Origin of the sequence: Actinokineospora sp. NBRC 105648 (genome assembly GCF_030269645.1) — a bacterium.
In the GTDB taxonomy this organism is placed as follows: Bacteria; Actinomycetota; Actinomycetes; order Mycobacteriales; family Pseudonocardiaceae; genus Actinokineospora.
In genome coordinates this window covers 1-57,671 of record NZ_BSTR01000043.1, presented here as the reverse complement: position 1 = coordinate 57,671, position 57,671 = coordinate 1, and the positions used below count along the sequence as shown (strand labels likewise).

Sequence of the window (57,671 nt, the reverse complement as noted above, 5' to 3'; positions counted from 1 at the left end):
CGGACACCGTCACCGTGGCCACCACCGGCCCGGCCGGGTGGACCGCCTCGGACGTGCGGGTCTCGCTCAGCGGCGAGCAGTCGTTCGTGATCCACACCCCGGACGGCCGCGTGCTGCCCGCGACGCTGCCGATGCCGGGCACCTTCAACATCGCCAACGCGCTGGTCGCCGCGGCGGTCCTGGACGCGACGGACGTGCCGGTCGAGGCGATCGTGGCCGGCCTGGCCGCGGTGCAGGTCCCCGGCCGGATGGAGCGGGTGGCGCTGGGCCAGGACTTCACCGCCGTCGTGGACTACTCGCACAAGCCCGAGGCGGTGGCCGTGGCGCTGGACGCCATGCGCGCGCGGACCGACGGCAAGGTGATCGCCGTCCTCGGCTGCGGTGGCGACCGCGACACCGCCAAGCGACCGCTGATGGGCGCGGCGGCGGCGCGGCGCAGCGACCTGCTGGTCGTCACCGACGACAATCCGCGCAGCGAGGACCCGGCCGCGATCCGGGCCGCCATGCGCGCCGGGGCCGAGGGGGTCCCGCGGGCCGAGCGAGGCGAGGTGATCGACATCGGGGACCGCAGGCAGGCCATCGCGACGGCGGTGGCGCGCGCGACCGCGGGCGACGTCGTCGTCATCGCGGGCAAGGGACACGAGAGCGGCCAGGAGGTCGCCGGGGTCGTCCACCCGTTCTCCGACCGCGACGAACTGGAGGCGGCCATCCGCGAACGACTGGGCCCGGTGACCGGATGATCCGGCTGACCCTGAGCGAGATCGCCGCCGCCGTCGGCGGCACCCTGCACCACGCCGACCCCGACACCGCGGTCACCGGCGGCGTCGAGTTCGACTCCCGGCAGCTGACCGAGGGCGGCCTGTTCGTCGCCCTGCCCGGCGACAAGGTGGACGGCCACGACTTCGCCGCGAAGGCCGTCGAGGCGGGCGCCGTCGCGGTCCTCGCCGCGCGGCCGGTCGACGCCCCCGCGGTGATCGTGCCGCCGGTCGCCGAGGCGCACTCCCGTTCGGTCGCGCTCACCGGCGACAAGGACGGCTCGGGAGCCGCCGTGCTGGCCGGGTTCGCCGCGCTCGCGCGCCTGGTCGCCGACCGGCTCACCGAGGCGGGTCTCACCGTCGTCGGGATCACCGGCTCGTCCGGCAAGACCTCCACCAAGGACCTGATCGCCCAGCTCCTGGCCCCGATGGGCCCCACCGTGGCGCCGCCGGGCTCGTTCAACAACGAGCTGGGCCACCCCTGGACGGTGCTGCGCGCCGACGAGCACACCCGCCACCTCGTGCTGGAGCTGTCCGCGCGCGGACCCGGCCACATCGCGGCGCTGTGCGACACCGCGCCGCCGCGGATCGGCGCGGTCCTCAACGTGGGCACCGCCCACCTCGGCGAGTTCGGCACCCGCGAGGACATCGCCCGCACCAAGGGCGAGCTCGTCGAGAAGCTGCCCGCCGACGGGGTGGCGGTCCTGAACGCCGACGACCCGCTGGTGGCCGCGATGGCCGAGCGGACCGGGGCCCGGGTGGTGCTGGTCGGCGAGGCCGAGGCGGCCCACGTGCGCGCTGTCGGGATCACCCTCGACGAGCAGGCCCGTGCGAGCTTCCGGCTGGTCACCGCGGGCGGTGAAGCCGACGTGGCGCTCGGGCTGCACGGTGCGCACCACGTCGGCAACGCTCTTACCGCCGCGGCGATCGCGCTCGAGTTGGGCGCGACAGTGCAAGAGGTGGCGGACAGGCTTTCTGACGCGCAGCGTGTTTCCGCTCGTCGGATGGAGGTGACCACGCGTGCCGACGGCGTCACGGTGGTCAACGACTCGTTCAACGCGAACCCCGAGTCGATGCGCGCCGCGCTCAAGACGTTGGCCACGATGGCCCGCGCAGGCAACCGGCGCCGGTCCTGGGCCGTCCTCGGGGTGATGGGCGAGCTGGGCGAGGAGTCGGTGCGGGGGCACGACGAGATCGGCAGGCTCGCCGTTCGACTGGACATCAACCGCTTGGTGGTGGTGGGCGACCAGGCCCGGGCCATGCACCAGGGGGCGAGCCTCGAGGGCTCGTGGGGAGAGGAGTCGGTGCTCGTGCCGGACGTCGATGCCGCGGTGGCGCTGTTGCGCGCCGAACTGGCACCCGGTGACGTTGTGCTCGTGAAGGCGTCCAAGGCCGCCGCCCTGTGGCGGGTGGCCGACGCGCTGCTGGTGGAGGACGCCCGGTGAAGAGCATCCTGATCGCCGCGGCGATCGCCATGGTCGTCGCGATCCTGCTGACGCCGTACCTGATCCGGGTCTTCTCCCGGCAGGGCTTCGGGCAGGAGATCCGCGAAGAGGGCCCGGAGGGCCACAAGAGCAAGCGCGGCACCCCGACCATGGGCGGCGTGGCGATCATCATCGCCATGTGGGCCGGGTACGGCGTCTCGCACATCGTCAACGCCATGTCCGCGCGCGGCGACTCGCCGACCGCGTCCGGGCTGCTGGTGCTGATGCTGGCCACCGGGCTGGGCCTGGTCGGCTTCCTGGACGACTTCATCAAGATCCGCAAGCAGCGCAACCTGGGGCTGAACAAGACCGCGAAGCTGGTCGGCCAGCTTGTGGTGGCGATCGCCTTCGCCGTGCTGGCGCTGCGCTTCCCCGACGAGCGGCAGCTGACCCCGGCCTCGGACAACCTGTCCTTCGTCCGCGACATCACCATCGTCTCCTTCGGCGGCATCGGCTTCATCGTCTTCTGCTACCTGGCGGTCTCGGCCTGGTCGAACGCGGTGAACTTCACCGACGGCCTCGACGGCCTCGCGGGCGGCTCGTCGGCGATGGTGCTGGGCACCTACGTGGTCATCTCGTTCTGGCAGTTCAGCCACGACTGCTCGCGGGTCCGCGAGGCGGCCTGCTTCGACGTGCGCGACCCGCTGGACCTGGCGATCGTGGCCGCGGCGGCGATGGGCGCCTGCATCGGCTTCCTGTGGTGGAACGCCGCGCCCGCGAAGATCTTCATGGGCGACACCGGCTCGCTCGCGCTCGGCGGTCTGGTGGCCGGGCTGTCCATGGCCACCCGCACCGAGCTGCTGATGATCGTGATCAGCGGCCTGTTCGTGGTCGAGATGGTCTCGGTGGTGCTGCAGATCGCGATCTTCCGCACCACCCGCCGACGGCTGTTCCGGATGGCCCCGTTCCACCACCACTTCGAGCTCGCCGGGTGGGCGGAAACCACGGTCATCATCCGGTTCTGGCTGCTCGCGGGGGTCTGCGCGATGTTCGGCCTGGGCCTGTTCTACGCCGACTGGCTCTCGGCGGGCGGCGGCGTGTGACCGAGCGGTACCGGGTGACCGAGCAGTACGGCGTGACCGAGCGGTACGACGGGCTGGTCGCCGGTCTTCGCGTGCTCGTGGCGGGGGCCGGGGTCACCGGCCGCTCGGTGGGGGCGGCGCTGCTCGACATGGGCGCCGCCGCGGTCACCATCACCGACGGGAACGCCGAGCGGCTGGCCGAGCTGGCCGACCTCGGCGCCGAGCTGGTCCCCGGGTTGACCACGCCCCCCGAGGGCACCGACCTGGTCGTGACCAGCCCGGGCTGGCGGCCGAGCAGCCCGCTGCTGGTGGCGGCCGCGGCGGCGGGTATCGAGGTCATCGGCGAGGTCGAGCTGGCCTGGCGGATGGGGGAGCGGCTGCCCACCCGGCCGACCTGGCTGGTGGTCACCGGCACGAACGGCAAGACCACCACCGTCGGCATGCTCGAGGCCATCCTGGAGGCGGCCGGCGCGAACGCGGTGGCCTGCGGCAACGTCGGGCTCACCGTGGTCGACGCGATCCGCTCCGGGCACGACGTGCTGGCCGTCGAGCTGTCGAGCTTCCAGCTGCACTGGCAGTCCTCGCTGCGCGCGGACGCCGCGGTGGTGCTCAACGTCGCCGAGGACCACCTCGACTGGCACGGCACCATCGAGGAGTACGCGCGGGCCAAGGGCCGCGCGTACGCGGGCGCCCGCACGGTCGTGCACAACACCGGTGACGAGTGGTCCGGCAAGCTCGCCGCCGAACACGCGGGCACCCGGGTCGGCTTCGGGCTCGGCGTGCCGCGCCCCGGCGAGCTCGGCGTGGTGGAGGACCTGCTGGTCGACCGCGCCTTCGTCACCGACCCGGCGCACGCGGCCGAGGAACTGGCCACCCTGTCCGACGTCCGGCCTGCGGGCCCGCACAACGTCGCCAACGCCTTGGCCGCCGCGGCCTTGGCGCGCGCGCACGGGGTGCCGCCGGAGGCCGTGCTCGCGGGGTTGCGCGCGTTCCAGCCGGGGGCGCACCGCGCGGTCCCGGTGGGCGAGTTCGGCGGGGTGCGCTACGTCGACGACTCCAAGGCGACCAACCCGCACGCGGCGGCGGGCTCGCTGCGCGCGTTCGAGTCGGTGGTGTGGATCGCGGGCGGACAGCTCAAGGGGGCCACCGTCGATGATCTTGTGCGGGAGGTCGGCGGCAGGCTGCGCGGTGTCGTCGTGCTGGGCGCCGACGCCCCGGTGTTCGGCGCGTCGCTGGCGCGACACGCCCCCGATGTCCCCGTCGAGCGGGTGGCGCCGGGAGACGATGACCCCATGATCGAAGCGGTTCGCGCGGCAGGCGCCATGGCACGTCCGGGTGACGTCGTGCTGCTCGCGCCCGCCGCCGCCTCCCTGGACATGTACCGCAGCTACGCCCACCGCGGCGAGGTCTTCACCGAGGCCGTGCTGCGGTTGGCGCGCGAGGACGACGGCGCCCCCGGGGCGCTGTGATGGCCGCGACCGACACCGCCGCGCGCCCGCGCCGGGCCGTGCGCGCGCTGGGCAGGCTGCACGCCGTCCGGATCGCGCTGACCGCGTGGCTGGGCAGGCCGCTGGCCTCGTTCCACCTGGTGCTGGCGGTCTTCGGCCTGCTCACCGTGCTCGGTCTGGTGATGGTGCTCTCCGCCTCCCCGGTGGCCTCGCTGAACACCCCGGGCTCCGGGCTCTACACGATCTTCAAGAAGCAGCTGCTCTACGTGCTGGTCGGCTCGGTGCTGTTCTGGCTCGCGCTGCGCGTGCCGCTGCCGCGCATCCGCCAGTTCAGCCCCACCGCGATGGTGATCGGCGTGCTGCTGCTGGTGGCCGTGCTGACCCCGCTGGGCGCCCGGCTCAACGGCACGCAGAGCTGGTTCAAGTTCGGCCCGTTCTCCTTCCAGCCGGTCGAGGTCTGCAAGCTGGCGCTGGCGCTGTGGGGCGCGCACGTGCTGGTGGTCAAGCGGACCGTGCTGCACAAGTACCGGCACCTGCTGGTCCCCGTGGTGCCGGTGGCGCTGCTGATGTTCGCGCTGGTGATGCTGCAGCCCGACCTCGGTGGCACGGTCACCCTGGGCGTGGTGCTGATCGCCCTGCTGTGGTTCGCGGGCGCCCCGCTGCGGCTCTTCGGCGCGCTCGCCGCGGGCGGGCTAGCGGGTGTGGCCCTCTTGGCCGTCGGTACCGCTTACCGGCTCGACCGCGTGGTGAGCTTCCTCAGCCCGGACGAAGACCTCAGCGGTAAGAGCTACCAGGCAGTGCAAGCGCAGTTGGCGCTGGCCGACGGCGGTCTGTTCGGACGTGGGCTCGGGCAGGGGCCGTCCAAGTTCAACTTCCTGCCGAACGTGCACAACGACTTCATCTTCGCGCTGATCGGTGACGAGCTGGGCTTCCTGGGTTGCGGGCTGGTGCTCGGGCTCTTCGCCATGCTCGCGGTGGTGGGCATGCGGATCGCCACCCGCAACATCGACCCGTGGATCCGGATGGTCGCCGCGACGCTGACCGTGTGGCTGGTGGCCCAGGCGGCGATCAACATCGGCTACGTGGTCGGGTTGCTGCCGGTCACCGGCATCACGCTGCCGCTGATCTCCTCCGGTGGCACCTCGGTGGTGGTGACCATGCTGGTGTTCGGCATCCTGGCCAACTGCGCGCGGCACGAGCCCGAGGCGGTCTCGGCGCTACGCTCACAGGGACCGGGCCGCTTCGGCAAGTTCATGCGGCTGCCCGCGCCGGACCCCTACCAGCCGCCGAAGAAGCGCAAGCCCGCGCGGCCGTCCGCCCCACCGCGGGGCGCCGACCGGCCGACCGGGCTGTCGCAGCGGCGGGGCGCGCCGCCCGCGGAGCACCGCGGCCGCGCGCCGGAGCGCAACGGATACGGACGGGCGGGTGGCGGTGCGCCCCTGGCCCGGCAGAAGGCAAGCCGCGGGAACCCGCGGACCGCTAAAGGAGGACGTCGTTGACCGTTGGTCCCACTGGTGGGAGTCAGCCGACCCGCAAGGGCCCGTGCGTGGTGATCGCGGGGGGTGGCACGGCCGGGCACATCGAGCCCGCGCTGGCGCTGGCCGACGCGGTCATGCGGTTGCGCCCGGACGCCCGCGTGGTCGCGCTGGGGACCGAGCGCGGCCTGGAGAAGACCATCGTGCCCGCTCGCGGGTACCCGTTGGAGATGATCCCGCCGGTCCCCATGCCCAGGAAGCCGAACGTCGACCTGCTCAAGCTGCCGCTCAAGGTGCGCGCGGCGGTCAAGACCACCCGTGAGGTGCTCGACCGGGTCGGCGCGGACGTGGTGGTCGGCTTCGGCGGCTACGTCGCGCTGCCCGCCTACCTCGCCGCCCGCGGCCGGGTGCCGATCGTGGTGCACGACTCGAACGCCAAGGTCGGCCTGGCCAACAAGGTCGGTGCCCGGTTCGCCGAGCGGGTCGCGGTCGCGGTGGCCGACTCGGGCCTGCCGGACGCCGAGGTGATCGGCATCCCGCTGCGCGAGTCGATCATCAACCTGGACCGGGCCGCGCTGCGGGCGCAGGCGCGGCAGTTCTTCGGGCTGCACCCGACCGCGCCGACGCTGCTTGTCTTCGGCGGGTCGCAGGGTGCCCGCTCGATCAACAACGCCGTCTCCGGCGCCGCGCGCGCGCTGGCCGACGCGGGCATCGGCGTGCTGCACGCGCACGGACCCAAGAACACCCTTGCGGTGCAAGAGGTTCCGGGTGCGCCCGCTTACGTCGCGGTGCCCTACTTGGAGCGCATGGACCTCGCGTACGCCGCCGCGGACGCCGCACTGTGCCGCTGCGGCGCGATGACGGTCGCGGAGGTGTCGGCGGTAGGACTGCCCGCCGTGTACGTCCCCCTCCCGCACGGCAACGGTGAGCAGGCTCTTAACGCTCGTCCGGTTGTCACCAACGGTGGCGCGTTCCTGGTCGACGACGCGGACCTGACGCCTGCCAAGGTCGCCGAGCTGGTCGTGCCGATGCTCTCCGACCGGGCGCGGCTGGCCTCGATGAGCGCCTCGGCCCAGGGCACCGGCCACCGCGAGGCGGCCGACGTGCTGGCCCGCATGGTGCTCGAGGCCGCCGCCAAGGGCCGCTCGTGACCGGCCCGCTGGAGCGGGCCCACCTGGTCGGCATCGGCGGGGCGGGGATGAGCGGCATCGCCCGCATCCTGCTCGCCCGCGGGCACGCGGTGTCCGGTTCCGACGCCAAGGAGACCCGCGCCTTCCTGACCCTGCGCGCCCAGGGCGCGCTGATCACGGTCGGGCAGGCGGCGGGGAACCTGGACCTGCTGCCCGGCGGGCCGACCGCGGTGGTCGTCTCCACCGCGATCAAGGAGTCCAACCCGGAGCTGGCCGAGGCGCGCAGGCGCGGGCTGACCGTGCTGCACCGCTCGCAGGCGCTGGCCGAGCTGATGGCCGACCACCGGGTCGCCTGCATCGCGGGCACGCACGGCAAGACCTCGACCACCTCGATGCTCACCGTGGCGCTGCAGCACTGCAGGCTCGACCCGTCGTTCGCCATCGGCGGCGACCTCAACGAGTCCGGGGCCAACGCCCACCACGGCTCGGGCGGGATCTTCGTCGCCGAGGCCGACGAGAGCGACGGCTCGTTCCTGGTGTTCGCGCCGTCGGTCGCGGTGGTCACCAACGTCGAGGCCGACCACCTCGACCACCACGGCACGGTCGAGGCGTACGTGTCGGTGTTCGACGCCTTCCTCGACCGGATCACCGCCGACGGGGTGCTGATCGCCTGCGCCGACGACCCGGGGTCGGCCGCGCTGGCCGACCGGGCCGCCGCCAAGGGCATCCGGGTCCGCCGCTACGGCCGCCAGGCCACCGGCGCCGACGACGCCACGCTGGTGGACTACCGGCCCGCCGACGGCGGGGGACTGGCCAGGGTCGCCATCGGCGGCCAAGAGGTCGAGCTCGGTGTCGCGGTGCCCGGCGAGCACATGGCGGGCAACGCGCTCGCCGCGCTGCTGGCCGGTCTGGAGCTGGGCGCGCCGCTGGCCGAGCTGGGCGAGGGCATCGCCGCGTTCGGCGGGGTCCGCAGGCGGTTCGAGTACAAGGGCACCGCCGCAGGCGTCCGGGTCTACGACGACTACGCCCACCACCCCACCGAGGTGGACGCGCAGCTGCGCGCGGTGCGGCCCGCCGCCGCGGGTGGCCGGGTCCTGGTGGTGTTCCAGCCGCACATGTACTCGCGCACTGAGACCTTCTCGGCCGAGTTCGGCGCGGCGCTCGCGCTGGCCGACGAGGTCGTGGTGCTCGACGTGTTCGGCGCCCGCGAGGAGCCCCGGCCCGGCGTGAGCGGCGCGCTCGTCGCCGAGGCGGTGCCGCTGCCCGCGGAACGGGTGCACTACGAGCCCGCGTTCGACCGGGTGCCCGCGCTGGTGGCCGACCTGGCCGCCGAGGGCGACCTGGTGCTCACCATGGGCGCGGGCGACGTCACCATGCTCGGCCCCGAGGTGCTGGCCGAGCTGGAGCGGCGGACGGCGGCGCGATGACCAGCACCGTCCCCGGCCGGGCGGGGCAGCGACCGCGGCGCGGGCCGCGGTCCACCGAGCGGGCCGTGCGCAAGAGGCGCACGCACCGCCGGTACCTCGTCCGCCGGTGGACGGTGCTCGGCTCGGTCTTGGCCGTGCTCGCGTTGGCGTACTCCATCTTCTTCACCTCCCTCTTGGGAGTGCGCGGCGTAGATGTCTTGGGTGTCAAGGAGCTGTCGGCCGACGACGTCCGCGCCGCGGCCGCGATCGAGCCGGGTACTCCGCTGGTGCGGCTGGACACCGACGAGATCGCCCAGCGGGTGCGCACGCTGCCCAGGGTCGGCTCGGTCGAGGTGCGCCGGTCCTACCCGGGCACGGTGGAGATCGCGATCTCCGAGCGCACCCCGGTCGCCGTGGTCGTGAGCCCCGACGGTGCCCACCTGCTCGACGCGGCAGGGGTCGACTACGGCGTGATCCCGGCTGCGCCACCCGGCCTGCCGCGGCTCACCGCCAAGGACGCCGCCGCCTCGACGGCCGCGGTGAGCGTGCTCGCCGGGATCCCGGCCCAGCTCACCGGGCAGGTCACCGCGGTGGCGGCCAACGGGACCAGCGACATCCGGCTGACCCTGGCCGACGGGCGCGTGGTCAAGTGGGGCGACGCGCGGGACACCGAGCGCAAGTCCGCGGTGCTGGGCCCGCTGCTGACCCGCCCGGGCAAGACCTACGACGTGGCCGCGCCGGACTTCCCGACGGTGTCCTGACCACCGTCCCGTGTGGACGGTGCGGATAATGCCTCGCGATCGTCGGTGCGGTGGGCCACACTCCGCGCCATGACCGACACCAGCACCCGGGTGGACCCGCCGTTCGACGGTGGCCAGCTCGAGCAGACCAGCGCGTTCCTCGACTTCCTGCGCGGCACCATCGCGCTCAAGTCGGCGGGCCTGTCCGAACAGGACGCCCACCGCCCGGTGCTGCCCTCGCCGCTGATGACGGTGGCGGGCCTGCTCTCGCACCTGCGCTGGGTCGAGGCGTACTGGTTCGACGTGGTGCTCGCGGGCAACCCCGACCGCGCGCCCTACAACGCCGAGCACCCCGACGGCGAGTTCGAGATCGCCGCCGAGCTGACCCTCGACCAGCTCTTGGCCGACTACGCCGAGCAGTGCGAGCGCAGCCGGGTGATCGCCGCGGGCCTGGGGCTCGACGACACGGTCGCCTTCCGCGGCGACAAGCGGCTCAACCTGCGCTGGGTGCTGCTGCACATGATCGAGGAGACCGGCAGGCACGCCGGGCACCTCGACGTGATCCGCGAGCTGCTGGACGGCACCACCGGCGAGTGAGCGCGGTCGGTGACCAACAACCGGCGCCCCGCACGGCGTGGCGGCTGGATCGCGGCCTGTCCTGTGCCTACCTTCCTTGCAGGTCCGGGGTTGACATAATTCTCACTCTCTGGTTGAGGTTGAGGGTTCTCCCGGATCGGGCACACGCAAGGACCACGAAAGGAAGGCGGCTTCGATGACGCCCCCGCACAACTACCTCGCCGTGATCAAGGTCGTCGGCATCGGTGGCGGCGGCGTGAACGCCGTCAACCGGATGATCGAGGTCGGCCTCAAGGGCGTCGAGTTCATCGCGGTGAACACCGACGCGCAGGCGCTGCTGATGTCCGACGCCGACGTCAAGCTCGACATCGGCCGCGAGCTGACCCGGGGTCTGGGCGCCGGCGCCAACCCGGAGGTCGGCCACCGCGCCGCCGAGGACCACCGCGAGGAGATCGAAGAGGTCATCAAGGGCGCCGACATGGTGTTCGTGACCGCGGGCGAGGGCGGCGGCACCGGCACCGGCGGCGCGCCGGTGGTGGCCTCGATCGCCCGCAAGCTCGGCGCGCTGACCATCGGCGTGGTGACCCGCCCGTTCTCCTTCGAGGGCAAGCGCCGCGCGAAGCAGGCCGAGGACGGCATCCAGGCGCTGCGCAACGAGTGCGACACGCTCATCGTGATCCCCAACGACCGGCTGCTGCAGCTCGGCGACGTCGGCGTGAGCCTGATGGACGCCTTCCGCTCGGCCGACGAGGTGCTGCTCTCCGGCGTGCAGGGCATCACCGACCTGATCACCACCCCCGGTCTGATCAACCTCGACTTCGCCGACGTCAAGAGCGTCATGTCCGGCGCGGGCAGCGCGCTGATGGGCATCGGCTCCGCGCGCGGTGAGGGCCGGGCGGTGCAGGCGGCCGAGAAGGCGATCAACTCGCCGCTGCTGGAGGCCTCGATGGACGGTGCGCACGGCGTGCTGCTGGCCATCGCGGGCGGCTCCGACCTCGGCCTGTTCGAGATCAACGAGTCCGCCTCGCTGGTGCAGGAGTCCGCGCACCCGGAGGCCAACATCATCTTCGGCACGGTCATCGACGACTCGCTCGGCGACGAGGTGCGGGTGACGGTGATCGCCGCCGGGTTCGACAGCGGCGGCCCGACGCACAAGAAGCTCGACCCCACCGGCTTCGGCTCCCGCGCGGCCACCGGCGCCACCGCGACCGGCGCCGCGGGCCAGGTCGGCGGGACCGGCACCCAGACCCAGCCGCCGGTGCAGGAGCAGCGCCAGGAGCAGGCCCCGCCGCAGCAGCGCGAGACGAGCTTCCCGCAGCAGAACTCCTACGGGCAGCAGCCGGACCAGTCGCAGCAGCAGGGCCAGCAGGCGCAGACGGGCTACCGCTCGAGCGGCTACCCGCCCGCGACCGCGCCGGTCCAGCAGACCCAGACCCACCAGCAGCCCGCGCACGCCGCCGCGCAGCCGCTGCCCAACGTGCGCGCCAGCCAGGGCAGCCTGCCCGGGCGCGCCGTCCCGGTGACCGAGGACCCCGACGACGAGGTCGACGTCCCCCCGTTCATGCGCAGGTAGTTCCCCGACCTGTGGCTCCCGCGAACCCCGGCGTTCCCCCGCCGGGGTTCGCTGTCGTGGTCTAGCAGCGGGCCCGCCGGGCTCGCCGGAGGGTGGAGGAGTTACGGGTGCGGATTCGCCGGGTGGTCACCACACGTGAGGGCGGCGCCTCGGAGCCGCCCTACGCCTCGTTCAACCTGGGCGACCACGTCGGGGACGCCCCCGCCGCGGTGGCCGCCAACCGCACCCGGCTGGCCGGTGAGCTGGGGCTCCCGGCCGACCGCCTGGTGTGGATGGAGCAGGTGCACGGCCGCACGGTCGGCGTGGTCGACGGACCGGTCGCGGGGCCGGTGGAGGCCACCGACGCGCTGGTGACCGCCGAGCCCGGGCTCGCGCTCGTGGTGCTGGTGGCCGACTGCGTGCCGGTGCTGCTGGCCGACCCGGAGGCCGGGGTGGTCGGTGCCGTGCACGCGGGCCGGGTCGGCGCGCGGGTGGGGGTGGTCCCCGCGGCCCTGGCGGCCATGGTCGAGGCGGGCGCCGACGTGCGCCGGGTCGAGGTGCTGCTGGGCCCGTCGGTGTGCGGCGACTGCTACGAGGTCCCGCAGGACATGCAGACCGACGTGGAGCGGCACCTGCCCGGCAGCGCGTGCCGGACCCGCAAGGGCACCCCGGGGATCGATCTGCGCGCGGGCCTGTGGCGCCAGCTCGCCGACGCCGGGGTGGCGCGGATCGGGCTCGACCCGCGGTGCACGAACGAGGAGCCCACGCTGTTCAGTCACCGCAGGGAGGGGACCACTGGGCGATTGGCCGCGGTCACCTGGGTGGAGCCGGAGCGGGGTCCGGTCTCGTGACCGACCGCGCCGCCGAGATCGCGGCCAACCTCGCCGACGTGCGCGCCCGGATCGCCGCCGCCTGCGCCTCGGCGGGTCGGTCGGTCGACGAGGTGCGGCTGCTGGCGGTCACCAAGACCTTCCCGGCCGAGGACGCCGCCGTGCTCACCGACCTCGGTGTGCTCGACCTCGCCGAGAACCGCGAGCAGGAGGCCGGGCCCAAGGCCGAGGCGGTGGCCGGGCTGCGCCCCGCGGTGGCGCCGCGCTGGCACATGGTCGGGCGGCTGCAGCGCAACAAGGCCCGCTCGGTCGTGCGCTGGGCCGCCGAGGTCCAGTCGGTCGACTCCGCCCGGCTGGCCGAGGCGCTGGGTCGCGCCACGGCGGCGGCGATCGCCGCGGGGGAGCGCGCCGGGGCGTTGGACGTGCTGCTGCAGGCCAGCGTCGACGGCGACCCGGCCCGCGGCGGCTGCCCGCTCGAGGACCTCCCGGCGCTCGCCGACGAGGTAATTCGTTCGGGTGATCTTCGCCTCCGCGGGATCATGGCCGTGGCGCCGCTGGGCATGGAACCCCGGGCGGCGTTCGATCGTTTGTCGGGTGCCGCGCGACGGGTCCGAGCTGGTCATCCGACGGCTGTGGAGCTCTCCTGCGGCATGAGTAACGATCTGGAAGTCGCCATCGACTACGGGTCGACGTGCGTGCGTGTCGGAACCGCCTTGCTCGGGAGCCGGAAGCTAGCCTCCCCATAGCAAAGAGAGGTTCCGGGTAGCAAGATCCCCGGGAGCGGGGGTTGGGACGTGCGCTGACGTGGTAGTCGACGCACGTTGGACCTTGCCGGGGAGTCGCGGAGGAACGCCATGAGTACGCTGCAGAAGCTGAAGGCCTACTTCGGGATGGTCCCGGCCGACGAGCTCGACGAGTACGAGGCCGACGACTACGACCGCCGCGGTTACGACCGCCGACCGGAGTACGCGGCCGACGACGAGTTCGACGACTACCCCGCGCGCAGGCGGTGGTTCGGCCAACGGGCCGAGCACGGCGGCGGCGGGGAGTTCGACGAGGACTACGAGCCCGCCGAGCGCAGGCCACGCCCGGCGTGGTCGGCACCGGCGGCGGGCCCCGACGCACAGACCCATGGAGCCCTCGCGATGGACCCCCGCCGTGACCCGGCGCCCCGGCACCGCCCGATCGACCAGCCGGTCAGCACCGGCTACCCGCTCGGTCGGGTGATCACGCTGCACCCGACCAGTTACAGCGAGGCGCGCACGATCGGCGAGCACTACCGGGACGGCCGCCCGGTGATCATGAATTTGACCGAGTTGGCCGACGCCGACGCCAAGCGGCTGGTCGACTTCGCCGCCGGGCTCGTCTTCGCCCTGCGCGGCTCGATGGACAAGGTCACGAACAAGGTGTTCTTGATCTCACCCCCCAACGCCGACCCCACCGCGGAGGACAAGCGGCGGTTGGCGGAGGGCGGGTACACCACCCGAAGCTAGGTGATGGCAGAGTTGAGCTGTGGAACCAGTGCTACTCGCCGTCTATTGGGTGTTGTTCGCCTTCTGGCTGTTGCTCACCGCGCGCGTCGTGGTGGAGCTCGTCCGCACGTTCGCCCGGGAGTGGCGTCCGGCGGGTGGGGTTGCGGTAACGCTGGAGACCATCTACACAGTGACCGATCCTCCGGTACGTCTTGTTCGTCGGCTCATCCCGACGATCCGGATCGGAGGCGTGGGCCTGGACCTATCGATTATGGTGCTGCTGTTGGTCGTATTCATTCTGATGCGACTGGCGTATCCCAGGTGACGGGGAAACCTGGGTGCCTGCAGCCCTGGAGTGCGTGAGGTGATCAGATGTCGTTGACCCCCGCTGACGTGCACAACGTCGCGTTCAGCAAGCCTCCCATTGGCAAGCGGGGCTACAACGAGGACGAGGTGGACGCGTTCCTCGACTTGGTCGAGGTGGAGCTCTCCCGCCTGATCGAGGAGAACAACGACCTGCGCGCGCAGGTCGAGCAGCTCGACGCGCAGCTCGAGTCGGCTCGCGCCGACCTCGACGACGCGCGCTCGGGTGCCGCTGTGGCACCCGCGCGCCAGGTCGAGGAGCCGCCGCGCCGCTTGCAGCCCGTTCCGCCGCCGAGCTCGTTGGAGCAGACCAGCCCCGGTGGCGGCGGTGATCACCACGTGCAGGCCGCCAAGGTCCTCGGGCTCGCCCAGGAGATGGCCGACCGGCTCACCGGTGAGGCCAAGGCCGAGGCGGACGGGATGCTCGCCGAGGCGCGGACCAAGTCCGAGCAGCTGCTGTCCGAGGCGCGCGCGAAGTCCGACACCATGGTCAACGAGGCCCGCACCCGGGCCGAGACCATGCTGAACGACGCGCGGACCCGGGCGGAGACGCTGGAGCGGCAGGCGCGCGAGAAGGCCACCACGCTGGAGCGCGACGCCCAGCGGCAGCACACCGAGATCATCGGCGCGGTGCAGGCGGAGCGCACCACGCTGGAGAAGAAGATCGACGAGCTGCGGACCTTCGAGCGTGAGTACCGCACCCGGCTCAAGACGTTCCTGGAGTCCAGCCTGCGCGAGCTCGGCGACCGCGGTTCCGCGGCGCCGACGACCGAGGGCCGGGCCGGGCAGCAGAGCGGCTACTCGTTCGGCCCCCGGGCCGAGGCGGGCTGACGGCTCACGGGGTCTCGGCGGGGCGGCTAGCGCCTCGCCGGGCCACCTGAGCCCGTCACGGGGCACCCGGTGCTGTTCATCGTCCTGTTGCTGGTGCTCGGCGCCCTCGGGCTGCTGGTCGCCGCGCTCACCACGGCCAACACGCTGTGGGCGTGGATCTCGGTCGCCGTCTCGCTGGTGGCCGCCGGGATCCTGGTCGTCGACTGGATCGGCAACCGCCGACGGGCACCGGCCGAGGCCGGTGCCACTGAGGTGGCCGAGCCGGTGGGTATCGCGAACACCGCTGGCTCTTCGGAGTCCTCGGTGGTGCTGCCGCCGGTCGACGAGTACCGGGCCGACGACTACGTCGAGGCTCGGCCGCCGGTACCGGTCGAGGTGCCCACGGCCCCCGCGCACGCGGAGGCCGAGGCGCCCATCGGGGTCGACGACCCCGACCGGGAGCCGCCCGAGGAGGCGACCGACGCCGCCGACCTGCTGGTGATCTCCGACCTGCGGGTGGACGTCCGGGTGCTCGACGAGCGTCCGCGTTACCACCTGCCCCGGTGCGCCTGGGTGGGCGGCAGGCCGACGATCACGCTGCCGGTCGCCGAGGCGCGCCAGTTGGGCTTCACGCCGTGCGCGTTCTGCGGTCCCGACGCGGTGTTGGCCGCGCGGCACCGCGAGGGTCGGGGCGCCCGGCAGCCGCGCCCGGAAACCACATGATCTTCAGCTGACGGCAGCGCGCGACCCGGGTGTCCCGTGATGTGGGCATGCTGGGAGCTGTGACAACCCGCACAGCCATCCCTGCCACGCCGAAGCTGGGGCCCGACTTCGCCCGGCTCTGGTCGGCCTCGGCCGTCACCAACCTGTGTGACGGCATCACCCTGGCCGCCGGGCCGCTGCTGGTCGCGAGCCTGACCGACGACCCGGCCGCCATCGGCGGTGCCGCGTTCGTCCAGCAGTTGCCGTGGCTGCTGTTCGCCATCCTCAGCGGCGTCCTGGTCGACCGGGTCGACCGGCGCAGGTTGATCATCACCGCCGACCTGCTGCGCGCCGTGGTGATCGGTGGCCCCGCGGTGGCCGTGGCGACCGGGAACGTGACGATCCCGCTGGTGTACACGGCGTTCTTCCTCATCGGCACGGCCGAGACGGTGGCCGACAGCGCGAGCAGCGCGCTGGTGCCCGCGATCGTCGCCCCGGACGCGCTGCCCAAGGCGAACGGCAGGCTCACCGCGGTCGTGGTGGTCGGGAACATGTTCGTCGCGCCGCCGGTCGGCGCGGCGCTGTTCGTGCTCGCCGCGGCGGTGCCGTTCGGCGTCAACGCGGGCCTGTTCGTCATCGGGGCGTTGCTGATGGCGACCGTGCGCTACCGGCCGCGGCCGCGCACCGAGCATGCCCGGGTGGCGATCCGCACCGAGATCGTCGAGGGCCTGCGCTGGGCGTGGTCGCACCGGCTGCTGCGGGCGATGGCGGTGTCGCTGTGCCTGATGAACATCGCGCTGATGGGCGCCTTGGCGGTCCTGGTGCTCTACGCGCGCGAGCAGCTCGGGCTGCCGGACGCGGCGTTCGGCCTGCTGATCGCCTCGACCGCGGTCGGCGGGCTGCTTGGCAGCGTGGTGGCGGCGCCGTTGCAGCGGCGGTTCGGCGACAGCCTGCTGGTCCGGATCGGGCTGCTCATCGAGACGGCCACCCACTTCGGCCTGGCGCTGACGCACAGCCCGTGGGTGGCGGGGACGATCTTCGCGGTATTCGGGCTGCACGGCGCGGTGTTCGGTGTGGTGCTGGTCTCGGCGCGGCAGCGTGCGGTGCCCGACCGGTTGCGCGGGCGGGTCGGCGGCGTCTACGCGTTGTTGATCAGCGGCGGCGCGGCGATCGGCTCGCTGGTCGGCGGGTTCGTCGCCCGCGGCTTCGGGGTCACCGCGCCGTTCTGGGCGGCCGGGGTGGCGATGGTCGTGCTGACCGCGTGCGTGTGGCGGACCTTCCGGCCCTCGATGTTCGCCGAGCCGACACCGGCCGTACACGACTGAGGGTCAGGGTGGGCGACATGCCGGTCGACGGGTACTGCGAGCGCACCGGGCCGGAGTTCTGGTCCGAGCCCGTCAACGCGCTGACCAACCTCGCCTTCCTGGTGGCGGCGTTCTTCGCCTACCGCTACGTCGTCCGGCGGGGCGCTCCGCGCTGCGTAGGCGCGCTCGTCGTGCTGCTCGTGGCGATCGGCCTGGGCAGCTTCGTCTTCCATACCGTCGCCACCCGGTGGGCGGCCGTGTTCGACACCGCACCGATCATCGCCTTCATGCTCACCTATGTGGTGATCTTTCCCCGGCTGTTCCTCGGGCTGCGGTGGCGGTGGGCGTGGCTGGGGGCGCCGCTGTTCGTGGCCTTCGCCGCGCTGACCGGTCTGGTGGTCCGCCTCGGTGGCGCCTACTTCCCGGCTCTGCTGGGCATGGTGGCGCTGGCGGTGATCACGGCGGTGCGCCGGGAGCGGCGGTACGCGCTGTGGTTCGCGGGGACCGCCGGGCTGTTCGCGGTGTCGCTGACCCTGCGCACGGTCGACAGCCGGGTGTGCGCGGCGTTCCCGCTGGGCACGCATTTCGCCTGGCACGTGCTCAACGCCGCGGTGCTCTACCTGCTGATCAGGGTCGCGGCGGACCGGGCGGCTGAGAACCGGTTTGCCACACCGGGTTAAACTCGTCGTACAGGCGCTGATCCGGCCATCACCGGGGAGCCTCCGGAGGAACAGGCGCGAGCCCCAGTAGAACCGGACGGGACCGGCCCGTCACAGCCGGCCGAGAGAGGTCACCGGAGTTCCGGTGGCAAGCGGGGTGGTACCGCGGCGCGCGGCGGCAACGGAAAGCCGTCGATCGTCGTCCCCGTGTGGGTCCGACCGATCCGTACGAGGAGTACCACCCATGGGCTACCCCAGGGCGTTCACCGGCGAGCCGACCGTGCCCGCCCAGCCGTCCTTCCCCCAGCTCGAGACCGCCGTCCTGGACCACTGGGCGGCCGACCGGACGTTCCAGGCCTCTGTGGACGCCCGGCCGGCGGGCGACAACGGCGCCAACGAGTACGTCTTCTACGACGGCCCGCCGTTCGCCAACGGCCTGCCGCACTACGGCCACCTGCTCACCGGCTACGTCAAGGACCTGGTGCCGCGCTACCAGACGATGCGCGGGCACCGGGTGGAGCGGCGGTTCGGCTGGGACACCCACGGCCTGCCCGCCGAGGTGGAGGCGGAGAAGCAGCTCGGGTTCTCGTCCAAGAGCGACATCGAGACCTTCGGGATCGAGAAGTTCAACGAGGTCTGCCGCACCTCGGTGCTGCGCTACGCCGACCAGTGGCGCGCCTACGTGACCCGGCAGGCCCGCTGGGTGGACTTCGACAACGACTACAAGACCCTCGACCTGGACTACATGGAGTCGGTCATGTGGGCCTTCAAGTCCTTGCACGACAAGGGCTTGGTCTACGAGGGCTTCCGGGTGCTCTGGTACTGCTGGCGGTGTGAGACGCCGCTGTCGAACACCGAGACCAAGATGGACGACACCTACCGCGACCGGCAGGACCCGGCCGTCACGGTGGGGCTGCCGCTGACCGCGCCGGGCACCGAGCTGGACGGTGTGCGGGCACTTGTGTGGACGACCACGCCGTGGACGCTGCCGTCCAACCTCGCCGCCGCCGTGCACCCGGACGTGGACTACGTGGTGGTCGAGTCCGGCGGCCAGCGCTACCTGCTCGCCGAGGCGCGGGTCGGCGCGTACGCCCGCGAGCTGGGCGAGGACGTGCCGGTTGTCGGGCGGTACAAGGGAAGCGACCTGATCGGCACCCGCTACACGCCGCCGTTCGACTTCTTCGTGGGGCGTACCAACGCCCACCAGGTGCTCGCCGCCGACTACGTCACCACCGAGGACGGCACCGGTGTCGTGCACATCGCGCCCGCCTTCGGTGAGGAGGACAAGGCCGTCACCGACGCCGCGGGCATCGAGGTCGTGGTCCCGGTCGACCCGCACGGCCGGTTCACCGCCGAGGTCCCGCCGTACGCGGGCACGCACGTCTTCGAGGCCAACAAGCAGATCATCCGCGACCTCAAGGACGCTGGCCTGCTGCTGCGGCACGAGACCTACGTGCACCCGTACCCGCACTGCTGGCGCTGCGACAACCCGCTGATCCAGCGGGCGGTGTCGTCCTGGTTCGTCGCGGTCAGCACGTTCAAGGACCGGATGGTCGAGCTGAACCAGCAGATCAACTGGGTGCCCGGGCACATCAAGGACGGCCAGTTCGGCAAGTGGCTGGAGAACGCGCGGGACTGGAACATCTCGCGCAACCGGTTCTGGGGCTCGCCGATCCCGGTGTGGGTCTCCGACGACCCGGACCACCCGCGGGTGGACGTCTACGGCTCGCTCGACGAGCTGGAGCGCGACTTCGGCGTGCGCCCGACCGACCTGCACCGGCCCTCGATCGACGAGCTCACCCGGCCCAACCCGGACGACCCGACCGGGGCCTCGACCATGCGCCGGGTGCCGGAGGTGCTGGACTGCTGGTTCGAGTCCGGCGCGATGTCCTTCGCCCAGGTGCACTACCCGTTCGAGAACCGCGAGTGGTTCGAGGACCACTACCCGGGCGACTTCATCGTCGAGTACAACGGCCAGACCCGCGGCTGGTTCTACACGATGCACGTGCTGGCGACCGCGCTGTTCGACCGGCCCGCGTTCCTCAACTGCGCCGCGCACGGGATCGTCTTGGGCGACGACGGGCAGAAGATGTCCAAGTCGCGCAAGAACTACCCGGACGTCAACGAGGTCTTCGACCGCGACGGCTCCGACGCCATGCGCTGGTTCCTGATGGCCAGCCCCATCCTGCGCGGTGGCGACCTGGTGGTCACCGAGCGCGGGATCCGCGACGCGGTGCGCCAGTCGGTGCTGCCGCTGTGGAACTCGTACTACTTCCTTGCCCTCTACGCCAACGCAGAGGGCAAGGAAGGCACGTGGCGCACGGATTCCACGCACGTGCTAGACCGGTACGTGCTGGCCAAGACCCGCCAGCTCGTGCAGTCGATGACCGGCGCGCTGGACTCCTACGACATCTCCGGGGCGTGTCAGACGGCGCGCGAGTACCTGGAGGTGCTGACCAACTGGTACGTCCGCCGCTCGCGGGACCGGTTCTGGGCGGGGGACACCGACGCGATCGACACCCTGCACACCGTGCTGGAGATCGTGGCCCGGCTGACCGCGCCGCTGCTGCCGCTGACGACCGAGGTGGTCTGGCGCGGGCTCACCGGCGGCCGCTCGGTGCACCTGGCCGACTGGCCGGACGTCGACTCGCTGCCCGCCGACGACGCGCTCGTCGCGGGCATGGACCGGGTGCGCCAGGTGTGCTCGGCGGCGCTCGCGCTGCGCAAGGCGAACAAGCTGCGGGTGCGGCTGCCGCTGGCGCGGCTGCTCGTCGCGGCTGAGGACTCGGCCGTGCTGGCGCCGTTCAGCGACCTGATCCGCGACGAGGTGAACGTCAAGGCGGTCGAGCTGACCACCGACGTCGCCGCGCACGGGCATTTCGAGCTGGCTGTCAACGCCCGCGCCTGCGGGCCGCGGCTGGGCGCGGACGTGCAGAAGGTGATCCGCTCGGTCAAGGCGGGCGAGTGGTCGACCACTGATTCCGGCGCGGTCGTGGCGGCGGGCATCGAGCTGCTCGACGGCGAGTACGAGCGGCGCCTGGTGGCCACCGACGCCGGTGCCACCGCGGAGCTGCCGGGCAGTTCCGGGCTGGTGGTCCTCGACACCGAGGTCACCCCGGAGCTGGCGGCCGAGGGCGTGGCCCGTGACCTGGTGCGGGTCGTGCAGCAGGCCCGGCGGGACGCCCGGCTCGACGTCTCCGACCGGGTGCTGATCACCGTCGACGCGCCCGCCGAGGTCGTCGAGGCGATCCAGGCGTACGAGGCCTTCCTGGCGGGGGAGACCCTGGCCGACGCGGTGGCCTACGGGGCGGCGAGCGCGTCCGAGGGCACCGTCGGCGACGGTCTGACCGTGCGGGTGGATGTGCGCAAGGCGTAACGGAGCTGTGTCGGGGCTGCGGCTTTCCGCGATCGGTCTGGTTGCGGGAAGCCGTTCCCTGGCATGGTGTTCGAAGCGCGATCGCCGCGCACTGGGGATGGTTCTGGGGGTAAGGCGTGTCCACAACACGCAAGCGCTGGATCTTGTCGTTGGGGGGCTTGGCCGTCGTCGTCTGCCTGGGGCTGGCGGTGTACGTGCTGCTGCCCGGCGACCCGCCGCGGCCTGCCGCGGCGACCGGCTCCACGGCCGTGACACCGACCCGCACCGCGGGCCAGGTGGGCACGGAGTTCGTCTCGGCGCTGTCCGCCCGCCGCTACCGGACGGCGGCCCAGCTGACCGACGACCCGGTGGCCGCCGAGGCCCAGCTGACCAAGGCGGACACCACGCTGCAGCCGAGTTCGCTGGTGGTGTCCGCGCCGCCCGCCACCGAGACCGCCACCGAGGCGACGCTGCAGCTCAAGTACGACTGGCAGTTGGCCTCCGGCGGGGTCTGGGAGTACGCGAGCGTGGTCACCCTGGTCAAGAAGGACACGCGGTGGCGGGTCAGGTGGGCACCGACCGCGGTGCACCCGAAGCTCGTCGAGGGCAGGCAGTTGGCCCTGCTCGCCCCGGTGCCGCGGGGTGCGGTGAACGCGGTGGTCGACCGGGACGGCAAACCCGTGCTGACCTGGCAGGCAGGCGGCCCGAAGGCGGTAGACCCGGCCTTCGCGCCGCTGCTGATGCCCGCGCTGCGCGGTAACGCCACCGGCGCCGCGCAGGACGAGGGGGCGGGAACGAACCGCGTCGCACTGGTGGACGCGGCGGGCAAGGAGGTGGAGAACCTGTTCGGGACCGTCGGTGCGCCGGTGTCGGTGGAGCCGAAGAAGTCGACGCTGAGCGTGCGCACGCAGGCAGCGGCCCAGGCGGCGGTCGACACCGTGTCCGCGCCCGCCTACCTGGTCGCCATCCAGCCCTCGACCGGCGGGATCTTGGCTGTCGCGCAGAACAGCGCGGCAGGCACGGCGCCCAAGGCGCTCAACGGGCTCTACCCGCCCGGGTCGACGTTCAAGGTCGTCACCGCCGCCGCTGTCCTGGGCGCGGGCACAGCGGGGGTCGACACCGTGCTGCCGTGCCCGGGTTCGCAGGTGATCGGCACCCGGACGATCCGCAACGCGGACTTCGAGCTGGGGCCGGTGCCGCTGCGCACGGCGTTCGCCAAGTCCTGCAACACGACCTTCGCCGCGTTGGCCGCCGGGCTGCCACTGGACGCACTGCCCAGGGCGGCCGCGCAGTTCGGGCTCGCGGCGGACTTCGAGATCCCCGGCCTGACCACCGAGACCGGCCGGGTGGACGCCGCGGCGGGGGTCCCGGCCCAGGTGGAGAACAGCATCGGACAGGGTACGGTGCAGGTGAGCCCGTTCGGGCTGGCGCTGATGGCCGCCACGGTGGCCAAGGGGTCGGCCGTGACCCCGGGGCTGTTCACCGACGTGCGCACGACGGTGAAGGTCGGGTACCAGGGGCCGTCCGGCGCGACCACCACCGCGCTGCGCACGATGATGCGCGAGGTGGTCACGGCGGGCCGCGGCGAGGCGCTGCGCCAGTACGGGGCGGTGGCGGGCAAGACCGGCACGGCGCAGTTCGGTGACGGCTCCACCGCGCACGGCTGGTTCGCGGGGTACCGCGGCGACGTGGCGTTCGCGGTGCTGGTGGAGGACGCGGGCGCGGCCGCGCCCGCGGTGGGGGTGACCGGGAAGTTCCTCGGCGCCCTGGGCTAACCGGGCAGCGCCGAGGCGAAGACGACCACATTGTCCCGATAGGACGATCGACGGCGGTCGAACGAACCGCCGCAGGTGATCAACCGGAGGGCCGCGCCGGGGACCGGGCCGTAGACGGCCCCGGTGGGGAAGGCGTCCTTCGGGTGGCGCTGGACGGTGTCGACGGCGAAGACCGCGTCGGCACCGTCCGAGCGCCGCACCACGATCCGGTCGCCGGGCCGCAGGTCGCCGAGCCGGAAGAACACCGCGGGCCCGGCCTTGGAGTCCACGTGCCCGGCCAGCACGGCCGGCCCGGGGTCGCCGGGCACCGGGCCGTCGGCGTACCACCCGGCGCGGGCGTAGTCCGCGGGTGGGAGCAGCTCGCCCGCCCCGCCCAGTCCGAGCGGGACCAGTTCGGACTCCTCGACGCCGATCGCCGCCACGCTGAGCCCGACCGGGCGCACGGTCGACACCGGGATCGGGCGCGGCCCCGCGAGGGTGGGCTGTTGTGCTTGCGGTGCAATGGTTTCCGGTGTCGTGCACGCGGTGAGGGCGCACACGAGCAACGTGAGGGGGATGCGGCTACGCAACTCGCCTGCCCAGTGCCCACGCGGCGAGCGCGGCCACCGGGAGCACGCCGAGCAGCCAGGTCGGGGAGTTGTCGGGCGCGGTGCCCCCGCCGCCGGTCTCCACGCCGAGCAGCGGCGTGGTCGCCGGGCCCGCGCTGTCGGTCAACGGCTTGGCGGTGAGCGCGCCGCCGGACTCGGTGACCAGCAGGGTCGTCGAGGTGCCCGGCCGGACGTCCACCTCGGCCACGCTGGCGGCCACGCTGTCGGCTGAGCCGCCGCGCAGGCGCAGCGGGTACCGGCCCTGGGCCAGTTGGGCGTAGGGCGTGGTCATGCCGTACGCGGCGCCGTCGGCCAGCGCGGGCCCCGTGCCGACCTCGGCGGTCACCTCGGCGGTCGCGCCCTGCACGACGCGCAGCCGCCCGGTGCCGGGGGCGGGCGCGGTCAGGTCGTCGATCACCAGGTCCCCGCGCAGCGCGCCGTCGGGGCCGGTGGCGAAGACCAGCAGCGAGTAGGCGGTGCCGCGGGCGATCTCCACGGTGGCGCTCAGCGCGGGCGGGGTCTCCGGTCCGGCGTCGGCGGGGCGCATCGCCACGGTGTAGGCGCCGGGCTTGAGCGCCGAGTACGGCGTCACCGCGCCGTAGCCCGCCTTGCGCACCACAACCTGTTCCGGGCCACCGAAAGCGGCCAGGTAGATGTCGACCGGCGGTGCCTTGGGGGAGAGGTGGCCGAGCCGGACCCAGCCCAGGTCGGCGCCGGGGGCGGGCTGGGCGGCGGCCGTGGGCGTCAGGGCGGCGAGCAGGGCCACCGCGGCGCCGAGGGGGTAGCGCAGGCGCATCCGGGTCCTTCCAGATCGGGAATGCTTGGTGGACAACGACTTCAGGGGGTGTCGAACGGGGTGAGCAGGCCCGCCGGTGAGCCTGCCGGGTAGCGCACGAGCACGCCGTCGGAGGTGCTGGTGACCGACTCCGGCCGGAAGACCCCGCGTTGGCCGGTGAAGAACAGCACGAGCTGCTCGGCTTGCTCGCCCGCCGCGGCCAGCAGCGCCTGCCTGCGCGGCTGGCCCGCCGCGTCCTCACCCGGCACCGCGGGCAGGGCCACGACGCGCACCGGGCGGGTCGAGCCGAGCGCGGAAAGCGTTGCCAGCAGCCGCGGGTCGGTGCGCCCCGCGCGCAGCGTGTCGAGCACCTCGCCGCCTGCGGCGATCCGCGCCGAGTCGGCGATCCGCTCCCCGGCCCGCGACCGGGCCCGCTGCTCGTCCATGGCGACGGTGCCCGCGCCCGCCGCGGCGGGCCGGTGGATCTCCACCAGGTCGGCGCCCGAGCCGAACACGGCCACGGTCTCCGCCGCGGCGGCGGCCGCGGCGAGCGCGGGCCTGCGCTCGAGGACGGGCCGCATCGCCGGGGTCACCAGCAACCACGACTGGGCCGAACAGGTGTCGGCGCAGTCGGCCGGTCGGGTGGTGGCCGCGACCGACCGGCCCGCGCGGATGAGCTCCACCCAGCTGATCCCGTCGGTCACCAGCGGTTCGGTGGGCAGGTTGGCGAGCAGCCAGAGCCGGGCCTGGGCCAGCGGTGCCGGGTCCGTGCGGGCGGCGACCGCCGCCCGGGCACCGGCGTACCAGGTCGGGACGGCCACGATGGCGATGACCAGGGCCGCCACCGCCACGGGCAGCCGCAGCGGCCGCGCCCAGGTGTGCCTGCCCGCTCGCGCGCGGTGACCCAGCGCGCGTTCCACCGTCCCGACCACCGCCAGCGCGGCGGGCGCCACGGCCAGCACGAGGGCTCCGGTACCCGGTCCGTTCGGGATCGCCGCCACCGCGGTCAGCGCCAGCACCCCGGCGGCCAGCGGCCGCAGCCGGAACGAGCCAAGCGCCGCGATCGCCGCGACCAGGCCGACCGCGCACAGGAACGGGTCCACCTCGAGCCAGTGCGCCGACGGCGGGCCCTCGGCGGCCAGCCGGATCCCGCTCAGCGCGGACGCCGCGCCCAGGCCGATACCCACGCCCAGGGTGAACAGGCAGGCGAGCATGAGCGACAGGCGCTTGCGCCGCCGCCGCCAGACCAACCAGGCCGCGGTCACCGCGAGCACCATGGTCAGCGGCGCGGTGATCACCGCGATCACCAGGCAGGTGACCGCCCACAGGTCCGGGGCGAGCCTGCGGTGCCTGCGCGGTGTCCACAGCAGGGCCAGCGCGCCCAGGGCCCAGGGCATCGCCACGTTCTCCGGCCGCACGCCCAGTTGCAGGCCCAGCGCCATCGGGGACACGGCGGTGATCGCGACCGCGGCGGCGGCCGTCGTGCGGGACAGGCCCATCCGCCGGGCGAGCACCCACAGCAGCACGGCTGTGCCGGCGGCCGCCAGGACCATCGGCTCGCGAACGGCGGCGAGCACGGCGGTGTGCCGCTCGTAGGCCTCGGTCGCCGCGGTGTAGGCGCCGACCTGCAGCCAGGCGAGCGGGGAGGCGACGGAGTCGACCAGGCCGCCCAGGGTGTCCACGGCGAACGCCTGGGCCACGTTGCGGCCCTCGCCCGCCTGGGCGGGGGCGTCGGCGGCGCCCAGGCGCAGCACGGCGGACCCACCCGCGAGGGCGGCCAGCGCGGCGACGGCGAGGATGTCGCGGTCGAGGGCCCTGGTGCGTGCCTCGGCCGCGGTGCGCCAGGAGCGCGCGGTCAACCGGTCCGAGGAGTCGGCGCTCCAGCGGTGTGAGGTCATGTGGCTGCCCGCTCGGCGGTCCCGGCCGGTGTGGTCGGGAGCGAGCCGGAACCTCCTTCGGTGGGCGATCCGGCGGAAGGTCGAACACCGCCGCGCGCTGCGGTCGACCCATGCTAGACCGGTGATCGAGCCATTGCGTAGTGCAACTTTCTGTGGCGAATGGCCAGGTCCTTACGGGTGATGCAGCAGTCCTGACTGGTCTGTTCGGGTGCATGCGCAGACCGTCCGGGTAGACCGGTCAAGGTCGACTCGGACTCGCCGCGGTGAGCGCTCTCCATACGACAGCGTATGGAAGTTCCATACGCTAGCGTATGGAACTGTGGTGGGGAGCAGGCGCGGCCGGGACGACTGGACGGCCATCGCGCTCGTGGCGCTGGCCGAGGGCGGTCTCGCCGCGGTGGCCGTGGAACCGCTGGCGGCCAGGGCGGGCGCCACGAAAGGCAGTCTCTACTGGCACTTCCCGACCCGGGACGCGCTCGTCGAGGCGACGCTGCTGCGCTGGGAGCGCGAGCACGCCGGGGCCGTGATCGAGTTCGCCGAGCGCGGGGCGGACCCGGGTGAGCGGTTGCGCCTGCTGTTCGAGGCCGTGTGGCGCCCGGAGTCGGCGCCGGAGGTCGAGCTCGCACTGCTCGCCTCGGCGGGGGAGCCGCTGGTGGCCGCCGTGCTGGCGCGGGTGGGCGAGCGGCGGGTCGACTACCTGGCGGCGCAGTACGGCCTGCTCGGGTTCACCCGCGCGCAGTCCAGGCGACGGGCGTTGACCGCTTACTCGATCTACCTTGGACAGGGGCAGCTGCACCGCGCGGCGCCCGAGCTGGTGCCCCGTTCCGCGGCCGCGCGGCGCGCGCACGTCGCCGACGTGTTGCGCGTGCTGCTGGTCGACCCGGTGGAGCACTGATGGCGTTCCGGTTCGCGGTGCGGGTCAAGCCCGGCGCGCGCCGGACCGCCGTGGGCGGGCGGTGGGGCGCGGGCGCGCTCGTGGTCGCCGTCGCCGCGCCCGCGGTGGAGGGCAAGGCCAACGAGGCGGTCCGGCGCGCGCTCGCCGAGGCGTTCGGTGTGCGCGGGCGGGACGTGCTGATCGTGGCCGGGGAACGCGGCCGGGACAAGGTGGTCGAGCTCGACCCGGAACCGCCGGGCGCACTGACCACATTGGACAGAATGCTGGCCGCGGCACCGTGACGGTGGTCCCATCCCGGTCGCGCCGGGGTTCCCGGTGCGACCGCGGTCCGCTCGGCAAGGGACAATGCTCGCTATCCGGGCGGACGACGGGGGAGGTGGCGTGGACGGACTGACCATGGCGCTGGGGATCGGGGCGGCCGTGCTGCTGCTGTCCGTGCTCGCGGTGCGGGTCTCGGTCCGGCTGGGCCTGCCCTCGCTGCTGCTCTACCTCGGGATCGGTGTGCTGATCGGCGAGGCGGGGCTGGGCATCCAGTTCTCCAACGCCGAGCTGACCCAGGCGCTAGGCCTGGCCGCGCTGGTGCTGATCCTCACCGAGGGCGGGCTCACCACCCGGTGGCACGAGGTCAAGGCCGCGCTGCTGCCCGGGATCGTGCTGTCCACAGTGGCCGTCGTGGTGACCATCGGGGTCACCGGCGCCGGGCTGCACTGGATCCTGGGCTTCGAGTGGCGCTACGCCCTGCTGTGGGGCGCGGTGCTCGCCTCGACCGACGCCGCGGCGGTGTTCAGCGTGCTGCGCGGGCTGTCGGTGTCGCGCAAGCTGGTCGGCTCCCTGGAGCTGGAGAGCGGCATGAACGACGCGCCCAGCTACATCGCCGTGGTGGTGCTGGCCTCGGTCGACCCGGTCGCCTGGAGCCTGCCGCTGACCGTGCTCTACGAGTTGGCCGCGGGCGCGCTCATCGGGCTCGGGCTGGGGTGGCTGGGCACGCACGCGCTGCGCCGGGCCGCCTTGCCCGCCACCGGTTTGTACCCGCTGGCCACCGTCGCGGTGTGCGTGCTGGCCTTCGCGGGCGGGCAGGCCGCGCACGCCTCCGGGCTGCTGGCCACCTACCTCGCCGCCCTGGTGCTGGGCAACTCCCGGCTGCCGCACCGCTCGGACACGGTCTCCTTCGCCGAGGGACTGGGCTGGCTGGCCCAGATCGGCCTGTTCGTCCTCTTGGGACTGTTCGCCTCGCCCTCGCGGCTGCTCGACGCGCTGGTGCCCGGCCTGGTCGCGGGCGCGGTGGTGACGCTGGTCGCCCGACCGCTGTCGGTGTGGCTGTCCACCGCGCCGTTCCGCGTCCCCTGGCGCGAACAGGTCTTCCTGTCCTGGGCGGGGCTGCGCGGCGCGGTGCCCATCGTGCTGGCGATGATCCCGCTCTCGCAGGGCGTGCCCGGCGCGCAGCGGCTCGTCGACGCGGTGTTCGTGCTGGTGATCGTGCTGACCCTGGTGCAGGGCGGCACCCTCGGCGTGCTGGCCAAGGCGCTCGGCCTGGAGACCGGCGCGCGGGCCAGGGAGGTCGAGGTCGACGTGGCCACCCTCGACGAGCTCGACGCCGAGCTGCTGCAGGTCGCCATCCCGCCCGGGTCGAAGCTGCACGGCGTCTACCTCTCCGAGCTGCGGCTGCCACCGGGTGCCACGGTGAGCCTGGTGGCCCGGGCCGGTGGCGCGTTCACCCCGGTCGGCACCACCCGGTTGCAGGAGAACGACCAGGTGCTGATCGTGGCCACCCAGCAGGCGCGCGAGGCCACCGAGACCCGCATCCGCGCGGTCGACCGGGCGGGCCGCTACGCGAAGTGGAAGGGCGAGACCGGCCGGGCGTGACGCTGCTCTCATCCCCCGGACGGGTGCTCGATCCCCGGGCGCGGGTCCGCTACTTTCATCCCGTAGGTCATGAGTGCCAGCGTCAAGCCCCGGTTTGCTGGCCGGCAACCCTCCTCCGCGGTGGGGTGCCCCGGGTGAAGACCTGGTCCTCCCGCGCAGTGCGGGACGGGCAAGCGCGGGCCCCACGGGGTCCCCAGGACCCTGGAGGTCAGCCGTGACGCTCGCCGTGCCCACCGCCCGCACCGAGGCCACCCCGCTGCCGGAGCCGCTGCTGCCCACCGTCGCCGGTGCCCGGCTGGTCGTGCCGCTGGTGGACGGGACCCGGACCGGCTACGCCAACCTCGACCACGCCGCCAGCGCGCCGTGCCTGGACACCGTGCGCGACGCCGTCGACGAGCTGCTGCCCTGGTACGCCAGCGTGCACCGCGGCGCCGGGTTCGCCTCCCAGGTCAGCACCAAGGTCTACGAGCAGGCCCGGCACGTGCTGCGCCGCTTCGTCGGCGCCCGCGGCACCGACGCGGTGGTGTTCACCCGCAACACCACCGACAGCCTGAACCTGCTGGCCAGGGCGCTGCCCAAGGACACATCGGTGGTGCTGTTCGACACCGAGCACCACGCCGCCCTGCTGCCCTGGCGCGGCCCCCGGGTGCGCCGGATCCAGACCCCCGCCGGCCCGGGCGACGCGGTCGTCGCGCTCGGCGACGCGCTCGCCGAGTGCCCCACCGGGCCCCGGCTGGTCGTGCTGACCGCCGCCTCCAACGTCACCGGCGAGGTGTGGCCGGTCGCCAGGCTGGCCGCGGTCGCCCGCGCCCACGGCGCCCGGGTGGTCCTCGACGCCGCCCAGCTCGCCCCGCACCGCCCGATCGACATCGGCGCGCTGGGGGTGGACTACGTGGTGCTCTCCGGGCACAAGGTCTACGCCCCGTTCGGCTGCGGCGCGCTGGTCGGGCGCGCGGACTGGCTCAAGGCGGCCGAGCCCTACCTGGTCGGCGGCGGGGCGACCGCGCAGGTCGTGGACTGGGGCGACCGGCTCGGCGTCGCCTGGTCGGCGGTGCCGGAGCGGCACGAGGCCGGCTCGCCCAACGTCGTCGGCGCGCACGCGCTGGCAGTGGCCTGCGAGACGCTGTCGCGCAACTGGGACGGGATCGTCACGCACGAGCGGGTGCTGCTGCGCAAGCTGCGCGCCGGGCTGGCCACCGTGCCCGGGCTGCGCTCGCTGAGCCTGTTCGGCTCGGACAGCGACCGGGTCGGGGTCGTCAGCTTCACCATCGACGGGATCGACGCGGGCCTGGCCGCGGCGGTGCTCTCCGCCGAGCACGGCATCGGGGTGCGCGACGGCGCCTTCTGCGCGCACATCGCCACCCGCAGGCTGCTGGGCCGGGTGGGCGCGCACGAGCAGCGGGCGCTGCGGGTCAGCGTCGGCCTGGGCACCACGGCCGAGCACGTGGACCGGCTGGTCGGCGCGCTGCGCGGCCTGGTCGCCGACGGACCGGGTGCCGAGTACGTGCTCGTCGACGGCCGCTGGGCGCCCGTGAACGACCCGCGACCGCTGCCCGCGTTCCTGCGCGAGGTGCGCTGACCGACCCGCCGGGGCCTGCGTGGACAATGGGCCCGGTGAGCATGGAACACGGCGACGATCCTGGTACCGACACCGAGCCGGAGGTGGTGGCCGAGCAAGCCGCCCCGGCACCGCCGAAGCGCCGGGGAGCGATCCTGCTGGTCACCGCGCTGGTGTGGTTCGCCCTCGACCTGGTCACCAAGGTCATCGTGACCGCCACGCTGGAAGGCCACGAGCCGGTCCGGCTGCTCGGCGGCGCGGTCTACCTGCAGCTGGTGCGCAACCCGGGCGCCGCGTTCTCGATGGCGACCGGGATGACCTGGCTGTTCACCCTCATCGCGACCGGGGTCGTGGTCGCCATCGTGTGGATCATGCCCAAGCTGCGCTCCACCGGCTGGGCCCTGGGCCTGGGCCTGGTGCTCGCGGGCGCGCTGGGCAACCTGGCCGACCGGGTGTTCCGCGCCCCGGCGGTCTTCCAGGGCCACGTGGTCGACTTCGTCTCGGTGTTCGCCCCCGACGGCGACTTCTTCCCGGTCTTCAACGTCGCCGACGCCGGGATCTCCGTCGGCGGCGTCCTGATCGTGCTGATGGCCCTGCTCGGCCGCGACTACGACGGCTCCCTGACCACGAAGAAGAAGGTGGCCGAGTGAGCGAGTCCCGCACACTGCCCGTACCCGACGGCCTCGACGGCATGCGCGTCGACGCCGGCCTGTCCAAGCTGCTCGGCCTGTCTCGCACGGTCGTCGTCGCCATCACCGAGTCCGGCGGCGTGCTGGTCGACGGCAGGCCCGCGGGCAAGTCCGACCGGCTGCTGGCGGGCTCCTGGCTGGAGGTCACGCTGCCCGAGCCGGAGCGGCCGGTGGAGCTCAAGGCGGTCGCGGTGGAGGGCCTGGAGATCATCTTCCAGGACGACGACGTGGTGGTCGTGGACAAGCCGGTCGGGGTCGCCGCGCACCCGAGCCCGGGCTGGAGCGGTCCGACGGTGATCGGCGGGCTGGCCGCCGCGGGGCTGCGGATCTCGACCTCGGGCGCTGCTGAGCGGCAAGGGGTCGTGCACCGGCTGGACGTGGGCACCACCGGGGTGATGGTGGTGGCCAAGAGCGAGCACGCTTACACGGTGCTGAAGCGGGCGTTCAAGGAACGGACCGTGGAGAAGCGCTATCACGCACTGGTGCAGGGGCATCCTGATCCCAGTGAGGGGACGATCGACGCGCCCATCGACCGGCACCCCCGGCACGATTACCGGTGGGCTGTGGTCGCGGGCGGGAAACCCAGCATCACGCACTATTCGACGATCGAGGCGTTCCGGGCCGCGTCGTTGTTGGACGTGAAGCTGGAGACCGGGCGGACGCACCAGATCCGGGTGCACTTCTCGGCGTTGCGGCACCCGTGCGTGGGGGACCTGACCTACGGGTCGGACCCGGCGTTGGCCAAGCGGCTGGGGCTGTCGCGGCAGTGGCTGCACGCCCGGTCGTTGGGGTTCCACCACCCTGCTGATGGGCAGTGGGTGGAGTTCTTCAGCGAGTACCCGGCTGATTTGGCTGGGGCGTTGGACGTGCTGGCGGCGGATTACTGAGTTTGCTTGTTTGTTCTGTGCGGCTGGATTGCGCCGGGGGCTGGATTGGGTGAAACTGCTTTGTTTGGGGCCCCTAAGAAAAGAGGCGCGGTGGGTAGAGCGGGTGGGAAAGGGATACCCACCGCCGAACTAGGCTAGCGCCTCTTTTCTCCCCAAACAAAGCAGTTTCACCCAATCCAGCACTTGGCGGGGTGGTTGGGGACTGAAGTCGTGTGGGGTTGCCTGGTTGGGGTTTAGCCCAGTGGGGCGTTGCGTGTGTATAGGTTTGTGCGTGCGTGCGTGCGTGCGTGCGTGCGTGCGTGCGTGCGTGGGCCGGGCCTGGGGTCGCAGGTGTGACGGGTCTGCGGGTGGGGAGCCTCTGCGTGTGCGTGGCGGGTGCTCTCCGGCTGATCAGGTGTCGACTGTCCAGGTGAGGGTCAGGGATTCCTCGTCGGGGCGGGGGCTCCAGCTGACCTTGGTGATCACGGTGTCCTCGGGGACCACGTAGACCGTGTGGCCGCCCGCCGTCTCGCCGGGCTGCACGCCGATGCGGTGCGGGGGCCTGGAGGACAGGGAGACCGGTGCCTTGGAGATCGGCTGGTTGTCCGGGGTGACCAGGACCAGGTACAGGTCGGGCAGAGTCGCGAACGGCACTGATCCCCGGTTGGTGAGCTCGGTGTGCACGACGATCGAGCGTTCGCCCGGTTGTAGGCGGTAGCCGGCGGCGGTGAAGAGGTAGTCGGCGGGGTCGACGACCTCCACCAGCTGGATGGCGAGGCGTTCGCCCTCCAGGCCGGAGGTCTCCAGGGTGGCGCCGACCTTGCCCTGGCGGGAGGCCATGACGCGGGTGGCGGGCTGGGTGCGGTCCATCGACCCGCCGGTCGACGGTGGTTGGTCGCCGCGTGCCCAGGTTGAGGTTTGGGGTGGGCCCCAGGTGCTGATGGGCTCGCTGGCCACCGGGAAGGGCTGGCTCGGGGGGCCGGTGGGCACTGGGAACGGGGTGCTGGGCGGGCCGGTGCGGACGGGGCCGCTGTGGTGGTACATCGGCGGCGGCGGGGAGAACGGCAGCGGTACCGGTTGGGGCTGGGGCGGGGGCTGCTGCTGGTAGCCGCCGGGGGCGGGTTGGCCGTAGTAGCCGACCGGGCCGGTCATCCTGGCCAGGGCCGCGCGCAGGCCGTGGGGGTCGCACTCGACGCCGACGAGCAGCGGGAGGCCCGCGCCGGAGAGCGCGACCAGGCGCGAGGCGACCTCGCGGGGGTCCATGCCCAGCCGCGCGGCGACCTCGTGCACCGCTGCCCTGCCCATTTCGGCGACCACACCGAGCAGGCGGGCATCAACCGGATCCGTCACGCCCGTGGACGCTACCCGGTCGCCCCGGTGAGCGCGCCGGAAGCCGGGCGGTGACACGGTGATCTTGGCCCTGGGTGATCATCCGCTCACACCGGGGCGTCGTCGAGCACCGCCGGGTGGCGGGGGTCGTCCACCCGGACCCCGACGTCGGCGGTGTGCAGCGGCCGCACCTGCGCGTCGTAGCGGGCGAAGGCGGGCAGGGCCCAGTGCTCCTCGGCGGGCAGCCGCCTGGCGAGGGCGGGGGCGGAGAGCCACAGGTGCGCCGACACCTCGTGCGGCAGGCCGCGGCCGAGGAGCAGCTCGCCGTCGAGCAGCAGGACGCCGCCCGGGGCGAGGTCCAGGTAGTCGGCCCGGGTGGCGCGGTCGGTGACCGCGTCCCAGCGGGCGGGCAGCACCCGCCCGGATCCGCCGCGGCCCAGCGGTGCCAGCACCTCCCGGCGCAGCGCCCCCTCGTCGAGCCACAGGTCGTACCGGGCGTCGGCGTCCTGCCTGCCCCGCTCGAACCGCAGCGACGCGGGGCGCAGGAAGTCGCCCGCGGACACCCGAAGGACCGGCCTGCCCAGCACCCGCAGCCGCGCCCCGACCTCGTCGGCGAGGGCGCCGGGGCCGGTGGGCGGGGCGCCGTCCAAGATCACCCGGGTCCACTCGGCACGCTCGCGCGCCTCGACCATCGCGGTCAGCTCACGGGCCAGCACATCGGGTGACACCGGTCGGAATCTCATGGCCCCAGTCTTGTCGGTCGGCTGTCCTACACTCGCGCCTTTCCCGTTGTACCAACACGTTCGAGACTCGCCGAGGGGGCCTCCCCAAGGTGATCTCGCCGGGAGATAGGTTGTCCGGGTGGCTGACTCCTTCGCTCATCTTCACGTGCACACCGAGTACTCGATGCTCGACGGGGCGGCCAAGCTCAAGGACATGTTCGCCGAGTGCGAGCGGCTGGGGATGACCTCGGTCGCGATCACCGACCACGGCCACACGAACGGCATCTACGACTTCTTCCGGCAGGCCAAGGCCGCGGGCATCAAGCCCGTCCTGGGCATCGAGGCCTACCTCGCGCCGGAGTCGCGGTTCAGCAAGCAGCGGGTCCGCTGGGGCGACCCGGGCCAGAAGAGCGACGACGTGTCCGGCTCCGGTGCCTACACCCACCAGACCATCTGGGCCCGCGACGCCACCGGCCTGGGCAACCTGATGAAGCTGTCCAGCCTGGCCTCGATGGAGGGGCAGCTGGGCAAGTGGCCGCGGATGGACCGCGAGCTGATCGCCGAGAACTCCGCCGGGCTGATGGCCACCACCGGGTGCCCCTCCGGCGACGTGCAGACCCGGCTGCGGCTGGGCCAGTTCGACGAGGCCGTGGCGGCCGCCGGGATGTGGCACGAGGTCTACGGCAAGGGCAACTTCTTCGTCGAGCTGATGGACCACGGGATCGAGATCGAGAGCCGGGTCCGCTCCGGCCTGGTCGACCTGGCCCGCAAGCTCGACATCCCGTTCGTGGTCACCAACGACTCGCACTACACGTTCAAGGGCGAGCGCGAGTCGCACGACGCGCTGCTGTGCGTGCAGACCGGCAAGACGCTGCAGGACCCGACCAGGTTCAAGTTCGACGGCGACGGCTACTACCTCAAGTCGCCGGAGGAGATGCGCGCGGTGGACGCCTCCGACCCCTGGCAGGAGGGGTGCCGCAACACCCTGCTGGTGGCCGAGAAGGTCGACATCGGCGGGATGTTCGAGTTCCGCAACCTGATGCCCAAGTTCCCCATCCCGGACGGCAAGACCGAGGACGAGTACTTCCGCGAGCAGGTCTGGGAGGGCATGCGCCGCCGGTTCCCGGACGGGATCGACGACGTGCACACCAAGCAGGTCGAGTTCGAGATCGGCGTCATCCTGCAGATGGGCTTCCCGGCCTACTTCCTGGTGGTCGCCGACCTGATCCAGTGGGCCAAGAACAACGGCATCCGGGTCGGCCCCGGCCGGGGGTCGGCCGCGGGCGCGCTGATCGCCTACGCGATGGGCATCACCGATCTGGACCCGCTGGCGCACGGGCTGATCTTCGAGCGGTTCCTCAACCCGGACCGGGTGAGCCCGCCGGACATCGACATCGACTTCGACGAGCGCCGCCGCGGCGACGTCATCCGCTACACCACCGAGAAGTGGGGCGCGGACAAGGTCGCCCAGGTCATCACCTTCGGCACGATCAAGGCCAAGGCGGCGATCAAGGACTCCGCCCGGGTGCTGTTCGGCCAGCCCGGCTACGCGATCGCGGACAAGATCTCCAAGGCGTACCCGCCCGCGGTGATGGCCAAGGACATCCCGCTCAACGGGCTGTTCGACCCGCAGCACAAGCGGTACAACGAGGCCACCGAGATCCGCGAGCTCTACAACTCCGACCCGCAGGTCAAGGAGATCATCGACACCGGCCGCGGCCTGGAGGGGCTGATCCGCAACGCCGGTGTGCACGCCTGCGCGGTCATCCTCTCGGCCGAGCCGCTGATGCAGACGATCCCGCTGTGGAAGCGCCCGCAGGACGGCTCGATCATCACCCAGTTCGACTACCCGACCTGCGAGTCGCTCGGGCTGCTGAAGATGGACTTCCTGGGGCTGCGCAACCTCACCGTCATCGACGACGCGCTGCGCAACATCGAGCGCAACGGCAAGCCGGTGCCCGACCTGGAGACCCTCGGCCTGGACGACAAGGCCACCTACGAGCTGCTCTCCCGCGGTGACACGCTCGGGGTGTTCCAGCTCGACGGCGGGCCCATGCGCGACCTGCTGCGCCTCATGCGCCCCGACAACTTCGAGGACATCTCCGCGGTCGGCGCGCTCTACCGGCCGGGCCCGATGGGCGCCAAGTCGCACACCAACTACGCGCTGCGCAAGAACAAGCAGCAGGAGATCACCCCGATCCACCCGTCGCTGGCCGAGGACCTGGCGGACATCCTCGGCACGACCTACGGCCTGATCGTCTACCAGGAGCAGGTCATGGCCATCGCGCAGAAGCTGGCGGGCTACACGCTCGGCCAAGCCGACCTGCTGCGCCGGGCGATGGGCAAGAAGAAGAAGGAGGTCCTGGACGCGGAGTTCGTCAACTTCTCCGGCGGCATGGAGAAGCGCGGCTTCCCGAAGGACGCGATCAAGACCCTGTGGGACATCCTGGTCCCGTTCGCCGACTACGCGTTCAACAAGGCGCACTCGGCGGCGTACGGCTTGGTGTCGTACTGGACCGCTTACCTGAAGGCGAACTACCCGGCCGAGTACATGGCCGGGCTGCTCACCAGCGTCCGCGACGACAAGGACAAGGCCGCGGTCTACCTCGCCGAGTGCCGCAAGATGGGCATCACGGTGCTGCCGCCGGACGTCAACGAGTCGGAGAAGGAGTTCGCCCCGGTCGGCGGCGACATCCGCTTCGGCCTCGGCGCGATCCGCAACGTCGGCGCCAACGTGGTCGACTCGATCATCAAGGCGCGCACCGAGAAGGGCGAGTTCGCCGACTTCTCCGACTACCTGCGCAAGGTCGACGCCTCCGGCTGCAACAAGAAGGTCGTCGAGTCGCTGATCAAGTCGGGCGCGTTCGACTCGCTCAAGCACCCGCGCAAGGGCCTGTTCCTGATCCACACCGACGCCATCGACGCGATCATGGAGACGAAGAAGGCCGAGGCGGTCGGCCAGTTCGACCTGTTCGGCGCGGCGGGCGGCGCGGACGAGAGCGTCTCCAGCGTCTTCGACGTCCGCGTCCCCGACGACGTGTGGGAGAGCAAGCACCAGCTGACGCTGGAGCGCGAGATGCTCGGCCTCTACGTCTCCGGTCACCCGCTCAACGGCGTGGAGCACATCCTCACCGCGCAGTCCGACACCTCCATCGCGGCCATCCTCGAGGGCGGCATCGGCGACGGCGCGCAGGTCGTGATCGGCGGCATCCTCGCCTCGGTCAACCGCCGGGTCAACCGCAACGGCGAGCCGTGGGCCTCCGCGCAGCTGGAGGACCTGGCCGGTGGCATCGAGGTGCTGTTCTTCCCCAAGACCTACGCGGTGATCGGCATGGGGGTGCTCGAGGACGCGATCGTGCTGGTCAAGGCCCGGGTGGCCAAGCGGGACGACCGCACCTCGCTGATCGCCAACGACCTGGCGGTGCCGGACCTGTCCAACGCCGCCGGGGCGCCGTTCCGGCTGAGCATGGCCGCCACCAAGTGCACGCCGCCGCTGGTGGCGCAGCTCAAGGACGTGCTGGGCAACCACCCGGGCACCACCGAGGTGCACCTCAAGCTGATCAACGGGCCGCGGCAGACCCTGCTCAAGCTCGACGACGCGCTGCGGGTCAGCCCGTCGCCGTCGCTGATGGGCGACCTCAAGGCGCTGCTCGGTCCGGGCTGCCTGTCCTAGCGCACCGTGCCCGGGTGATCACGGGTACGGTGTTCGGTGAACGGGGTTCACCGGCGTGGATGGGGGAGCGGTGTCGCTGCGCGAAGACGTGCTCAGGCTGGACGAGGGGTTCTTCCAGGACCCGTACGCGCTCTACGACGAGCTGCGCGAGACCGGGCCGGTGCGCCAGGTCCTGATGCCGCAGGGCGTCTACGCGTGGCTGGTCACCCGCTACGCCGACGCGCGCGCCGCGCTCGCCGATCCCCGGCTGAGCAAGGACGTCGCCGCCGCCGGGACGCTGATGCAGACCAACCGCGAACCGGGCAGCAGGCGGCCGGAGTTCGGCGGCGAGCTGGCCGCGCACATGCTCAACATGGACCCGCCCGACCACACCCGCCTGCGCAAGCTGGTGAACAGGGCGTTCACCGCGCGCGGGATCGAGCCGATGCGCGCCCGGGTCCAGCAGATCACCGACGGGCTGCTCGACGCCCTGGCCGAGCGCGGCGAGGTCGACCTGATCGCCGAGTTCGCCTTCCCGCTGCCGATGACGGTGATCTGCGAGCTGCTCGGCGTCCCCGACGCCGACCGCGAGTCCTTCCGCGGCTGGACCTCGACGGTCACCTCGACCGCGCCGTTCGAGCAGATCCAGGCCGCGGGCATGGCGATGGCCGAGTACCTGGTCAAGCTGCTGGCGCACAAGCGCACCGCGCCCGGCGACGACCTGCTGACCGCGCTGATCGAGACGAGTGAGGACGGCGACCGGCTCAGCGAGGTCGAGCTGGTGTCGATGACGTTCCTGCTGCTGCTGGCGGGCCACGAGACCACGGTCAACCTGATCAGCAACTCCGTGCTCGCGCTGCTGCGCAACCCCGAGCAGCTCGCCGCGCTGCGCGCCGACCCCGGCCTGCTGCCCGGCGCGATCGAGGAGTTCCTGCGCTACGAGGGCCCGATCAACCTCGCCACCATGCGCTACACCACCGAGCCGGTCGACTTCGACGGCATCGAGGTGCCCGCCAACGAGTTCGTGCTGGTGTCCCTCGGTGCCGCGAACCGCGACCCGGAGCGCTTCCCCGAGGCCGATCGACTGGACGTGGCCCGCGCGCCGTCGGCGCACCTGGCGTTCGGGCACGGGATCCACTACTGCGTGGGCGCGCCGCTGGCGCGGATGGAGGGGGAGATCGCGCTCGGCTCGCTGCTGCGCCGCTTCCCCGACCTGGCCCTCGCGGGCGACCCGGTGGAGCTGGTGTGGCGGGAGAGCACCATCGTCCGGGCGCTCGACACGCTGCCGGTGCGGCTATCCGCAACTCCTATCGACCCAGTCGAGGTGTAGTTAGCCGGGTTTATCTCCGCCAGGTCTCGCTAACGTGGCTCCCGCACGCGGTTTTCCGCCACCTAGCGGGGGAAGTCATGACCTTGCCCGACGCCGTGACCCGTCTCGACGCGAGCTTCTTCCAGGACCCCTACGAGATCTACGCCGAGCTGCGCACCGCGGGCCCGGTGCGCAAGGTGGTGCTCCCGCAGGGCACCCACGTGTGGATGGTGACCAACTACGCCGACGTCCGCGCCACGCTCGCGGACCTGCGGCTGAGCAACGACATCTCCCGCGCGCAGCCCGCCTTCGAGCACCACCGCGACCCCGACAAGCCCCCGGTGAAGTTCGACGCCGCGCTGTCCACGCACATGCTCAACTCCGACCCGCCCCAGCACACCCGCCTGCGCAAGCTGGTCACCAAGGCGTTCACCGCGCGCGGTGTGGGGCACCTGCGGCCGCGCATCGAGGAGCTCAGCACCGAGCTGCTCGACGGCCTGGCGGCGCGGGTCGCGGCGGGCGAGCGGGAGTTCGACCTGATCGCCGACTTCGCCTTCCCGCTGCCGATCACGGTGATCTGCGAGCTGCTCGGCGTCCCGGACACCGACCGCGACGCCTTCCGCGAGTGGGGTTCGACGATCCTGTCGGCCAGCCCGCCGGAGGTCATCCGCGACGCCCGCACGGCGATGGCGGAGTACATGGTCAGGCTGCTGGCGGGCAAGCGCGAGGAGCCCGGTGCGGACCTGCTGACCGCGCTGATCGACGCCCGCGACGACGGCGACCGGCTCAGCGACCGCGAGCTGGTGTCGATGACGTTCCTGCTGCTGCTGGCGGGCCACGAGACCACGGTCAACCTGATCGCCAGCGGGATGCTCTCGCTGCTGCAGGCCCCGGACCAGCTTGCCCTGCTGCGCTCGGACCTGGGTCTACTGCCCGGAGCCATCGAGGAGTTCCTGCGCTTCGAGGGGTCGGTGAACATCCCGACCGTCCGGCACACCCTGGAGCCGGTCGAGATCGGCGGCGTACCGATCCCGGCGGGCGAACTGGTGGTCGCCCCCCTGGCCGCGGCCAACCGCGACCCGAACAAGTTCCCCGACCCGGATCGGCTCGACATCACCCGCGCCCCCGCGGCCCACCTGGCCTTCGGCCACGGCGTGCACTTCTGCGTCGGCGCACCGTTGGCCCGGCTGGAGGGCGAGGTCGCCCTGGCGGGCCTGCTCTCGCGCTTCCCGAACATCTCCCTCGCCGCGGACCCCGCTGACCTGGTGTGGCACGAGAGCACGGTCGTCCGCGGATTGCACTCCTTGCCGGTACTGCTGTCCTGACTGATGGAGAACTAGCCGAGGGTGCCCGCGCTATGGTTGCCATGTGCGGGTGCTCTTGGTGTGGTCGTCAGGGTGCTCTGACTCCGGCGAAGCATGGACACAGTGATCATTGAGGGTGTGCGGATAGTTCGAGAAGGCATCCAGGGTTGGCCCGTGCTCCAAGGGGTCGCTGTCCCGGGCGACGTCGAGGTGCTGTCGGTCGAGATCGCTCGTGATGTCCGCGAGAAGGTGGCCGAGGCCATCGCGCGAGCCGCGCGGGTGGTGGGGTCGGCGCTGTCTTCGGCGCAGGTGGGAGGCGATGTGTCCTTTCTTGTTGCGCTTGGGCGGAACGTTACGCCGTACAACGCCCTCGGGGTGCTGAACCAGCGCAAGGATGGTCTTTGGGGTGCTGTCGAGAAATCTGGGTGTGCCGTGATCGACAAACTTGCCGCTCATCTGTCGAGCTGACTGACTGGCAATGGCGAGAAGAACCAAGCAGGCGCAGGTGATGCTGCTCCCGGAGGACGAGCGGGAGATCTATGACGCTGTCCTTGCGGTGCATCCTGCGGTCGCCCTTGTGGAAGACAGCGGGGCGTGGTCGAAAGACGACTGCCCGCCTGTTCGGGCTGAGGTTTCGGACTGCAGGGTGAATGCCATGATGTGGCATCGCGAGATGTTTCCTCAACTGTGTGTCACGGTGTCCGACGAAGGGCTCCTTCGGGGGCCCTCGGGCTATCCGCTGGTCCAGTGGCTCCGCAGCCGCGAGAAGACGCCGGGGGTGTTGAGTTCGGGGCGGTGGGCGGCGGTGTTCGACAGTGAAGACGTCGAGATGCAGAAGTTCGTCCGCAGTCTTTTCCGGATCCTCTTCCGGCTTACGGACAACCAGGCGAGCATGCTCCTCCCCGGTGGGGTGACCCGGGCGGCCTTGGAGTACCGGGTTGGTCCGCGTGCCCTGGGCGCAGCCAGGGCGGGGGAGTTGCGGTTGGTGTCCGGGGTGGCTCCGATGATCGCGAATCCTGTGGCCGAGTGAGCCTCGGTCCCTCCGCGTTGACGGGAGATCCGCAGGCGGAAATCCGCACGATGTCGTGGGTGAGAATCCCAGGGCATTCCCGCTGCGAAATTTCGGGGCCGTCGCCGAATTTGGTACGGGCGATCGGCAGGGATTCTCGGTCATCGGCGGCCTATGTGTCAACGGAGTCTCGTTCTGAATCTTGACGATGGGACTGTCTAGCGCCCTTCCTCGATTCCTCGGTGCGCGAAGGGCTTGATCTCGACGATCGGCGTCAGGTGTGTCTGGTGTCGCGAGTGGACTGACCTGGGTGGCGGGGTGGTGCGGTCCTCTGTGGATTCCGCAGGGCCCTGGTCGCCTGGGACACGGCTGACGGCGTGGGTGACACTCCGGCGCGGTGGCTGGTCAATGCCGGGGTTCGCGGGGTCGGTTGGGTAGCGTGGCGGCTGTGCGGGGGCAGGGTGAGCGTGAGGTAGCGGGGGTGGTGGCCGACCGGTTGCGGCGGGTGCGGCCCAGGTTGGTGCTGGTCGCTGCCCTGGGACCGGTGCTCGGCGCGGTGCTCACGGTGCTCTGGGGTGGGCAGCCGGGTTGGCTCGCTGTGCCGTTGGCGCTCGCCGGTGCCGGGGTCGCTTACTTCCGGTCACGGCGGTTTCGGCCGCGCCGGTGGCCGGTGGCCGGAGCCGTGCTCGGCGCGCTCAGTGGTGCCTACCTGACCCTTGTCTCCCCTTGGCTCGCGCCGATGGCTTTCGTGCTCGGTGGTTTGGGGTGGTTGGCCGCCGGGCGAGCTCGGGCGCAGGTGTTGCGGCCGTACACGCCTGAGTTGGCTGATTCGTTGGTTGAGGTTCCGTGGCAGGCGCGGGGGGCTCGCGGGCTGGAGCTGCTCGTCTCCCACGACCGGATCACGTTGTCCGGTGGGCGGGGGCCGTTCCGGTTGGTGCGGCCGATGGTGGCACTCAGTGGGGTAGGCGCCGTGGAGCAGGTGATGGTGGCCCGGCGGGCGACGTTGCCGCTGCCCGGGGTCGGGGAGTTGCGGGTGACGGTCACGCCGGGGCCCGCTGTGCGGATCATGGTGCCGCCGGGGGAGTGGATCCTGCCGACCGACCACGGCCGGGAGATCGCCCGGCTGGTCGCCCGCCGCAAGGAACTGGCCGGCATCGCGGCTCGGTAGCCTGCTCGGGTGAGCCCTGAGGAGTTGGTCGCGCTCGACCGAGCGCACGTGTGGCACCCGTACGGACCGATGCCGGGCACCCAGGACCCGCTGGTGGTCGAGTCCGCGCAAGGCGTGCGGCTGCGCCTGGCCGACGGTCGCGAGCTGGTAGACGGCATGTCATCGTGGTGGGCCGCGATCCACGGGTACCGCCACCCGGTGCTCGACGCCGCTGTCACGGACCAGCTCGGTCGGATGAGCCACGTGATGTTCGGCGGCCTCACCCACGAACCGGCGGTCCGCCTCGCGCAGCGCCTCGTGGAGATCACCCCGGACCCGCTCCAGCACGTCTTCCTGTGCGACTCCGGCTCGGTCGGCGTCGAGGTCGCGATCAAGATGGCCCTGCAGCACTGGCGCTCCCTCGGCCACGACCGCAAGACAAAACTCCTGACCTGGCGCGGCGGATACCACGGCGACACGTTCAACCCGATGTCCGTCTGCGACCCAGAAGGAGGCATGCACTCCCTCTGGCGCGGCGTCCTGCCGGTGCAACAGTTCGCAGACGCCCCACCCACGGCCTTCGAGCACGACTACGTCGCCCACCTGGCCGAACTCCTGGAAACCCACGCGGACGACCTGGCCGCCGTCATCATCGAGCCGGTAGTCCAAGGCGCGGGCGGAATGCGCTTCCACGACCCCCGCTACCTCCACGTGCTCCGCGAACTGACCCTGGCACACGACGTCCTACTGATCTTCGACGAGATCGCCACCGGCTTCGGCCGCACGGGAGAGCTGTTCGCCGCCGACCACGCGAACATCAGCCCGGACATCATGTGCGTCGGCAAGGCCCTGACCGGCGGATACCTCACCATGGCCGCGACCCTGTGCACCTCCCGAGTGGCCAACGGGATCTCGCAGGGCGAAGTCCCAGTGCTCGCCCACGGCCCGACCTTCATGGGCAACCCCCTAGCCGCATCGGTCGCCCTCGCCTCGATCGACCTCCTCCTGTCCCAGGACTGGCAGACCACGGTCAAACGAATCGAGTCCGAACTGACCCATGGCCTGGCCCCGGCACAAGACCTCCCCAACGTCCGAGACGTACGAGTCCTGGGCGCGATCGGAGTGGTGCAGTTGAACCACGAGGTCGACATGGCCAAGGCAACCAAGGCAGCAGTTGACAAGGGTGTCTGGCTAAGACCATTCAGAGACCTGATCTACACCATGCCCCCATTCATCAGCACAACCGAAGACATAGACACAATCACACAGGCAATCCTGGCAGCAGCCAGCGCATAGCCCCTGCCCCTGCCCCTCGCCCTTGTCCCTGTCCTTCGGTCTGAGTCTTTATTCTTTCAATCTCTAAATGCCGAGCCCGCTGGTACGCAACACCCGTTACGTTTGTGCTCGATTGGGTGGACTGCCTTCGTGTGGGGGGAGAGCACCGCTAAACTTGCCGTGTGGTGGGGATGCCCTTCACCCGCCCTTTTTTCGCCACCGCGGTGCTCTAGGGGCCCCACGCGAAGGCAGTCCGGCCAATCGAGCCCCGCTCTTACTCGGGCAGCTCGTGGGGTGTGCCGCACGCCGACCTACGGTCGACCTTGTTGGCGGCTCATCGCATGGGCTGCCCGATTTGCAAGCAGGGCTCGATCTAGTGAACTCGCTTCGTGCGGGGCCCCTAGAGCACCGCGGTGGAGAGAAAAGGGCAGGGTAAGGGCATCTCCACCCACGGCAAGTTTAGCGGCACTCTCCCCCCACACGAAGCGAGTCCACTAGATCGAGCATCCGTAACGGGACTTGCGTACCAGCGTGGTCGGCCTATCCGCTGCGGTATTAGGGGGGGCGAGGGCGACCTTTCCGCTATGGATGGCCGGGAAGCCCGAGGGGAGGGGGCAGGCTCGCGGGGAACGCTATCCCAATGCTGTTTCCAGTTCGGTATTCGTCGGTTCCACCAGCACATAACCGCTTGGCAGGACGACCACCGGGATGTTGTGCCGTCCTCCCGCGAGTTCTGCCGCTCGTTCTCGTGCCGCTGTGTCGTTCTCGACGTCTATGAGGGTGAACGGTACTTCGTTGCGGGTCAGCCAGGACTTGGCTCGCCTGCAGTCTCCACACCACTCAGCGCTGTAGATCACCACGGGTTCACTGGTCACGCTCCCAACGATAACGCCGGGGAGGCGGAGCCGAGGTTCCCTACCAGTTGCCAGGGGCTAGCCTGTTGCACCGTGAGTGTCCTCGTGATCACCGGGACCGGCACGGGCGTCGGCAAGACCGTCGTCACCGCCGGGATCGCCGCGCTCGCTCGGTCGGCGCGGCGTCGGGTGGCTGTGCTCAAGCCCGCTCAGACCGGGGTCGCGGCCGCCGAGCCGGGCGATCTGGCCGATGTCGTGCGGTTGGCCGGGGAGGTCACGACGCGCGAGCTGCGTCGGTTCGCCGAGCCGTTGGCGCCGGACACGGCCGCTCGTCGGGCCGGGATGCCGCCGGTTCGGCCCTCGGAGGTCGCCTCGGCGGCGGTGGAGCTCGATCAGGACCACGACCTGGTCCTCGTCGAGGGCGCCGGCGGGTTGTTGGTGCGGTTCGACCCCGATGGCGGCACGTTGGCCGACGTGGCGTGGGCGCTGGGGGCGGCGGTCGTCGTCGTCGCGCACGCGGGGTTGGGGACGCTGAACACCGCCGCGCTCACCGCTGAGGCGTTGCGCAGGCGTGGTGTCACCTGTGCCGGGATCGTGATCGGTTCCTGGCCCGCTGAACCCGATCTTGCGTCGCGGTGCAACGTGGAAGATCTGCCCGAGGTCGCCCAAGCCCCGCTGGTCGGGGCCTTTCCCGAGGGCTCTGGTGCGCTCTCCGCCACCGAGTTCGCCGAGGTCGCGCGCCGTGCGCTGGCGCCGTCGCTCGGTGGGGAGTTCGACGCGAAGGACTTCGCCGACGCGCATCCCGCGTGAGATTCATCGCTGATGGTTGTCAGTCACATGCGGCAGACTGGCCCCCGAACACGACCGTTGCAGTTGTAGGCAGTTCACAGGAGGAACCCCGTGACGGCAGCCGCCGAGCGCACCGACGACCGCGCGACCACCGACGTGCTCGCCGCTGCCCGTGAGCAGGTGCTCGACCGGGGTGTCGGCCTCACCGAGGAGCAGGTGCTCACCGTGCTGCGCCTGGCCGACGACCGCCTCGACGACCTGCTGGCGCTCGCGCACGAGGTCCGGATGAAGTGGTGCGGGCCCGAGGTCGAGGTCGAGGGCATCGTCAGCCTCAAGACCGGCGGCTGCCCGGAGGACTGCCACTTCTGCTCGCAGTCCGGCCGCTTCCCCAGCCCGGTCCGCTCGGCCTGGCTGGACATCCCCGGTCTGGTCAAGGCCGCCCGGCAGACCGCCGACGCGGGCGCCACCGAGTTCTGCATCGTCGCCGCCGTGCGCGGTCCGGACGCCCGGCTGCTCTCCCAGGTGCGCGAGGGCATCAAGGCGATCCGCGACTCCGGCAACAACATCCAGATCGCCTGCTCGCTGGGCATGCTCACCCAGGCCCAGGTCGACGAGCTGGTCGGCATGGGCGTGCACCGCTACAACCACAACCTCGAGACCGCGCGCTCGCACTTCCCGCAGGTGGTCACCACGCACTCCTGGGAGGAGCGCTGGGACACCCTGCGGATGGTGCGCGAGGCGGGCATGGAGGTCTGCTCCGGCGGCATCCTCGGCATGGGCGAGACCGACGAGCAGCGCGCCGAGTTCGCCGTGCAGCTGGCCGAGCTGGACCCGCACGAGGTCCCGATGAACTTCCTCATCCCGCAGCCGGGCACCCCCTACGAGCAGTACGAGCCGATCGCGGGCCGCGACGCGCTGCGCCTGGTGGCGGCGTTCCGGCTGGCCATGCCGCGCACGATGCTCCGCTTCGCGGGCGGCCGCGAGCTCACCCTGGGCGACCTGGGCGCCGAGAAGGGCATGCTGGGCGGGGTCAACGCGATCATCGTCGGCAACTACCTGACCAACCTCGGCCGTCCGGCCCAGCAGGACCTGGACATGCTCGCCGACCTGAAGATGCCGATCAAGGCGCTCAGCGACACGCTGTAGGGGAGGCGCAAGGTGTTCTGCGTGCACTGCGGTCTACCAGAGGCCGAGGGAGACCACCCGTCCTGCCGGGGCGCGCGAGCGGCCCTGGAGCCGCCGCGCTTCTGCCCCGAGTGCGCCCGGCGGATGGTGGTCCAGGTGATCCCGAGCGGGTGGTCCGCGCGCTGCAGCAGGCACGGCGAGACCACCAGCGCGGGCGTCCCGGCGCTGACGGACTAGTCTCGCGGGCGGGGCCGGCGCCGGTCCCGCCCAGCGCGTCAGCGGGAGGTCAGAACGTGACGGACGACCCGACCCGGTCCCCCCAGGCCGACGGTTCGGTACGCACGGTGACCCCACCCCCGGAGTACACCTACTGGAGCCCCCGCCCGGCCCGCGTGATCATCAAGCGCGACCTGCTGCCCGCCGTGAGCATGCTGTCCACGGTCGCCCTGTTCGGCCTCGCGGTCGGCTGGCTGTGGTCCAGGCTCGCGCCCGGCGTGCTGGTCCAGGTCCTCGAGGACGGCAAACCCGCCGCCCTGCGGACCGAGAGCTACCACCGCTTCGACGCCCTGGCCCTGTTCCTCCTGCTCACCCTCGCCGCGGGCGTCCTCACCGGCGCGGCGGCCTGGCTGCTGCGCGAACGCCGGGGCCCGGTCTTCCTGATAGCCACCGTCGGCGGCTCCGCCACCGCGGCCTGGATGGCCAACATCGTCGGCCTCGCCTGGGCACAGGGCAGGTTCCCCCTCCCAGCCTCCCCGGCGGTGGGCGACGTGCTGACCCTGGCCCCCAGGCTGGAGTCACCCTGGTTCGTCCTGGCCTGGCCCCTGGGCGCCACCCTCGCCTACGGCATAGCCGCGGCCTGGAACGGCCGAGACGACCTGGGCCGCAGACTCGGCTAGGACTTTTGGCCGACGTGGTTGCGCGAGTCCCTCACGGAGCCGCACCAGCCAGCCGACAGCATCCACCGGCCGCTCTGCACCAGACCCGCCCACCGCCGAAGCCGCACCGATCTGCCTGTCTGCTCGATTGGGTGGACTGTCTTTGTGTGGGGGAGGGCGACCGCCTAAGCTGCCCGGCGCGTGGGTGGATCCCTTCCCCACCCGCCCTCCCACCGGCGGTCGCCCAGGGGCCCCGCACAAAGACAGTCCACCCAATCGAGCACCACCACCAAAGCAAGCCCCGACGGCACACCGTCACAGCAAGCCCCGACGGCACACGCCCAAAGCAAGCCCGGTGGCACACGCCCACAGCAGATCCCGACGGCACACGCTCGACCAAGCACACGCAGGTAAGCCCAAAGCGAGTCCAGCCAAGCCCCGAAGCGATCAGTTCAGGCAGATCGGCGCGCTGAACTCCGACGGCGGCGCCGGTACCGCCCGCAGTGCCGAGATGATCCCCGCCTCCCGGTTCAGCAGCTTGCCCACCAGGCGCAGCCGGTGCAGCGGCCGCGTCTCCTCCAGCAGTCGCTGCCGGTCGTCCAGGCTCAGCAGACAATCCGCCGCCAGCGCGTGCGCCAGCTGCACGGTCTCGATGTCCGCGGCGGGCTCGCTCCAGTCCTCCCGCTGCCACGCCGCCGTGCAGTAGCGCCGGTGCGCGGACCGGGCCGACTCGGCCAGCAGCGACACCGAGTCGGCCGCCAGCGTCGGCTGCTCGGTGTCCGGGACCCACTCCACGGTGCCCATCAGGTACGGCGCCGAGGTGGCGTCGAGCTCCAGCAGCCGGAACCGGCGCTCGCCGGTGGTGACGATGTCGAAGCGGCCGTCGGGCAGGCGCTTGGCCTGGCGCAGTTCGGCCGAGCAACCGACCGCGCGCAGCTGCCCGATGTCGGTGACCTCGTGGTCGACCGAGGGGCGCAGCGCGATGACGCCGAAGCGCCGGTCGGGCAGGGCGCCGGTGACCAGGTCGACGGTCAGCTGGCGGTAGCGGGGTTCGAAGATGTGCAACGGCAGGTTCGCTCCGGGAAGCAGCACCGCCCGCAGCGGGAACAACGGAAGCGAATCAGGCACGCGACAACGCTACGACGAAGCGACTCGGCCCGCTGCCCGATTGCGGCGTCCGGCCTACTGCCCCTTGGGCGCGGCGGGTGGCTTGAGCACCGCGAACGGGTCCGTCACGGCCATCGTGCTGTCCGCGAAACGGAATTGGGCGGCGGGCCGCCCGCCCGCCCGGCCGGGCTTCGTGGTCTCGCCGGTGTGCTCCAGCAGGCCGCGCCGGGAGAGGACCCGTTGCAGGTTGGTGGCCGAGACCTTGTAGCCGAGAGCGGCGGAGTAGACCGAGCGCAGCGCCGAGACGGTGAACTCCGGTGGGGCCAGCGCGAAGCCGATGTTGGTGTAGGACAGCTTGGCGCGCAGCCGGTTGCGGGCGCGCAGCACGATGGCGCCGTGGTCGAACGCGGTCTCCGGCAGCGCGGACACCGGGTGCCAGGCGGTGTCGCCGGGCAGCTCGGGGTCCATGTGCGAGGGGACCAGGCTCAGGAACGCGGTGGCCACGACCCGCGGCCCGGGCACCCGGTCGGGCGCGCTGAAGACGGCCAGCTGCTCGACGTGTGAGACCTGCCGCACATCGACCTTCTCGGCCAGCTGGCGGCGGATCGAGGTCTCCACGTCCTCGTCCGCGCCGAGCCTGCCGCCCGGGAGTGACCACCGGTGCGCGTGCGGTTCCAGAGCGCGCTCCCACAGCAGCACCTGCAGTGATCCCTGCCTCACCTGCAGTACCGCGGCCAGCACTTCGTGGACGAGTGGGCTGGGGTCGGTGGTAGCATCGGTCATGTTTTCGATCCTAAGGCGAAAACCTCGGGATCGGAAATCGGACAACACGAGGAGGACCCGATGACCGCGGAGCTGATCGACCTGACCCCCTACGGCGGGGTCGAGGCGAACGCCGAGTGGCGGGACGAAGTGCGCGCGCTGGCGAAGAAGCGGGACGCTGTCCTGCTGGCGCACAACTACCAGCTCCCGGAGATCCAGGACATCGCCGACTTCACCGGCGACTCGCTCGCGCTGAGCCGGATCGCCGCGCAGAGCCCGGCGTCCACCATCGTCTTCTGCGGCGTGCACTTCATGGCCGAGACCGCGAAGATCCTCAGCCCGGAGAAGACGGTCCTCATCCCGGACGAGCGCGCGGGCTGCTCGCTGGCCGACTCGATCACCGGCGCCCAGCTGCGCGCCTGGAAGGCCGAGCACCCGGGCGCGGTGGTGGTGTCGTACGTGAACACCACGGCCGAGGTGAAGGCCGAGACCGACATCTGCTGCACCTCGTCCAACGCCGTCGACGTGGTCGCCTCGATCCCGGCCGACCGCGAGGTGCTGTTCCTGCCCGACCAGTTCCTCGGCGCGCACGTCAAGCGCGAGACCGGCCGGGAGAACATGCACATCTGGGCGGGGGAGTGCCACGTGCACGCGGGCATCAACGGCCCCGAGCTGGCCGAGCGCGCGGCGGCCAACCCCGACGCGGACCTGTTCATCCACCCGGAGTGCGGCTGCGCCACCTCGGCGCTCTACCTCGCCGGTGAGGGCATCGTCGCCAGCGACCGGGTCAAGATCCTCTCGACCGGCGACATGGTCACCCAGGCGCGCGCCACCAAGGCGAAGTCGGTCCTGGTGGCCACCGAGATCGGCATGCTGCACCAGCTGCGCAAGGCCGCCCCCGGCATCGAGTTCAACGCGGTGAACGACCGGGCCTCCTGCCGGTACATGAAGATGATCACCCCGGCGGCGCTGCTGCGCTCGCTGCGCGAGGGCCGCGACGAGGTGCACGTCGACGCCGAGACGGCCCGCCGGGCCCGCGGCGCGGTCCAGCGCATGATCGAGATCGGCAAGCCGGGCGGCGGCGAGTGAGCCCGCGCTGGGAGGCCAGGGCCGACCTGCTGGTCGTCGGCACCGGGGTCGCCGGCCTGACGGCGGCACTGCGCGCCCACGCGCTCGGCCTGCGCGTCCTGGTCGTCACCAAGGCCGCCGCCGAGGACGGCAACACCCGCTGGGCGCAGGGCGGGGTGGCCGTGGTGCTGCCCGACGAGCACGACGAGGGCGACACCGTCGAGCGGCACGTGGCCGACACGCTGGTCGCCGGCGCCGGCCTGTGCGACGAGGCCGCCGTGCGGGCGATCATCGCCGACGGCCCGGCGGCGGTCACCCGGCTGCGCGACCTGGGCGCGGTGTTCGACGCCGGGGCCGACGGGCACTTGGCCCGCACCCGGGAGGGCGGGCACAGCGCGTTCCGCGTGGTCCACTCGGGCGGCGACGCCACCGGGGCCGAGGTCGAACGGGCGCTGCTGGCGGCGACCCGCGACGGCCGCGTTCCGGTGCTGGAGAACCACATCGCCGTGCAGGCGCTGCGCACGGCGTCCGGGGCTGTCGCCGGGCTGCTGGTGCTCGACGCCTCCGGCGTGCCCGGTGTGCTGACCGCACCCGCCGTGCTGCTGGCCAGCGGCGGGCTGGGGCACCTGTACCAGGCGACCTCGAACCCCGAGGTCGCGACCGGCGACGGCCTCGCGCTGGCGCTGCGGGCAGGCGCGCCGGTGGCCGACATCGAGTTCGTCCAGTTCCACCCGACCGTGCTCTACACCGGTCAGGGCGCGCGCGGCCGGTGCCCGCTGGTCACCGAGGCCGTTCGCGGCGAGGGCGCGGTCCTGGTGGACGCCACTGGCGCACGCGTCATGGAAGGCGTGCACCCACTGGCCGATCTAGCCCCGCGCGACGTGGTCGCCGCCGCGATCACCCGGCACATGGCGCTGGAACGCGGCGGGATCGATGACCATGTCTTCCTCGACGCCACACACCTGTCCGGCGCGACCTTCCGGACCAGGTTCCCCACCGTGCACGCGGCCTGCGTCGCGGCAGGCGTCGACCCGGCCGTCGACCCGATCCCGGTGGCCCCCGCCGCCCACTTCGCCTGCGGTGGCGTGGTGTCCGATGTAGACGGACGAACTCCGGTCGCGGGCCTCTACGCGGCAGGCGAGGTCGCCAGCACCGGCCTGCACGGCGCGAACCGACTGGCCTCCAACAGCTTGCTGGAGGGCTTGGTCGTCGGCACCCGAGCCGCCGAGGCGGTCGCGGCCGACCTGGCCTGCGGGCTGCTCGCCGACCCGAGGCTCGCGGTGGTCCTCGACCTGCCGACCGCCCCGGTCGCCGACCGCGACTCACTGCAACGCGTCATGAGCCGCTACGCCGCCATCGGCCGCGAGGCCGAGGGCCTGGCGGTGGTCGGCTCGGTGCTCGACGTGTCCGCCGTGGACAGAGGGCTCAGCACCCGGGCACTGGTCGAGGACGCCGCCCTGACCCTGGTCGGCCGCGCCTTGATCGCCTCAGCCGCCGCCCGCACTGAGTCGCGCGGTTGCCACGTGCGCACCGACTTCCCGACCCGGGACGACGCTTGGCGCCGCAGCCTGCTGGTCCGGCTCAACCCCTCCGGCCAGCCGGTACTCGGCAGCCCGGACGCCCTACGAGGTGCCGCATGACCATCGACCAACAAGATCTGTCCCGCGTGATCGCCACGGCACTGGCCGAAGACCTGCGCTACGGCCCAGACGCGACAACGGAGGCAACGGTCCCGGCCGACGCGACCGCCGTGGCCGAACTGACGCCGCGCAAGGCGGGGGTACTGGCCGGCCTGCCAGTGGCCTTGGCCGTTTTCGCCGAAGTCGTCCCGGACCTGACCGTTGTGTCCACTGTGGAGGACGGATCGACAGCGGTCCCCGGCGTACCCGCGTTGGTGGTGCGCGGCAACACCCGCGCCCTGCTGACCGCCGAGCGAACGGCACTGAACTTCCTCTGCCACCTCTCCGGCGTCGCCACGGCGACAGCGGCGTGGGTGTCGGCCATCGTCGGAACCGGCGCCGCAGTCAGGGATTCCCGCAAGACCTTGCCCGGCCTGCGCCTACTGGAGAAGTACGCGGTCCGCTGCGGCGGAGGTGTGAACCACCGGATGGGCCTGGGCGACGCAATCCTGATCAAGGACAACCATGTGATCGCCGCAGGCTCGGTCGCCAAGGCCCTGGCGGCAGCGCGGGCGCACGCGCCTGAACTGCCGTGCGAGGTGGAAGTGGACAGTCTCGATCAGCTGGACGAGGCACTGGCTGAACGAGCGGAACTGGTGCTGCTGGACAACTTCACGGTCGACGGATGTGTGGAGGCGGTCCGACGGGCGGCGGGCACGGGAACACGACTGGAGGCCTCCGGCGGTTTGACGTTGGACGTGGCCAGGGCATACGCGGAGACCGGGGTCGACTACCTGGCGGTAGGCGGCCTAACCCACTCCTCACCGGCCCTGGACCTAGGAATGGACCTCCAAAGCCAGGGCTAGAGCCAGGCCCTCAATCTTTGTCCCTTGCTTCTCAATTCCTAAATGCCGAGCTCGCTGGTATGTAAGACCCGTTACGTTTGTGCTCGATTGGGTGGACTGCCTTCGTGTGGGGGGAGAGCACCGCTAAACTTGCCGTGTGGTGGGGATGCCCTTCACCCGCCCTTTTTTCACCACCGCGGTGCTCTAGGGGCCCCACGCGAAGGCAGTCCAGCCAATCGAGCCCCGCTCTTACTTGGGCAGCTCGTGGGGTGTGCCGCACACCGACCTACGGTCGACCGTCTTCGGCGGCTCATCGCTTGGGCTGCCCGATTTACAAGCAGGGCTCGATCTAGTGAACTCGCTTCGTGCGGGGCCCCTAGAGCACCGCGGTGGAGAGAAAAGGGCAGGGTAAGGGCATCCCCACCCACGGCAAGTTTAGCGGCACTCTCCCCCCACGCGAAGCGAGTCCACTAGATCGAGCATCCGTAACGGGACTTGCGTACCAGCGTGGTCGGCCTATCCGCTGCGGTTTGGTGGGTGGGGCGGGACAGGATTCGACCGGGGGTGGTGGAGCGGATTCTGCTTTGGTTGTGTGGGGTGGGTAGGGCGGAGACTCTGGTGGCGCTGGCGGTGGGATTGGGGTTGGGGTTGGGTGGATTGTGTTGTGGATATCGGGTTGATCGAGGGTTCGGTTCAGTTGTTGTCTTGTGACAATTTGACCAGGTCTGATAGTCCGTGCAGTAAGTCGTCTGGTTTTGGGGCGCGTGTCGGGTCCAATAGCCATTGCATGGCCAGGCCGTCGCACACTGCCAACACGAAACCTGCCACCGCCATGCAGCGGGGATCTTCCGCCGAAATCCCCGATCCGTAGGACCTCGCGACCATCTCTGCGATGCGGGTGCGGGTTCGGTGCTGTACCGCTGCCAGTTGTTCGCGCAGTGCCGGGTCGCGGTCTGCCTGGGCCAGTGCTTCCACGAAGCTGAGCAGGAGGGCTCGCTTGTCCTCCAGGTTGCGCAGCACGGTGGCCCAGGTCAGGTGTGCGCGGCCGATCGGGGTGGCGTTCGGGTCGGCCATGGCCACTTCGGCTAGTTGGGTGGTCCATTCCTCGAAGACGACGCCGAGGGCCTCGTTCAGCAGGCCTGCCTTGGAACCGAAGTGGTAGCCGATGGAGGCCAGGTTGGTGCCCGAGGTGGCGACGAGGTCGCGCGCGGTGATGTGCGCGTAGCCCTTGTCCTCCAGCAGTCTGCGTGCCGCGACGATGAGTTGTTCCCGATGTCCCACCCGTGGATCGTAGTTGCCCGTCGATCTATACGGATGTATAAATCGGTGCTGGTCGTCGTCTTGGGGAGGTACCGGTGTCCGATGTGGTCGAGTCGCTGCCTGCTGGGCCACGGTGGCCCAGGGCTGTGCAGACCGTCCTGTTCCTGCGCGCTCGGCACCGGTTCGGGCCGCGGTGGCGGGCTCGGTACGGGGACACCTTCACCGTTCAACTCGCGGCTGGGCGGACGGTTGTCGCGGTCACCAGGCCGGAGGACATCCGGGAGGTGTTCGCCGGGCGGCCGTCGGTGTTCCGGGCGGGGGAGGGCAACGGGATCCTGGCGCCGGTCATGGGGGAGCACTCGGTGCTGATCCTCGATGAGGACGAACACCTGCGTGCCCGCAAGCGGTTGATGCCCGCCTTCAACGGTGCCGCGCTGCGCGGGTACGCCGGGATGATGACCGAGCTGGCCGAGGAGGCTGCCGCCAAGTGGCCCATCGGCAGGCCGATCGCCGTCCACCAGCCGATGAACGCGGTGACCCTCGAGATCATCCTGCGCGTCGTGTTCGGCCTGTCCGAGGGGGAGCGGCTGGCCCGGCTCCGGCCGTTGATCACCAAGGTCACCTCGATCGGCCCGGTCTCGGTGCTGGGCTGGACGAACCCGAGGCTGGCGCGCTACTGGCCGTGGAGCCGGGACGTGGCCAACCTGCGCGCCGCCGACGAACTGCTCTACGCCGAGATCCGCGACCGGCGGGGACAACCGGGCCTGGCCGAGCGCGGGGACGTGCTGTCCCGGCTGCTCGCCGCAGACCCGGACGCGCCCGAGGCCGAGCTGCGCGACCACATGATGACCCTGCTCCTGGCCGGCCACGAGACCACCGCGACCGCGCTGGCCTGGTCGTTCCACGAACTCGCCCGCCACCCCGACGTCCAGCGCCGCGCCCAGGCCGCCGCCGACACCGGCGACGAGGACTACCTGCAGGCCGTGGCCAAGGAAGCCATGCGGCTGCGGCCGGTGATCTACAGCGTCGCCCGCCGACTGACCGAGCCGACCCTGGTGCGCGGGCACCTGTTACCCAAGGGCACGGTGGTCACGCCCAGCATCGGGCTCGTGCAGCAGGACCCCGACCACCACCCGGACCCGGCAGTCTTCCGCCCGGAGCGCTTCATCGGCGGCCAACCCGAAGCAGGCACCTGGATCCCCTTCGGCGGCGGCGTCCGCCGGTGCCTGGGAGCGGGCTTCTCCCTCCAGGAAGCCGCCGCCGTCCTCCGCGCGGTGCTGACCCGCTACGACCTGGAGCCGGTCGGGGCACCGGAACCGGCGAAGTCCCGCAACATCACCCTGGTGCCCGCCAAGGGAGCCCGGGTCATCGCCCGCCCACGCTCCACCGGTTGACCGCGTCGACCGGGTTGTCGTGTTCGTTCGGCAGCAGCGTCACACCCCAAGACTCCAGCTTGGCCAGACTGGCCCCGAAGGCCGGGTGCGCGGCGAGGGTCGGCTTCACCCAGGGGCCGACCAGCACGGGCAGCCGAAGTCCGATGGCCTCGTTGAGGACACCCAGGGCGTGGTTGTCGGAGATGCCCGCGGCCCACTTGTTGACGGTGTTGAAGGTCGCGGGGGCCACCAGGACGAGGTCGGCGGGCGGGAGTTTCCGCGGATCGTCCGGTCCGCGAGGCGCGCTGCGCACGGGGAAACCGGTCTGCTCCGCCAAGGCGTCCACGTCGACCCACTCGGCGGCAGTGGGCGTGAGGATGACGCAGATCGTCCACTCCGGCAGGGCCGCCACGAGTTCGCGGGTGGTCCGCACCGGGGGAGCGGCGCAGGCGACGATGTACAGCACCCCTCGCGTCATCCGACACCCGCACGCTCGGCGAGCGCACGCAGTCCCGGCGTGCGACTGCGCTGCTCACGGGTCAGGAGCGCACCCACGATCCCGAGCGCACGGGCGTTGCGCGAAACCGCCTGCGTTGCGAGGCGTTCCGCTTCGAGCAGGTGCAAGACGGCCAACCCGTCGTCGTTGTCGACCAGTGCCGTCTGACTGAGGTCGAGGTGGACCTGCGACCGCCGCCCCACCAGCGCGCTCGGCAGCCCGCCGATGTCCACCGCGTCGCCCAGCGCTCGTGCCCGAGTGGTGTCGCTCAGGTCCACGGCCACGGACAACTCGTGGATCGCCACATTCGTCGGCCCGAAGCCGGTCCAGAGCCAGTTGCCGTCCCGACCGAGGCCCGCGGCCAGGGCGCGCGCCGCACGAAGTGACTGCTGTGCACCGGTGTCCGATTCCGTGCGGGCGGCCAAGACCGCGGCCAGCAGCAGGAGGGACCCGTGGACCGCGGTGGTCCGGTGGTTATCCGAGTGCCTTGCGATCTCCTCGATGGCCTCGTCGACTACCCGTTGAGCGTCTGCGGTGTTCCCGCGGCACAGCAACGCACAGGCCACCTGATAGCGCGCTGCGCCGAGCAGACACGCGCGTTCGGTGTCCTCGGCCGCTGCCAGCGCGCGGTCGGCGCAAACCCACGCCAGGCCGGCGTCCCCGACCTTGGTGGCCAGTTTGGCGGCTGCGAGGTAGCCGGCGCAGCGGATGTCCGATGGCCCCACCAACCGGGGGACCAGGGTGGACAGCAGGCGGGCGGCACTGTCGTAGTCGGCCCGTTGGTAGCTGTCATGGGCGGCGCAGACCTCGCTGGACCGCGCGCCGACCTGGCTTGGATCGGCTCCGCTGAGCACGGCCCGACGAAGGTCGTCGAGAGCGGGCCCGCTCGAATGATCTGCCGGTGTTGCTGGATTTCGCGCGGGCGCGAGCAGATCATCGAGGTCTGCGGGGGCGAGGCTGAGTAGCGCGGCAAGCCGAGGGCGAGCCCACGGCTGTGGTGAGGTGTCGCTTGACTCCCAGCGGGCGACGGTCGTCCGGTCGACTCCCAGCCGCTCGGCCAGGGCTTCCTGGCTCAGACCGATCGACCGCCGGAGTGCTGCCAACCGCGCGCGCTTGCCGACCACGCTTTGCCGTCCTCGCAATCGCCTCGAACGTCCAGTGCGCCAACGGTAACTCGCTGCGTCGGTGAACGCCCTGGTCGCGGCGCTCGATGCGGCAACAGTGCAACGGAAGTGCCCTGGTTTCGCCGCTGCGCTCAGCGGTTGAGTCGACGTGGGCGCCGGCAGCGTGCCGAACGCCCGACGTGAGTTGAGAGGACACCCGTGAGCACCAGTATCAGCGTCAGCAGTTGGTTCACGATCGAATCACCCGGCGAGGTCCACTACACAGTCGACGAGGACCGGGTCTTCCTGCACTTCGGTGATGCCACGGAGCACTTGTCGGCCGAGCCGCGGCCCGGTGTGGAACTGGCGTTGACTGATGTCGGCCTCGACAACTTGATCGAGGTGGCGGCGAATGCGCGGGCGCTCATGCGTGAGTTGCGGGCGGACGAGGTCCCGGCTGGCTGATCCGGCCGACAGGCCTCCGTCCGAGAGGGCGGAGGCCTGTCGGCGGCGTCGAGATGACCGCGCCCGTCTAGGGCCTGTATCGAAGTTGCTGTGACTGCCTGACCTGGATTTTGGCGTTGTCGGGTGTGTCGGTGATCAAGAATGGGCGAGGTCTCCGGTAAAGGGTTCGTCGACCAAGAAGAACCTGAACACCG

Annotated in this window: 53 protein-coding genes and 1 riboswitch (1 of these 54 running past the window's edge); of the genes, 42 read left to right on the top strand and 11 right to left on the bottom strand. The window is 71.8% G+C overall.

Annotation, left to right across the window (positions count from 1 at the left end):
* From QSK30_RS28540 to QSK30_RS28445, 20 genes are all read left to right on the top strand, one after another.
* Positions 1-740, top strand: the 3' end of a protein-coding gene (locus QSK30_RS28540; protein ID WP_285507465.1) for a UDP-N-acetylmuramoyl-L-alanyl-D-glutamate--2,6-diaminopimelate ligase. It extends 838 nt beyond the left edge of the window; only the last 740 of its 1,578 coding nucleotides appear in the window; the start codon falls outside the window, past its left edge; it ends in the stop codon at positions 738-740.
* Positions 737-2,200, top strand: coding sequence for a UDP-N-acetylmuramoyl-tripeptide--D-alanyl-D-alanine ligase (locus QSK30_RS28535; RefSeq protein ID WP_285507464.1), 1,464 nt, complete (start codon positions 737-739; stop codon positions 2,198-2,200). The genes QSK30_RS28540 and QSK30_RS28535 overlap by 4 nt, the downstream gene beginning before the upstream one ends.
* Complete coding sequence (gene mraY / locus QSK30_RS28530; protein WP_285507462.1) at positions 2,197-3,282, top strand: phospho-N-acetylmuramoyl-pentapeptide-transferase; 1,086 nt, start codon at positions 2,197-2,199, stop codon at positions 3,280-3,282. Before QSK30_RS28535 ends, mraY begins: the two co-directional genes overlap by 4 nt.
* Before the next feature lie 53 nt (positions 3,283-3,335).
* The gene (gene murD / locus QSK30_RS28525; RefSeq protein ID WP_285507482.1) at positions 3,336-4,730 is read left to right on the top strand and encodes a UDP-N-acetylmuramoyl-L-alanine--D-glutamate ligase; all 1,395 of its coding nucleotides are present in this window, start codon (positions 3,336-3,338) and stop codon (positions 4,728-4,730) included.
* Entirely contained in the window at positions 4,730-6,208 is a 1,479-nt protein-coding gene (ftsW, locus tag QSK30_RS28520) for a putative lipid II flippase FtsW (protein ID WP_285507460.1), read from the top strand. The genes murD and ftsW overlap by 1 nt, the downstream gene beginning before the upstream one ends.
* The gene (murG, locus tag QSK30_RS28515) at positions 6,205-7,335 is read left to right on the top strand and encodes an undecaprenyldiphospho-muramoylpentapeptide beta-N-acetylglucosaminyltransferase (RefSeq protein WP_285507459.1); all 1,131 of its coding nucleotides are present in this window, start codon (positions 6,205-6,207) and stop codon (positions 7,333-7,335) included. Before ftsW ends, murG begins: the two co-directional genes overlap by 4 nt.
* Complete coding sequence (gene murC, locus QSK30_RS28510; protein ID WP_285507457.1) at positions 7,332-8,741, top strand: UDP-N-acetylmuramate--L-alanine ligase; 1,410 nt, start codon at positions 7,332-7,334, stop codon at positions 8,739-8,741. Before murG ends, murC begins: the two co-directional genes overlap by 4 nt.
* Positions 8,738-9,481 (top strand): cell division protein FtsQ/DivIB, encoded by a 744-nt coding sequence (locus QSK30_RS28505; protein ID WP_285507454.1) that lies wholly within the window; start codon positions 8,738-8,740, stop codon positions 9,479-9,481. The genes murC and QSK30_RS28505 overlap by 4 nt, the downstream gene beginning before the upstream one ends.
* A 69-nt stretch (positions 9,482-9,550) precedes the next feature.
* Positions 9,551-10,057, top strand: coding sequence for a DinB family protein (locus tag QSK30_RS28500; RefSeq protein WP_285507453.1), 507 nt, complete (start codon positions 9,551-9,553; stop codon positions 10,055-10,057).
* Between the two features lie 175 nt (positions 10,058-10,232).
* Positions 10,233-11,609, top strand: a complete 1,377-nt coding sequence (ftsZ, locus tag QSK30_RS28495; protein ID WP_285507451.1) for a cell division protein FtsZ — start codon at positions 10,233-10,235, stop codon at positions 11,607-11,609.
* A gap of 107 nt (positions 11,610-11,716) precedes the next feature.
* Positions 11,717-12,439: a peptidoglycan editing factor PgeF gene (gene pgeF / locus QSK30_RS28490; protein WP_285507449.1), complete on the top strand. Its 723-nt coding sequence runs from the start codon at positions 11,717-11,719 to the stop codon at positions 12,437-12,439.
* Positions 12,436-13,164: a YggS family pyridoxal phosphate-dependent enzyme gene (locus QSK30_RS28485; RefSeq protein ID WP_285507447.1), complete on the top strand. Its 729-nt coding sequence runs from the start codon at positions 12,436-12,438 to the stop codon at positions 13,162-13,164. The genes pgeF and QSK30_RS28485 overlap by 4 nt, the downstream gene beginning before the upstream one ends.
* A 108-nt stretch (positions 13,165-13,272) precedes the next feature.
* Positions 13,273-13,911 (top strand): cell division protein SepF, encoded by a 639-nt coding sequence (locus QSK30_RS28480; protein ID WP_285507446.1) that lies wholly within the window; start codon positions 13,273-13,275, stop codon positions 13,909-13,911.
* A 28-nt stretch (positions 13,912-13,939) separates the two neighbouring features.
* Entirely contained in the window at positions 13,940-14,215 is a 276-nt protein-coding gene (locus QSK30_RS28475) for a YggT family protein (RefSeq protein WP_026316595.1), read from the top strand.
* 47 nt (positions 14,216-14,262) lie between these two features.
* Positions 14,263-15,084, top strand: a complete 822-nt coding sequence (gene wag31 / locus QSK30_RS28470) for a DivIVA-like cell division protein Wag31 (protein WP_285507445.1) — start codon at positions 14,263-14,265, stop codon at positions 15,082-15,084.
* A gap of 69 nt (positions 15,085-15,153) precedes the next feature.
* Entirely contained in the window at positions 15,154-15,786 is a 633-nt protein-coding gene (locus QSK30_RS28465) for a hypothetical protein (RefSeq protein WP_285507443.1), read from the top strand.
* Positions 15,787-15,845: 59 nt separating this feature from the next.
* On the top strand, positions 15,846-17,090 hold the full coding sequence (locus QSK30_RS28460; protein WP_285507442.1) for an MFS transporter: 1,245 nt from the start codon (positions 15,846-15,848) through the stop codon (positions 17,088-17,090).
* A 17-nt stretch (positions 17,091-17,107) separates the two neighbouring features.
* Positions 17,108-17,749 carry a ceramidase domain-containing protein gene (locus tag QSK30_RS28455; protein WP_285507441.1) on the top strand — a complete coding sequence of 214 codons (642 nt, stop codon included), beginning with the start codon at positions 17,108-17,110 and terminating at the stop codon, positions 17,747-17,749.
* A 223-nt stretch (positions 17,750-17,972) separates the two neighbouring features.
* Complete coding sequence (ileS, locus tag QSK30_RS28450; RefSeq protein ID WP_285507440.1) at positions 17,973-21,104, top strand: isoleucine--tRNA ligase; 3,132 nt, start codon at positions 17,973-17,975, stop codon at positions 21,102-21,104.
* Between the two features lie 116 nt (positions 21,105-21,220).
* Positions 21,221-22,858, top strand: a complete 1,638-nt coding sequence (locus QSK30_RS28445) for a penicillin-binding transpeptidase domain-containing protein (RefSeq protein ID WP_285507438.1) — start codon at positions 21,221-21,223, stop codon at positions 22,856-22,858.
* Here QSK30_RS28445 and QSK30_RS28440 read toward each other — a convergent pair.
* The 3 genes from QSK30_RS28440 to QSK30_RS28430 all read right to left on the bottom strand — a co-directional run bounded on the left by QSK30_RS28440 (position 22,855) and on the right by QSK30_RS28430 (position 26,118).
* Positions 22,855-23,301 (bottom strand): class F sortase, encoded by a 447-nt coding sequence (locus QSK30_RS28440; RefSeq protein WP_285507437.1) that lies wholly within the window; start codon positions 23,299-23,301, stop codon positions 22,855-22,857. The genes QSK30_RS28445 and QSK30_RS28440 overlap by 4 nt on opposite strands.
* A 118-nt stretch (positions 23,302-23,419) precedes the next feature.
* Complete coding sequence (locus QSK30_RS28435) at positions 23,420-24,241, bottom strand: DUF4397 domain-containing protein (protein WP_285507436.1); 822 nt, start codon at positions 24,239-24,241, stop codon at positions 23,420-23,422.
* 41 nt (positions 24,242-24,282) lie between these two features.
* The gene (locus QSK30_RS28430) at positions 24,283-26,118 is read right to left on the bottom strand and encodes a glycosyltransferase family protein (protein WP_285507435.1); all 1,836 of its coding nucleotides are present in this window, start codon (positions 26,116-26,118) and stop codon (positions 24,283-24,285) included.
* A 322-nt stretch (positions 26,119-26,440) separates the two neighbouring features.
* Here QSK30_RS28430 and QSK30_RS28425 point away from each other — a divergent pair, with 322 nt between their 5' ends.
* From QSK30_RS28425 to QSK30_RS28400, 6 genes are all read left to right on the top strand, one after another.
* Complete coding sequence (locus tag QSK30_RS28425; RefSeq protein WP_285507433.1) at positions 26,441-27,013, top strand: TetR/AcrR family transcriptional regulator; 573 nt, start codon at positions 26,441-26,443, stop codon at positions 27,011-27,013.
* The gene (locus QSK30_RS28420) at positions 27,013-27,294 is read left to right on the top strand and encodes a DUF167 domain-containing protein (protein ID WP_285507431.1); all 282 of its coding nucleotides are present in this window, start codon (positions 27,013-27,015) and stop codon (positions 27,292-27,294) included. The genes QSK30_RS28425 and QSK30_RS28420 overlap by 1 nt, the downstream gene beginning before the upstream one ends.
* A 115-nt stretch (positions 27,295-27,409) precedes the next feature.
* The gene (locus tag QSK30_RS28415; protein WP_502871898.1) at positions 27,410-28,876 is read left to right on the top strand and encodes a potassium/proton antiporter; all 1,467 of its coding nucleotides are present in this window, start codon (positions 27,410-27,412) and stop codon (positions 28,874-28,876) included.
* Between the two features lie 65 nt (positions 28,877-28,941).
* Positions 28,942-29,058: riboswitch (SAM riboswitch) on the top strand.
* 32 nt (positions 29,059-29,090) lie between these two features.
* Positions 29,091-30,455, top strand: a complete 1,365-nt coding sequence (locus QSK30_RS28410) for an aminotransferase class V-fold PLP-dependent enzyme (RefSeq protein ID WP_285507428.1) — start codon at positions 29,091-29,093, stop codon at positions 30,453-30,455.
* A gap of 41 nt (positions 30,456-30,496) precedes the next feature.
* A complete protein-coding gene (lspA, locus tag QSK30_RS28405; RefSeq protein ID WP_285507479.1) occupies positions 30,497-31,084 on the top strand; it encodes a signal peptidase II in 588 nt (195 codons plus the stop codon).
* Positions 31,085-31,125: 41 nt separating this feature from the next.
* Positions 31,126-32,010: an RluA family pseudouridine synthase gene (locus QSK30_RS28400; protein ID WP_285507478.1), complete on the top strand. Its 885-nt coding sequence runs from the start codon at positions 31,126-31,128 to the stop codon at positions 32,008-32,010.
* Positions 32,011-32,400: 390 nt separating this feature from the next.
* Here the strand turns inward: QSK30_RS28400 and QSK30_RS28395 are convergent, their stop codons facing one another.
* Both QSK30_RS28395 and QSK30_RS28390 read right to left on the bottom strand, forming a co-directional pair.
* Complete coding sequence (locus QSK30_RS28395; RefSeq protein WP_285507426.1) at positions 32,401-33,339, bottom strand: Lrp/AsnC family transcriptional regulator; 939 nt, start codon at positions 33,337-33,339, stop codon at positions 32,401-32,403.
* Between the two features lie 86 nt (positions 33,340-33,425).
* Positions 33,426-34,061 carry a nucleoside/nucleotide kinase family protein gene (locus QSK30_RS28390; RefSeq protein WP_285507425.1) on the bottom strand — a complete coding sequence of 212 codons (636 nt, stop codon included), beginning with the start codon at positions 34,059-34,061 and terminating at the stop codon, positions 33,426-33,428.
* A 118-nt stretch (positions 34,062-34,179) separates the two neighbouring features.
* Here QSK30_RS28390 and dnaE point away from each other — a divergent pair, with 118 nt between their 5' ends.
* The 7 genes from dnaE to QSK30_RS28355 all read left to right on the top strand — a co-directional run bounded on the left by dnaE (position 34,180) and on the right by QSK30_RS28355 (position 43,757).
* Positions 34,180-37,713 carry a DNA polymerase III subunit alpha gene (dnaE, locus tag QSK30_RS28385; RefSeq protein ID WP_285507423.1) on the top strand — a complete coding sequence of 1,178 codons (3,534 nt, stop codon included), beginning with the start codon at positions 34,180-34,182 and terminating at the stop codon, positions 37,711-37,713.
* 70 nt (positions 37,714-37,783) lie between these two features.
* Positions 37,784-39,022 carry a cytochrome P450 family protein gene (locus tag QSK30_RS28380; RefSeq protein WP_285507422.1) on the top strand — a complete coding sequence of 413 codons (1,239 nt, stop codon included), beginning with the start codon at positions 37,784-37,786 and terminating at the stop codon, positions 39,020-39,022.
* A gap of 77 nt (positions 39,023-39,099) precedes the next feature.
* Complete coding sequence (locus QSK30_RS28375) at positions 39,100-40,326, top strand: cytochrome P450 family protein (protein ID WP_285507420.1); 1,227 nt, start codon at positions 39,100-39,102, stop codon at positions 40,324-40,326.
* 93 nt (positions 40,327-40,419) lie between these two features.
* A complete protein-coding gene (locus QSK30_RS28370; protein ID WP_285507418.1) occupies positions 40,420-40,773 on the top strand; it encodes a hypothetical protein in 354 nt (117 codons plus the stop codon).
* A 10-nt stretch (positions 40,774-40,783) separates the two neighbouring features.
* Entirely contained in the window at positions 40,784-41,335 is a 552-nt protein-coding gene (locus QSK30_RS28365; protein WP_502871897.1) for a DUF8467 domain-containing protein, read from the top strand.
* A gap of 427 nt (positions 41,336-41,762) precedes the next feature.
* Positions 41,763-42,482, top strand: coding sequence for a hypothetical protein (locus QSK30_RS28360; RefSeq protein WP_285507414.1), 720 nt, complete (start codon positions 41,763-41,765; stop codon positions 42,480-42,482).
* A 9-nt stretch (positions 42,483-42,491) separates the two neighbouring features.
* Positions 42,492-43,757, top strand: coding sequence for an adenosylmethionine--8-amino-7-oxononanoate transaminase (locus tag QSK30_RS28355; protein WP_285507412.1), 1,266 nt, complete (start codon positions 42,492-42,494; stop codon positions 43,755-43,757).
* A gap of 611 nt (positions 43,758-44,368) precedes the next feature.
* Here QSK30_RS28355 and QSK30_RS28350 read toward each other — a convergent pair.
* Positions 44,369-44,611, bottom strand: coding sequence for a glutaredoxin family protein (locus tag QSK30_RS28350; protein ID WP_285507411.1), 243 nt, complete (start codon positions 44,609-44,611; stop codon positions 44,369-44,371).
* Between the two features lie 72 nt (positions 44,612-44,683).
* On the opposite strand from QSK30_RS28350, the gene bioD reads away from it, so the two are divergent.
* The 4 genes from bioD to QSK30_RS28330 all read left to right on the top strand — a co-directional run bounded on the left by bioD (position 44,684) and on the right by QSK30_RS28330 (position 47,400).
* The gene (gene bioD, locus QSK30_RS28345; protein ID WP_285507410.1) at positions 44,684-45,400 is read left to right on the top strand and encodes a dethiobiotin synthase; all 717 of its coding nucleotides are present in this window, start codon (positions 44,684-44,686) and stop codon (positions 45,398-45,400) included.
* A gap of 90 nt (positions 45,401-45,490) precedes the next feature.
* Positions 45,491-46,525 (top strand): biotin synthase BioB, encoded by a 1,035-nt coding sequence (gene bioB / locus QSK30_RS28340; RefSeq protein WP_285507409.1) that lies wholly within the window; start codon positions 45,491-45,493, stop codon positions 46,523-46,525.
* Between the two features lie 12 nt (positions 46,526-46,537).
* Entirely contained in the window at positions 46,538-46,741 is a 204-nt protein-coding gene (bsaP, locus tag QSK30_RS28335; protein ID WP_285507408.1) for a biotin synthase auxiliary protein BsaP, read from the top strand.
* A 56-nt stretch (positions 46,742-46,797) separates the two neighbouring features.
* Positions 46,798-47,400 carry a DUF2567 domain-containing protein gene (locus QSK30_RS28330; protein WP_285507406.1) on the top strand — a complete coding sequence of 201 codons (603 nt, stop codon included), beginning with the start codon at positions 46,798-46,800 and terminating at the stop codon, positions 47,398-47,400.
* Positions 47,401-47,826: 426 nt separating this feature from the next.
* Here the strand turns inward: QSK30_RS28330 and QSK30_RS28325 are convergent, their stop codons facing one another.
* Both QSK30_RS28325 and QSK30_RS28320 read right to left on the bottom strand, forming a co-directional pair.
* Complete coding sequence (locus QSK30_RS28325; protein ID WP_285507404.1) at positions 47,827-48,507, bottom strand: LON peptidase substrate-binding domain-containing protein; 681 nt, start codon at positions 48,505-48,507, stop codon at positions 47,827-47,829.
* Between the two features lie 54 nt (positions 48,508-48,561).
* A complete protein-coding gene (locus QSK30_RS28320; RefSeq protein WP_285507402.1) occupies positions 48,562-49,269 on the bottom strand; it encodes an NUDIX hydrolase in 708 nt (235 codons plus the stop codon).
* Between the two features lie 60 nt (positions 49,270-49,329).
* Between QSK30_RS28320 and nadA the strand changes: the two genes are divergently transcribed.
* From nadA to nadC, 3 genes are read left to right on the top strand one after another with little or no spacing between them, the layout of a single operon-like run.
* Positions 49,330-50,337 carry a quinolinate synthase NadA gene (nadA, locus tag QSK30_RS28315; protein WP_285507400.1) on the top strand — a complete coding sequence of 336 codons (1,008 nt, stop codon included), beginning with the start codon at positions 49,330-49,332 and terminating at the stop codon, positions 50,335-50,337.
* A complete protein-coding gene (locus tag QSK30_RS28310; protein ID WP_285507398.1) occupies positions 50,334-51,956 on the top strand; it encodes an L-aspartate oxidase in 1,623 nt (540 codons plus the stop codon). The genes nadA and QSK30_RS28310 overlap by 4 nt, the downstream gene beginning before the upstream one ends.
* Positions 51,953-52,801 (top strand): carboxylating nicotinate-nucleotide diphosphorylase, encoded by an 849-nt coding sequence (gene nadC, locus QSK30_RS28305; protein WP_285507396.1) that lies wholly within the window; start codon positions 51,953-51,955, stop codon positions 52,799-52,801. Before QSK30_RS28310 ends, nadC begins: the two co-directional genes overlap by 4 nt.
* Before the next feature lie 672 nt (positions 52,802-53,473).
* On the opposite strand, the gene QSK30_RS28300 is transcribed toward nadC, so the two are convergent.
* Positions 53,474-54,061 carry a TetR/AcrR family transcriptional regulator gene (locus tag QSK30_RS28300; RefSeq protein ID WP_285507395.1) on the bottom strand — a complete coding sequence of 196 codons (588 nt, stop codon included), beginning with the start codon at positions 54,059-54,061 and terminating at the stop codon, positions 53,474-53,476.
* Between the two features lie 74 nt (positions 54,062-54,135).
* On the opposite strand from QSK30_RS28300, the gene QSK30_RS28295 reads away from it, so the two are divergent.
* A complete protein-coding gene (locus tag QSK30_RS28295; protein WP_285507393.1) occupies positions 54,136-55,434 on the top strand; it encodes a cytochrome P450 in 1,299 nt (432 codons plus the stop codon).
* On the opposite strand, the gene QSK30_RS28290 is transcribed toward QSK30_RS28295, so the two are convergent.
* Positions 55,406-55,891 (bottom strand): flavoprotein, encoded by a 486-nt coding sequence (locus QSK30_RS28290; RefSeq protein WP_285507392.1) that lies wholly within the window; start codon positions 55,889-55,891, stop codon positions 55,406-55,408. The genes QSK30_RS28295 and QSK30_RS28290 overlap by 29 nt on opposite strands.
* Positions 55,888-57,033 (bottom strand): helix-turn-helix transcriptional regulator, encoded by a 1,146-nt coding sequence (locus QSK30_RS28285; protein ID WP_285507390.1) that lies wholly within the window; start codon positions 57,031-57,033, stop codon positions 55,888-55,890. The genes QSK30_RS28290 and QSK30_RS28285 overlap by 4 nt, the downstream gene beginning before the upstream one ends.
* 198 nt (positions 57,034-57,231) lie before the next feature.
* Here QSK30_RS28285 and QSK30_RS28280 point away from each other — a divergent pair, with 198 nt between their 5' ends.
* Positions 57,232-57,477, top strand: coding sequence for a hypothetical protein (locus tag QSK30_RS28280; RefSeq protein WP_285507389.1), 246 nt, complete (start codon positions 57,232-57,234; stop codon positions 57,475-57,477).
* Positions 57,478-57,671 lie beyond the last annotated feature (194 nt).

Coding starts and splice junctions, on each gene's coding strand:
- QSK30_RS28455 (WP_285507441.1), top strand. CDS start 17,108: ATGCCGGTCGACGGGTACTGCGAGCGCACCGGGCCGGAGTTCTGGTCC.
- QSK30_RS28415 (WP_502871898.1), top strand. CDS start 27,410: ATGGCGCTGGGGATCGGGGCGGCCGTGCTGCTGCTGTCCGTGCTCGCG.
- nadC (WP_285507396.1), top strand. CDS start 51,953: ATGACCATCGACCAACAAGATCTGTCCCGCGTGATCGCCACGGCACTG.
- lspA (WP_285507479.1), top strand. CDS start 30,497: ATGGAACACGGCGACGATCCTGGTACCGACACCGAGCCGGAGGTGGTG.
- QSK30_RS28420 (WP_285507431.1), top strand. CDS start 27,013: ATGGCGTTCCGGTTCGCGGTGCGGGTCAAGCCCGGCGCGCGCCGGACC.
- ftsZ (WP_285507451.1), top strand. CDS start 10,233: ATGACGCCCCCGCACAACTACCTCGCCGTGATCAAGGTCGTCGGCATC.
- QSK30_RS28375 (WP_285507420.1), top strand. CDS start 39,100: ATGACCTTGCCCGACGCCGTGACCCGTCTCGACGCGAGCTTCTTCCAG.
- QSK30_RS28365 (WP_502871897.1), top strand. CDS start 40,784: ATGGCGAGAAGAACCAAGCAGGCGCAGGTGATGCTGCTCCCGGAGGAC.
- QSK30_RS28435 (WP_285507436.1), bottom strand. CDS start 24,241: ATGCGCCTGCGCTACCCCCTCGGCGCCGCGGTGGCCCTGCTCGCCGCC.
- QSK30_RS28390 (WP_285507425.1), bottom strand. CDS start 34,061: ATGAGATTCCGACCGGTGTCACCCGATGTGCTGGCCCGTGAGCTGACC.
- QSK30_RS28500 (WP_285507453.1), top strand. CDS start 9,551: ATGACCGACACCAGCACCCGGGTGGACCCGCCGTTCGACGGTGGCCAG.
- ftsW (WP_285507460.1), top strand. CDS start 4,730: ATGGCCGCGACCGACACCGCCGCGCGCCCGCGCCGGGCCGTGCGCGCG.
- ileS (WP_285507440.1), top strand. CDS start 17,973: ATGGGCTACCCCAGGGCGTTCACCGGCGAGCCGACCGTGCCCGCCCAG.
- QSK30_RS28480 (WP_285507446.1), top strand. CDS start 13,273: ATGAGTACGCTGCAGAAGCTGAAGGCCTACTTCGGGATGGTCCCGGCC.
- QSK30_RS28535 (WP_285507464.1), top strand. CDS start 737: ATGATCCGGCTGACCCTGAGCGAGATCGCCGCCGCCGTCGGCGGCACC.
- nadA (WP_285507400.1), top strand. CDS start 49,330: ATGACCGCGGAGCTGATCGACCTGACCCCCTACGGCGGGGTCGAGGCG.
- QSK30_RS28505 (WP_285507454.1), top strand. CDS start 8,738: ATGACCAGCACCGTCCCCGGCCGGGCGGGGCAGCGACCGCGGCGCGGG.
- QSK30_RS28370 (WP_285507418.1), top strand. CDS start 40,420: ATGGACACAGTGATCATTGAGGGTGTGCGGATAGTTCGAGAAGGCATC.
- QSK30_RS28430 (WP_285507435.1), bottom strand. CDS start 26,118: ATGACCTCACACCGCTGGAGCGCCGACTCCTCGGACCGGTTGACCGCG.
- wag31 (WP_285507445.1), top strand. CDS start 14,263: ATGTCGTTGACCCCCGCTGACGTGCACAACGTCGCGTTCAGCAAGCCT.
- QSK30_RS28400 (WP_285507478.1), top strand. CDS start 31,126: ATGCGCGTCGACGCCGGCCTGTCCAAGCTGCTCGGCCTGTCTCGCACG.
- QSK30_RS28320 (WP_285507402.1), bottom strand. CDS start 49,269: ATGACCGATGCTACCACCGACCCCAGCCCACTCGTCCACGAAGTGCTG.
- QSK30_RS28290 (WP_285507392.1), bottom strand. CDS start 55,891: ATGACGCGAGGGGTGCTGTACATCGTCGCCTGCGCCGCTCCCCCGGTG.